Source organism: Acidovorax sp. 94 (assembly GCF_003634645.1).
GTDB lineage: Bacteria > Pseudomonadota > Gammaproteobacteria > Burkholderiales > Burkholderiaceae_C > Acidovorax > Acidovorax facilis.
On sequence record NZ_RBJA01000001.1, the window covers coordinates 3,369,655 to 3,424,720 of the forward strand.

Consider the following 55,066-nt stretch of genomic DNA (forward strand, 5'->3'; position numbering starts at 1 on the left):
GCCTTCGCCATAGCCAGTCTTGTCGGCAAAGATGGCGACCTTGTCCCAGCCGCGCTTGACGATGTCGTCCACCAGGAAGGGCGCCTGGATCGCGTCGCGCGCCTGCACGCGGAAGATGTAGCTGTCGGGCGCGGGGTATTTGGCCGTCACGGCAGTGCCCGTGGCGCAGGGCACGATGAGGGGGCTGGAGGCGCCCTGGAACAGGTCGATGGCCTTGAGCGCCACGCCGGTGTTGCAAAAGCCGATGGTGGCGACCACTTTTTCATTGAGAAGCTCTTGCGACACCTTACGCCCCTGGTCGGGGTCGGCCGTGTCGTCCTTGATGACCAGTTCCAGCGGGCGGCCCAGATAGCCGCCCACGGCATTGATTTCGTCCACCGCCAGCTTGATGCCGTTGAGCATGGGCACGCCAAAATCGGCCGATGGCCCGGTGAACGGCCCCACGACTCCCACGCGCACAGGCACGGTGCTGCCGATCTGGGCCTGTGCCGGCAGCAGGGCTGTGCAGGCCAGTACACCGGATGCCACCACAGCGCTCCATGCGCGAAGGTGCACACAGCGGCGGCGTGCGTCCGGGATGCCCGGTGCGGCGGTCTGAGCGGTGGAGGGCTGGTCAGTGGGGTTCATGGCGGGGCTCGGTTCTCTACACCAGCATCCCGGCAAGAGATGCACTGGCCTGCGAGTATCAAATTGTGAAAACAAAGCCCCTAGCGGGGTTTCCCGGAGCGTCCGGCCCGCCAGGTGCTAGTGGCGCCCACCCGTCAGGGGCCTGTCAGCCGCCCGCCCGGCACACGCGGTCCACCCCGACTGGGCACGGGCTAGACAGGCTGCCGGACCGCGCCGGTATCATTGCGCCCTTGCGCGGCCTGACCCGGCCGCGCCACCACCCGCCCCTGGGCATGCGCCGCCCACACCCGCCCTCCCTGTACCGCTCCCCGCTGCTCTGCTGCCCTCCCTCCCATGTCTGCCGGTCTCAATCTCGCCCAGCTCCAGGCTGTCCACTACACCGACGGGGCTTGCCTCGTGCTGGCCGGGGCGGGCTCGGGCAAGACGCGGGTGATCACCATGAAGATCGCCCACATGATCGAAAAGGGCATGGACCCCAAGCGCATTGCGGCCATCACCTTCACGAACAAGGCTGCCGCCGAAATGCGCGAGCGCGCCAAGGGCCTGATCGGCCGACGCGCCAAGGATGTGCTGGTGTGCACCTTCCATGCCCTGGGCGTGCGCATGGTGCGCGAGGACGGCCATGTGCTGGGCCTCAAACCCCAGTTCAGCATCCTCGACGCCGATGACGTAACGGGCATCCTTAAGGAAGCCTCGGGCGGCACCACCGACATGGCCACCGCGCGCCAGTGGCAGTGGGTGATCAGCAAGTGGAAGAATATGGGCCTGACCTCCGAGCAGGCGCTGGCCCAGGCGGCGGACGACAACGAACGCATCATCGCCACGCTGATGGCCCGGTATGAAGAGCGCCTGGCGGCCTACCAGAGCGTGGACTTTGACGACCTGATCGGCATGCCGCTGCGGCTGCTGCGCGACTTCCCGGAGGTGCGTGCCAAGTGGCAGGCGGCCCTGGGCCATGTGCTGGTGGACGAGTACCAGGACACCAACGCCACGCAGTACGAGCTGCTCAAGCTGCTGGTGGGCGAAAAGGGGCACTTCACCGCCGTGGGCGACGACGACCAGTCCATCTACGGCTGGCGCGGCGCGACGCTGGACAACCTCAAGAAGTTGCCGGTGGACTACCCCCACCTCAAGGTCATCAAGCTGGAGCAGAACTACCGCTCCACCAGCGCCATCCTGCGCGCGGCCAACAACGTGATCGGGCCCAACCCCAAGCTGTTCCCTAAAACCCTGTTCAGCGAACTGGGCGAGGGCGAACCGGTGCGCGTGGTGGACGCCGACAGCGAAGAACACGAAGCCGAGCGCGCCGTGGCCCGCATCCAGAGCCTGCGCGCGGCCAGCAACCCGCCGCCGGACTGGAAGAGCTTCGCCATCCTGTACCGCGCCAACCACCAGGCCAAGCCGTTCGAGAAGGCGCTGCGCAAGGCCAATATTCCGTACAAGGTGTCGGGCGGCACCAGCTTTTTCGACCGCGCCGAAATCAAGGACCTGTGCGCCTGGTTTCGCCTCTGGATCAACAACGACGATGACCCGGCGTTTCTGCGCGCCATCACCACGCCCAAGCGCGGCATCGGCCACACCACGCTGGCGGCTCTGGGCGCGTTTGCCACGCAGCACAAGCAGAGCATGTTCGGCGCGCTGTTCAACGGCATGCTGCCAGCGGCAGTGCCCAAGCGTGCCATGGACGGCCTGCACGAATTCGGCCGCTACATCAATTACCTGGAGTACAGCGCCCGCCGCACCCATGGCGCCGAAGAGGCCCGCGCCTTTCTGAACGAATGGCTCAAGGAAATTGGCTACGAGCAGCACCTGTACGACAACGAAGACAGCGAGAAGGTGGCGGCCGCCCGCTGGAGCAACGTGATGGAGTTCTGCGACTGGATGGCCCAGCGCGCAGGCGGGCAGATTGACGATACGGCCGGTGCCGTGGTGGCCAAGGAGACCAAGAGCCTGCTGGAGGTGTCGCAGACCATTGCGCTGCTCTCCACCATCAGTGAGCGCGAGCAGGAGCAGGACATGGTCACGCTCTCGACCCTGCACGCCAGCAAGGGGCTGGAGTGGCCCCACGTGGTGCTGGTGGGCGTGACCGAGGGCATGCTGCCCTTCAAGCTCGACGACGACGAAGGCCGCCAGCAGAAGGTGAGCGACGACACGCTGCAGCGCCTGCAGGAAGAGCGCCGCCTGATGTACGTGGGCATCACCCGCGCCCAGCGCACCCTGGCCGTGAGCTGGACCAAGCGGCGCAAGAAGGGCCGCGAGATGGTGGCCGCGCAGCCCAGCCGCTTCATTGCCGAAATGGGCTTGGACAAGACCACCGCCCGCGAAGATCCGCGCGAGAAGCTCAAGGCATTGCGCGCCGAATTTGCGGCCAAGGCCCAGGCCACCTCCGCAGCCACTGCAGCCGCAGCCGCCACCCCGGAATGAGCGCCCCACCGCAGCCACGGCACCCACCACAACGCACTCCACCCATGGCGCCCGACATCCACCGACACACGCCGCTGTTGGCAGTTGCTTTTGTTTTGATAGCTATCAGCGCTTATCCTACAAGCGCCAGTAGCCAAAATGACCCAAAATCCACGGCAGCATGCCCGTCGGCGGCAGACATGGACCACCAGCACCTGCAAGGGCGCTGGCTGGCCCAACTGCAGGGCGCATCCCCGGATGCACCTGGCGCCACCGCCACACTGCAACTGGGCCCGCATCCCGAGCTGGCACAGAGCGTGCGTGGCACCGTGCAAAGAAATGGCGCCACGGCGCAGGTCAGCGGCGACGTCGATGGCGGCGACCTGACCCTGGAAGAATCGATCAACGGCACGAACATCAGCGCCACCTGGACAGGCCAGGTGGTCGATGGAAGTTGCGGCAAGGAAATACGCGGAACATGGAACGACGCCAACCCCACCCCTTCGGCCCCCTCGGCTCCTTTTGTGCTGCGCAAGCAGGTGGGCTGGCAATGACGGCCGCGCCAGCCTCACCTCGCCGCAGCGGCGGCCACCGGCGTGGCACGCTGGCCCTGCTGGTGGCCGCTGCGCTGGCGCCTGCCGGCGCCGCGCTGGCGCAGACCCCGCCTGCTGGCGGCTCGGCCACCCCGAGCGGCGACGCTGCCTGGCGCCGCTGCGCCGCCCTGTCCAGTGACAATCAGGCGCGCCTGGCCTGCTTTGACCAGTGGGCCACCGACCAGCAAGGCTGGAACGCGCCTGGCGCCACGGCGTCGGCCTCGACAGACGTGCCGCCCCCGGTGGACACCACGCTACCCGCCACCCGTGTGATTGACGTGGCCCGCACCGAGGGCTGCCGCGATCCGCAGTACAGCGACCTCTCGCGCTTCTGGGAACTGGAGTCGGGCAGCGACTGCGGCACCTTCAGCTTCCGGGGCTACCGGCCCATCACCGTGTCGGTGGTGGCGTCAAGCAATGTGAACCGCCAGCCCACGTCGGATGCAGCCGACCATTCGGCCACCGAGTCCACGCCCTACCGCCGCACCGAGAACCGCATCCAGCTGTCGGTGCGTACCAAGGTTGCGCAAGGGCTGCTGACCCAGGGACATCCCACGCTCAAGGACTCGGTGTGGTTCGGCTACTCCCAGCAGTCGTACTGGCAGCTGTTCACCCCCGAGATCTCGCGCCCCTTCCGCGCCACCGACCACGAGCCCGAGGTCATGTATGTCTACCCCACCACGGCACAACTGCCGTTTGGCTGGAAGTGGCGCTACAGCGGCATCGGACTGGTGCACCAGTCCAACGGCCAGAGCAAGCCCCTGTCGCGCAGCTGGAATCGCGCCTACCTGATGACGGGCATGGAGCTGGGCAACAGCGTCAGCGTAAACGCGCGCATCTGGAAGCGCATCCCCGAAAGCTCGGGCAGCGACGACAACCCCGGCATCAGTGACTACATCGGGCGGGGTGAGCTGTCGGCATTCTGGAACGTCAACAAGGAGAACACGGTGGGCGCCACGCTGCGCCACTCGCTGTCGAGCAGCGACCGGGGCTCGGTCCGCCTGGAATGGCTGCAGACCGTGGGCACGGGCCTGTTTGGCAACAAGAGCAACCTGCGCCTGCACACGCAGCTGTTCAGCGGCTACGGCGACAGCATGATCGACTACAACCGCAAACGCACGGTGTTCAGCGTGGGGTTGAGTCTGGTGGACTTCTAGAGTCCATCCCCCTGAGGCGCTGCGCACCTTCCCCCTTCTCTCGAATGGCTGCGCCATTCGGGAAGGGGGACGCAGCCCTCGCTGCAGGGCGGCCCTTGCTCGGCTGCCCGCGCCTGGGGCTGCGCCAGTCTCACAGGCTGCGCACAAGGCAAAGCGCAGCGAACTCCGCGCTGGATTGTTCACAACTCGTTACGACATCGTCCTCAAGTTTTGTGTGACGGCGCCGACAGGCCGCCACAATGGCACGCGCACAGAAACCGGCGTGGCCATCTGTGAGAGGCGTTCAAAAAGAGCCCCTTTCCCACCGTTTTACCTGCCATTGCCCGCACCGTGCGCCCTCGACAATGCCGACAAAGAGGAACACACCCATGGACATGCAATACCAGCTCAAGGCAGGCAGCTACTACCTCTACGACATGCGCGAGGCGCCCAGTGCCGTCACGGGTGAGCGCAGGTTCAAGCTCAAGACCGACACGGTGGCCATTGCGTTCGATGCGCACACGGGCGAAGTGCACCAGCATGGCAGCCCCACGCGCATCCAGTCCTGGGCCAACAACACGCGCCGCCGCCTGCGCGCTGCTGGGGCGCAGGACATGGCCAACGACATCGTGGTGGTGTCGGGCCCACTGCCGGTGGACGAACTCAACAAATGCCTGTGGGTGCGCGGCTATGTGCGCCGCATGTTCTCGCGCCTGGCCACCTTGCCCCACGGCAAGCTGCAGCGCCCTGCGGAGCCGTTTCGCAAGGCAGCCTGAAACCAGGCGAGCTTCCTCAAAGATCCCGATCAGGGCCGCACACAGCGGCCCTTTTCTTTTCTGGGAGCGCTCAGGCCTCCGAGTCCTCGGCCACGTCGCTGTCTGTGTTCTCCAGCACCTCGGCGTGTTTGACGATGGTCACCGGCACGGGGCTGGCATGCGCCACCTCCTGCGACACCGAACCCAGCAGCGCACTGGTGATGGCGCCCTGGCCCTTGGCGCCGATGATGACCATGTCGCAGCCCGAGCGCTCGATCATGTCCACCAGCGTGTGCGCCACATCGCCCACACCCACATCGGTTTCATAAGCCACCCCGGCCGCGTCGAGCAGTGCGCGCGCCGACGCCATGAGATGGTCACCCGCCTCCAGGCTGGCGGCGGCGATCAGGTCGGGGTCGCGCGTGGTCACCAGTTCGTACAGCGTGGCGGGCTCCTGCACGTTGGCCAGCACCATGGTGGCCTGGAGCCCCTGGTCCACCAGCGCCAGTGCGTGGTGCACGCCATCCAGGGAGAGTTCGGAGCCGTCCACGGCGATGAGGATTTTGAGCATGGTGTTCTCCTTGTAGTACCTTGGTCCAGTGTAGCCACGGCCTCGTCGAAAACCCGTCCATAACCTTGAGCGAGGTCAGGGTAGCCTGTCTGGGACAATGCCGCCCATCATGCTGCAGTTCGACCTCCTCAAAACCGACCCCTCCAGCCACGCACGCCGTGGCACGCTCACGCTCAACCACGGCGTGGTGCAGACCCCCATCTTCATGCCCGTGGGCACCTATGGCACCGTCAAGGGCGTGATGCCCCGCAGCCTGCACGACATGGGTGCGCAGATCATTTTGGGCAACACCTTCCACCTGTGGATGCGCCCGGGCCTGGATGTGATGCAGAGCTTTGGCGGCCTGCACGGCTTTGAAAAGTGGGACAAGCCCATCCTCACCGACTCGGGTGGTTTCCAGGTCTGGAGCCTGGGGGCCATGCGCAAGATCACCGAAGAAGGCGTGACCTTTGCCAGCCCCGTGAACGGCGACAAGCTCTTCATGTCGCCCGAGGTGAGCATGCAGATCCAGACCACGCTCAACTCCGACATCGTCATGCAACTCGACGAGTGCACGCCCTACGAAACCAAGGGCCACAAGACCACCGAGGCCGAGGCGCGCAAGAGCATGGAAATGAGCCTGCGCTGGGCCAAGCGCTCGCGCGATGAATTCGAGCGGCTGCAGAACCCCAACGCGCTCTTTGGCATCGTGCAGGGCGGCATGTTCAAGAACCTGCGCCAGGAATCACTGGAGCACCTGGTCGAGATGGACTTCCCCGGCTACGCCGTGGGCGGCGTGAGCGTGGGCGAGCCCAAGGACGAGATGCTGGACATCATGGCCCACACGCCCCACCGCCTGCCTGCGCACAAGCCGCGCTACCTGATGGGCGTGGGCACGCCCGAGGACCTGGTGCAGGGCGTGGCCGACGGCGTGGACATGTTCGACTGCGTGATGCCCACGCGCAACGCGCGCAACGGCACGATGTTCACGCGCTTTGGCGACCTGAAGATCCGCAACGCACGCCACAAGGCCGACCACAAACCGATGGACACCAGCTGCACCTGCTACGCTTGCGCTGGCAGTTCGGGCGTGTCGTGGGACGATGGCGGGCGCGAGGGCTTCAGCCGCGCCTACCTGCACCACCTGGACCGCTGCGGCGAGATGCTGGGCCCCATGCTCACCACCGTGCACAACCTGCACTACTACCTGAACCTGATGCGCGAGGTGCGCGTGTCGCTGGACGCGGGCACGTTCGCCGAATTCCGTGCACGCTTCAAGACCGAGCGCGCACGGGGCGTGTAAGCACAACCAATAGCTATAAAAATAATAGCTATTAGCGCTTGATAGATAAGCGCCAGAGGCCAAAATCATCCAAAATCTCCTGCACCACCTGCTGCGCTGGCCCGCCCGCATGCTGACCGGCCTGGGCAGCGGGCTGCTGGCGCTGCTGATCCTGTTCGAGGAATGGGGTTGGGAGCCGCTGCAGCGCCTGCTGGCGCGCATCGGCCGCTGGCCCGGCCTGCGCTGGATTGAAGGCTGCGTGCGCACCCTGCCCCCCTGGGCGGCGGTGGCGGTGTTTCTGCTGCCCACGGCACTGCTGCTGCCCGTCAAGCTGCTGGCCCTGTGGGCGGTGGGCCGGGGGCACGTGGTACTGGGCATGCTGGTGATCGTGCTGGCCAAGGTAGTGGGCACCGCCGTGGTGGCGCGGCTGTTCAGCCTGACCCAGCCCGCCCTGATGCAGCTGCACTGGTTTGCCTGGACCTATGCCCACTGGATGCGCCTCAAGCACGCGGTGCTGGAGCGCGCCCGCGCCTCGTGGGCATGGCGCGTGGCGCGGGTGGTGCGGCGGCAATGGCGGCTGCGCTGGCACAGGCTTCGCGCCAGGTAATGTTGGGTAGCGCCAGGGTAGCGCCCGCCGCTGTTTTGCTGCCAAGATATGCGCTCCCGCCAAAGCCCTCCGCAACGTCATCCCCCACCGCCACAGCATTGCGACATGGGTATGCAGCTTGACCTCCCGACCATCCTCCTGCTCTACAAGACCGCATTGGTGGCGGGGGCGCTGAGCATTTTTCATGTCAGCCGCCATTCGTGCCGCCCGCAAGGGCTCAAGCCCCTGGCAGCCGCCTACCTGCTGCTGGCCGTTGGTGCCGAACTGGCAGGCCAGGGTGAATATTCCATGCTGCCGCTCTGGTTCTGGAGCCACACCAGCCTGCTGCTCGGGGCACTGGGGTACACCCTCTTCTGGGCAGGTGCACGGGCACTGAGCGGCCGCAGGCGCGTCCCGCCTGCGGTGCTGATACTGGTTCCCGGAGGCTGGCTGGTGCTGGGCCTGGTCACGCAGTTTCCGCTGGACAACCTGCTGCGCGCAGGCGCCTTCCACCTGACCGCCGCAGTGTCACTGACCGCGGCAGCCTGGGAGGTGTGGCGCGACCGCCGCACCGAACCCCTGCCATCGCGTCCCCTGCTGGCCGGGCTGCTCCTGGCCAGCGCGGGCACCTTTGCCCTGCAGCTGTTGTACATCGCCACGCACACCGCCAGCCCACAGGGCTTTGCGCTGGCATTCTCCGTGCAGATGTTCTGCCACTTTGGCGTTGCGCTCATGGTCTCGTCCCTCTCCAACGAGCGCGCCGAAGTGCGCCTGGAAAAAGTGGCGCAGACCGACACGCTCACGGGCGTGGGCAACCGGCGCTGGGTCATGTCCATGCTGCCCGCGCGGCTACCCGTGGGCAGCGCCATCGCGCAGCTCGACCTGGACCACTTCAAGCACATCAATGATCGCTTCGGCCATGCGGCGGGCGACCGCGTGCTGGTCGCCACGGCCGACGCGCTTCGCCACCAGCTGCGCGATTCGGACCTGCTGGCCCGCATGGGAGGTGAAGAGTTCCTGGTCTACCTGCCGGACGCCAGCGCCAGTGCTGCAAGCGCCATCGCCCAGCGCCTGTGCGGGGCCGTGCAGCAGATCCGGCTGTCCGAGCTGGGCGAGGACATCCCCGTCACCGTGAGCATTGGACTGGCCTGCGTGACCTCCGCCGGCGGAACCTGGGCCGACTGGCTGGCTGCGGCCGACCGGGCGCTGTACGACGCCAAGCGCGCGGGCCGCAACCGCGTGGTGACAACGCACGAGCGCACTGCCTGAAACCGGTCCTTCTCACCCGAGCCGCGCCGCTGACCTGCGGCAGAATCCCACCCCATGCCCGCACCGCCCTATGCCGCCCTGAACGAAGCGCTGGAGCTGGCCTTTAACCTGGCCCCGGTGGGCATGTGCGTAACGCGCGAGCGCAGCATCGAGATCTGCAACGACGCCTTTGCCCACATGTTCGGCCACGAGCAGGCCGAGCTGCTGGGCCAGCCGCTGGCGCCGCTGTACCCCTCGTTCGAAGAGTTCACCCACACGGGCCACCTGGGCCTGCAGGCGATGAAGGCGTCGGGAAGTTATGCGGATGAGCGCATCATGCGACGGCGCGATGGTTCGCTGTTCTGGTGCCACGTGGTGGGCCGGGCACTGGACCGGTCGGACCCGTTTGCACGGGCGGTGTGGATGTTCGAGGACATCTCGCACCGCCGCCCCGTGAGCACGCCGCTGACCCTGCGCGAGCGCGAAATCGCCCAGCACATCGTCACCGGCGCCACCAGCAAGCAGATCGGGCGCTACCTGGACATCAGCCACCGCACGGTGGACGCCCACCGCGCGCGGCTCATGCGCAAGCTGGGGGCCAGCAGCACGGGGGAGCTGGTGGCGCTGCTGCTGGGCAACACCTGAGAGCTGGCAACGATCTCACAGGCAATCATCAACAATTGTTTCCCCAGCCAACGCTGCGGAGTCTCCCGCGCACCCGGCCCGGGGACAATCGGCACTGACGCGCGCGCCGCTCCCCGCCCATCAACTGCTGCCCCCATGTACCGCCCTTTTTTGCTCCACCGCCCGCTTTCGCCGCCCCTGGCCTGGCTGGGTTTGTCCGTGCTGATCTTCGCCGCCTGCCTGGTGGGCATCTTTGCTCGGCCCATCGGTTTTCTGTCGGTCTTCTGGCCCGCCAATGCGCTGCTGCTGGGGCTGCTGGTGCGTTATCCCAGGCTGGCGCGCCCGCCAGCCTGGGTAGCTGCCGCCGTAGGCTATGTGGCGGCAGACCTGGTGACGGGCAGCTCCTGGTCCATGGCCCTGTGGCTCAACGGCGCCAACCTGCTGGGCGCCACGGCGGGCTGGCTGGTGCTGCGTCGGCTGGACGAACGCATCCGGCGCCTGCAACGCACCATCTCTGCCCTCTACCTGCTGCTGGCTGCGCTGGCAGCCAGTGCCGTGGGGGCACTGGCAGGCTGTGGCGCCGCGCCGGTCTACTTCAACAGCCCGTGGACCGACCTGCTGTCCCTGTGGTTCAGCACCGAACTCATGAACTACATGCTCATCGTGCCGGTGGTGCTGGCCGCGCCGCGCGCCGACGACCCGCCGCCCGCAACGCAGGAGGTGCCCCTGATCTGGCGTGTGGCACCCGTCAGCTCGCTGCTGCTGGCCGAAGGCGTGCGCACCGTGATCGGGGGGCCCGGCATGCTGGCCTTTGTGGTGCCAGGGCTGCTGTGGTGCGCGCTCAGCTACAGCCCGTTTGTCTCCAGCCTGCTGTCGCTGGTGGTGTGCCTGTGGACCATGGCCGGCGTGGCCACCGGCGTGCTCAACTTCACACCTGCCCATGCCAGCGACGTGTTCTCGCTGCGTGTGGGCGTCACGCTGCTGGCACTGGGGCCGCTGGCCGTGGCCTGTGCTAGCGCGGCGCGCGCCGAAGCCCTGCGCCGCCTGGACCACGCCGTGCGCCACGACGACCTGACCGGTGTGCTTGCGCGGCGCGCGTTCCTTCAGCAAGGTGAGCGCTTGCTAGCGCGCTACCAGCGCGAATCTGCCGGGTTGGCCGTGTTGATGGTGGACGTGGACCACTTCAAGCAGGTCAACGACCAGCTGGGACACGGTGCGGGCGACCAGCTTCTGATTGGCATCGCCCAGGCCATGACCAGTGCGCTGCGCCCCCAGGATGTTCTAGGCCGCCTGGGTGGCGAGGAGTTTGCGGTGGTGCTGCCCGATGCCTCGCCCGCCGAGGCCCACGCGATCGCAGAACGGCTGCGCACGGTGGTCGAACAGCGGCCCTTTGGTACTGCGCAAGCACCCGAGCAGCACGCCACGGTCAGCATCGGCCTGGTGCACAGCGCCTCGCTGGGCGGCGACGCCGACCTGGACACGCTGCTGCTCGCCGCCGATGCAGCGCTCTACCGGGCCAAGGCGGAGGGGCGCAACCGGGTGATGACAGGGTAGGTCCAAGCGCGCCCCCGCGCCTCCGCAAAGCGCCCCCTGCGGGGAGGCCGCCGGTGGTACGACAGGGGCTGGCTCCATGGAAGCTCGGGCTTTCCATGCGCCGATTTCATCCGCCGAGCCCAACCAATGGGCACACGGCCTCATCAACGCGCAGGCAGACCGTCACTCCTGCGCCAACTTCACCCCCGCCCCCGTGCCGCAGGCATGGCAAAAGCGTGCAAAAGCGCTCTTGCGGGTGCTGCAGTGGCCGCAATGGTCGAACAGCCCAATGCCGCAATGCGGGCAAAAGTCGATCTTCTCGTTTTTCAGGTCCACCGGTCGCTCGCAGCCAGGGCACACGCTTTTGGCCAGGCGGGCCAGGGCGACGTCATAGCTCAGCTCCTTGCGGCGCTCCTGGTCGGGCAGGGTTTCGGCCAGCTTCTGGCGCTCCAGGTAGCGGTTGAGCGCCAGGATGGCGTAGCGCCCCACCACGGCCGTCAAGGCAATGCCCACCACGTAGCGCACATAACCGCCGTAGCTGGGCAGGTAAGGCACCAGCTCCACAAAAAACGCAAACAGCGCGAAGAAGATGAAGCCCCACACAAACGGCCAGTAGGTGCTCTTGCGCTTCTTGACGAACAGCCAGCCCGCAGCCGCCAGCAGCGGCAGCGTGAGGGCCAGGCGGTAGAGGAACACCCGCAGCTCGACCTTGCGGCGCTCGGCATTGAGCTTCACGTAGCCGTCGGACTCCATGCGGTTCAACTGCTCCTGCCGGGCGGCTGCGGTCTGGCGGGCATCCAGCGCAGCCTGCTGCTGCGCCTCCACCGCCTGCTGGGTCTTGCGTTCAGCGAGCTTGAGCACGTCCAGCGCCTGGGTGCGCGCCAGCACTTCGGGGTCATGGTCGGCGCGCTGGGTGGCGCTGCGGGTGGACAGCCAGTTGTTGAAGCTGTCCCGCTCGGCCTGCACCTCGCTGCGGACCTTGCTGCGCTGCAACTGGGCCTGCTCCAGCGCGGTCTGCGCGTCTTGCTCGGCCTGGCGCGCCGTTTTGACTTCGGCGCGCAGCTTGTCGGCTGCGGCTTTGTCCAGAAAGTCATCCACCCGCAGCGGGGTCTCGACCTTGGGCAGATCGCCCACGATGGTGCCGCCCAAGCCGATGAGGAAGCTGGCAAACACCAGCGCCACCAACCACAGGCCCCGGCGGAACCACTTTTCGGACAGCCGCAGTGATTTGCTCATCTTCGTTTCTCTCTGGAAATGCTATGCATTCGATAGCTTCCAGCGCTTACCAAGCATGCGCTAGAGGCCATTTTTATTCAATTTTTCACAGCCAGCACCGCCGGCGGTGCCGCGAGTTGCGCGCGCTGCAGCCAGGCCAGCACCGAATCGACGGTGACGGTTTCAATGCGGTCCGAAAACCGCTTCTCGTTCGGGTGGTCGTCAAACGCAATGTTGGCCGAGCCCACCCGCCCGCCCATGCGCGTGAGCGGCCCGAGCTTCAGTGCAGTGGGCTCGTAGCCCTTGAACTGCAGCCAGGCCTGCGCCTGGTCGCGCGAGCGCACGGTGGCGGGCTCCATGGCCATCGCCAGGGTCTCCAGCGCCCACTGGTTGGACTGCTGGTATTTGCGCCCCCACGCATAGCTGACCATGCTGTAGGGCGGATGCTGCAGCGCCTTGGTGCGGCCCTTGTCCTGCAGCACGGCCAGCAGGCGCTGCTGCACCTCGGGCGTGGGCACGGCATAGACGGCTTCATAGCGCCACAGGTCGTCCAGGAAGAACTCCCCCAGCCCCTGGCGGTACAGGTGCCCCACGGCGGTGCCACATTCGTTGAGCTTGTGCGCCACGCGCCAGGGGCCTTCGGCCGTCTTGTAGGCCCAGCCCATGTGCGAATAGCGCAGGCCGTATTTGCTCAGGTCCTGCCCTGCGCGAGCCAGCGCCACCACCTGTGCGCCCGACCTGGCGTGCTCGGCATCGAGCGCGGCCGAGGTCTGCTCGGCCAGCTTCATGCCACGCTCGATCACCTGCGGGGGCACGGGCTTGCGGGATTCGCAGGAGCGGCCGGCATGCGCTGGAGCCGTTGCTACGACCGCTAAAGCAACTGCCAGCAACGCAAGCCCATGGCCCATGAAACTGACGCGACCCAAGAGAGGGATGCCAAGCAAGGGCCGCCCCGCAGTGAGGGCATCGTCCCCCTTCCCGGAGCGCGCAGCGCGCAGAGAGAAGGGGGAAGCCGCGTAGCGGCTCAGGGGGTTGTACTTCATATTCAAAGACGCTCGTTGTGCAGCAGCGCACGGCCGATGGCGTTGGGTACAAAGGCAATGGCCTCGCCCGCCGCCGACAGGATCACGCCCGAGCCGATCACGCTGCAGGTCACCACCGTGCCCACCGCATAGGCCGAGCCCGCCACGCCACGGCCGACCACCTCCACACTCACCTGGGCACCATCCGAGGCACGCTCCAGCAGGTACACCGTACCCACGGCCGAGGCCTCCACCGCCCGCACCGTCAGCACCGCGCCGCCCACCGACAACGCCGCCGGCACCGTCACCACCGCACCGGCGGCCGCCGAGGCCACCGACGCCGCGCCCACCACCGAGGCCACGGGCAAAAGCGACAGCGCGGCAGAAGCCTCGCTCTGGGCCCGGGCCGGCGTAGCAGCTACCAGGGCCGCACACACCACACCGGCGGCCAGCAGAGCGCGGGGCAGGCGAGCGGCAGAGCCCCACGAAGAAAACATGGCATTCATCATCATTCACTCCTCAGGGTACGGCCCGCCCACACACCCAGGTGCGGGACAGACCGGGTCGAAAGACCAGAAAGAAATTCATCCACAACGGCGGCTGGTTGCCGCCTGTGCACACCGGGTGCAATCAGCTCGCGCTGCTGTTCTGGGCAGCGGCCTGGGCGGCTTCGCGGCGGCCTTGCAGGCGGGCGTCCATCAGATCAGCCTCGTGGCGATCGCGCAGCATCTTGGCCAGCGTGAAGGCGGTGGTGATGAGGTAAAGCCAGCTCACGCCCAGAAACGCCTTGTAGGTCACGTTAATGTCCATGCTCATCAGGCCCCAACCCGTGAGGCCCATGGCCACCGCAAAGCCGCCCCACACCACCAGCTTCCACATAGGGGTGTCGCCACCGCCACGGCGCGAAGCGCTTTCGTTGTCCCGCACAAACTTGGCCAACACAAACGCGGCCGAGAGGCAGAACACGTAGCCCATCACCATGAAGGCCTGCTCCAGTTGCTCGCCAGGCAGCCATGCCAGGCCCACGGCACACAGGAAAACCGCGATGCCGAACGAGACCCACACCTGCAACTGCCAGGCCTTGGTGTCACGCTGAACAACGATGGGAGAAGAAGACATTGCAGTGGTGCCCCGGGGGGCGTTGGTTGAACACGGAGCGAATGGTGCCCAGACGTAACTTGCGTGTCTGCATTGAACCGTAACAGTGGCTACCCGCAGGCTATCCGGTATCGTTTTGCGGTACTTTTTCTCGAAAAAATAGCCGAAGTCCGTTGTTCTCGCCCTACGCAGCCCCTGCAACGCACCTGCGCGACAGAGCCTGCAGGCCCCGCCAAAGACAATGGCAGACACCCCGGCGTGGCAGCCCCTGACCGCTGCGCGTGCTTGCTTTTTTGATGGACGGAGACCCACACCATGACCAAACCCTTTGACCTCGTCGTCCACGGCGCCACCGGCTTCACCGGCCGCCTGGTGGTCGAATACCTGCTCCAGCGCTACCCCGATGGCAGCGGCCTGCGCTGGGCCATGGGCGGGCGCAATGCCGACAAACTCGCCGCCGTGCGCGACGAAGTGGGCGCACCGGCCGACACTCCGCTGGTCGTGACCGACACCAGCAACCCCGCCAGCCTGCAAGCGCTGATGGATTCCACGCGCCTGGTGCTGACCACCGTGGGCCCCTACCAGCTCTATGGCAACGAACTGGTGGCCGCCTGCGCGAAGGCTGGTGTGGACTATGTGGACCTGTGCGGCGAGCCCGCCTGGATGCGCCAGATGATCGACGCGCACGAAGCTGCGGCCAAGGCCAGCGGCGCGCGCATCGTGTTCTCGTGTGGGTTCGACTCGATCCCGTTTGACCTGGGCGTGTTCCTGCTGCAAAAGGAATTTGCCCAGCGCTTCGGCCACCCCGCCCCGCGCGTGCGCGGCCGGGTGCGCAAGATGAAGGGCACCTTCTCTGGGGGCACGGCCGCCAGCCTCAAGGCCACCATGGCCGCGGCTGCCACCAACCCTGCGGTGCTGGATTTGCTGAAGAACCCGTTCTCTCTCACGCCCGGGTTTGAAGGGCCGCGCCAGCCAACCGGCCACAAACCCATGGTGGACGAGGCGCTGGGCGATGGAATCTGGGTGGCCCCGTTTGTAATGGCCGCCATCAACACGCGCAACGTGCACCGCTCCAACTTCCTGTTGCAGCACGCCTATGGCACCGACTTTGTCTACGACGAAATGCTCATCACCGGCCCTGGCGAAAAGGGCGAGACCATCGCCAACGCGGTGGCGGGCGACAAGTCGCTGGGCTCGGACAAAGGCCCCAAGCCCGGCGAAGGCCCTTCGCGCGAGGAACGCGAAAACGGGTTCTACGACGTGCTGTTCCTGGGCACCGACGATGCGGGCAACAGTTTGCGCGTGGGCGTGAAGGGCGACCGCGACCCAGGCTATGGCTCCACATCCAAGATGATCTCCGAGGCGGCTGTATGCCTGCTGCAGGATGCCACCACCACCCCCGGCGGCATCTGGACCACGGCGCCCGCGCTGGGTGACAAGCTGATAGCGCGGTTGCAGGCGAATGCAGGCCTGAGCTTTGCGGTGGAAACGGTGTGAGCACATAGGCCCCGGGGGGCGGTGCAGCGCCTTCGCGGGTAGGCACGTACAAAGCCGCAGGAAAGGCCGCGGGAAGGGCCCTGCACACACCTGCACGCCAGATGCGCCGAGGCTATGGGCGCGTCACACGGCGTGCAGGGAGGAGCTGGCACCGCCCACCAGTCCGGCGCCCGCTCCACAGCACACCCCATGACGCGCCTTCTTCTGTCTCCCCTACGCCACCATCCCAGGGCTGTGCAGCCCCCCCAGCACCCGCGTAACCAGAGACTCCAGCGAGCCGTCATGCCGGAAACCGGCAGCCTCTGACTGAGGCGTCCGCAAGGCTGGTAAACACCCGAACAGTGCTTCGGTGCGCGCGTCGGGTGCGTACCGGATCCAGTCCTTGGGATCGAGACCCTGGGCGTGCGCGATGGCTTGCACCACATCACCCACCGATGACTGCAATACCGGCGGCTGCCAGCACCGCGCGGTCGGCATGCCCCGCGTGGGCAAACGCGCGGCATGCACCAGGTTGTCCAGACAGCACTGCAGCGACATCCACCAGGCGGTGGCCTGTGCCGACACGGGGCAGGTGTACATCTGCCGCGCCCGCAGGGCATGGAAGATCTGGCTCATGAACGCGGAGCCATGGCCCGTTTCTGTGGGTGGCCGCGCCACGATGCCAGGCAGCCGGAGGCTGCAGCCATCAATGTCGCCGCGCCGTCCATAGTCGGCCACCAGCAGTTCCGTCATCCACTTGTGCACCCCATAGCTGAGGGTGGGCTGCGGCCCCTGGCGCTCATCCACCGCTTGGGTGCCCAGCGCACCGTACACCGCCACCGAACTGGCAAACACCAGCCGGGGGGCACGCGCCCGGCCTTCGCGCACAGGGCGCGCAAGCCCCTCGCACAAGGCCACGGTGTCCAGCAGATTGGCCTGCACACCCAGCCCAGGTTCACGCTCGGCCAGCGATCCCGGCACACTGGCCAGGTGGAATACGCAGTCGGGCGGATGGTCCTCCAAGACTTCGAACAGTGCCCGGTCTGCAAAGCCGCCGATATGCCAGTGCACGGCCGGTGCGGAAGGCACCCGGGGCCCGACTCGGTCCACCAGCGTCAAACGCAGGGGCAGACCGGGCACCAACGGCACGGACTGCAACCGCTCGGCCAGGGCGGCGCCAATGAACCCGCCAGCACCAGTGACAAGCACATGCATCAGCGCACCTCCGAGCCCACAGCCACCACGCGCTGATGCACCACGCCAAAAGGCCCATCACGGCCATCGGGCCAGCGTGCCTGCATGCGCACGCGGTCACCGTAGCGCATGAACGGCGTTTTGGCCGCACCTTCGTCCAGTATCTCGATCACGCGCCGCTCGGCCAGGCAGGCAGAGCCTGCATCGCGCGCCTGGTTGGACACCGTGCCCGAACCGATGATGGTGCCCGCCGTGAGCCGCCGTGTGCGGGCCGCGTGGGCAATGAGCTGGCCGAAACTGAAATTCATTTCTCCGCCATGGGGGTGGCCAAACCACTTGCCGTTGGAGTCCACATGCAATCGCAGATGCACCCGCCCACCCTGCCAAGCGTCGCCCAATTCATCCGGCGTCACGGCCAAAGGGGCAAAGCTGGTAGACGGCTTGGCTTGCAGGAAGCCAAAGCCCGTCTTCATTTCGTGCGGGCCCAGCGCGCGCAGGCTCCAGTCGTTGATCTGGACGACCAAGCGCACGCAGTTCAATGCCGCTTCAGGCGTCACGCCCATGGGCACGGGGCCACAGACGACGCCGAACTCGCCTTCGAAATCGATGCCGTCGGCCTCACTGGGCAAGGGCACATCGTCGCAAGGGCCCAGAAAATCGTCGCTAGCGCCCTGGTACATCACGGGGATGGTGTCAAAGTGCGGGATGGGCGGCGTGTTGAACGCCCGCTCCATCAAGCGGCCATGGTTGAGGAACGCCGATGCATCGAGCCACTGCGGGCTGCGCGGCAAGGGAGCGCAGCATGCGGCGGGATCGAACGCAAAGATGCCGGTGGCAGTGCCAGCCTCCAGCGCAGCAGCGCGCTCGCGCAGGGCGGGCTCCACAGCATCCCAGTTCTGCACAGCGGCCAGCAAGCTGGCCGCTATCGGAGCGGCATCGACGGCCCGCAGGCCGTTGGAAGAAACCAGTACCAGGCGGCCGTCCAGGCTGCCGTCTTTCAAAGTTGCAAATCGCATCGCCAGTCCCATCAGGAAGAATTAGGAAGAAGGTGTTTCAAGACGCAGCCCCGCCGCCCGGATGACGCGGGCATAACGGTCTGTCTCTGCTGCCAGAAATGCGCCAAATTCGCGCGCGCTTTGGGTGGGTGTATCAGCACTGCCCAGCAAGGCCAGTTTTTCGCGCAGCTCGGGCAGGGCCAGGATGCGAACGCATTCCGCGTTGAGCTGGCCCACAACGTCGGCCGGCATGGCAGCAGGCGCCAACAAGCCAAACCAGCCTGTCACCTGAAAGCCCGTCAGGCCCAGCGTCTCGGCCACCGTGGGCAGATCTGCGGGCAGGGCAGGCGAGCGCTGTGCGCCGGTCTGCGCCAGCAGGCGGACGCGCCCGTCCTTGACCATCGGGGCCACGGCCAGGGCGCTGTTGAACATCAGATTGACTTGCCCAGCCGCCAGGTCGTTGAGGGCAGGCGCCGCGCCTTTGTAAGGCACATGCAGCAGCTGCACTCCGGCCTGCTGCGCCAGCATCTCGCCCGCCAGATGCAGCACGTTGCCGATACCGGCCGATGCGTAGCTGACCTGCCCGGGCTGCCGCCGGGCCAGTGCGATCAATTCCGACAAGCTGCGCACCGGCAGGGCCGCAGGCACCGCAATCACCATGGGCCCGGGGCTGGCCACCAGGGCCACAGGGGCAAAGTCGCGCTGGCTGTCGTAAGGCAGCCGGGGGTAAAGGCTGGCGTTGATGGCGTGGGCTGCGCTGATCCACAACAGGGAGTGCCCGTCTGTGCTTCGCGCTACAGCCTCCGAGGCAATGATGCCGTTGGCCCCTGCACGCGACTCCACCACCACTGGGCTGCCCAGGGCCTGGCCCAACTTGTCGGCCAGCAGCCGTGCCACCAGGTCAGAGCTGCCTCCGGCTGCGAACGGCAGGACGATGCGCAACGGCCGTGTGGGCCAGGTGGCAGCCCACGTGCTCAGCGGGAACGCCAAGGCACTCACCACCAGGGTTCTTCGGTTCAACATGCGGTGCATGGTTTCAACTCCCATCGCTGATGGTGGTGCCGCCATCGACCACCAGGTTGTGTCCGGTCACAAAGGCCCCGGCGGGGCTGGCCAGCATGGCGACCACGCCGGCCACTTCCTCGGGTTCTCCTGCGCGCCGCAACGGGGTGGCCTGGATGCGCCTGACCATGAAGGCTTCATCTGCCATGAGCTGCTCGGCCAGCGGCGTGCGGATGAGGCCGGGCGACACGGCGTTGACCCGCACACCCGCTGGGCCCCACTCCACAGCCAGGTTGCGCGCCAGCTGGGCCAGGGCCGCCTTGGTCAGACCGTACAGGCCAATCGAACGGTTGCCGCGCAGGCCTGCAATGCTGGAGATGAGCACGGCACTGCCACCGCCCCGTGCCGCCATGCCGGGCAGCACCAGCGCACACAGCCGCGCTGCGGCCCGCAGGTTGATGTCAAACACCTGATGCCAGTCGGCATCGCTGGCATCGGCCAACGGGCCGGCTGGCCCCTGGATGCCGGCGTTGCACACGAGGATGTCCAGCGGTCCGGCGCGCTCCACCAGCGCGGCGATCGCTGTGGGCACCGCCATATCGGCCGCAACACCGATGGCATTCCGCAACGATGCAGCCACCTGCTCGCAGGCGAGTGCATCGCGGTCGGAGACCACCACGCGGGCGCCCTGGTCGGCCAGGGTGCGTGCAATCGCCAGGCCCAGGCCCTGGGTGGCACCGGTGACGAGCGCGGTGCGGCCATGCAGGTCAAAGAGGCTCATTCGACCTTGATCCCGGCCTGGCGAATGGCCAAACCCCACCGCTGCGATTCGCTCTGGATGAATTCGCCGAATGCGGGTGGCGTGAGTGGCGCAGGCTCCAGGCCCAGCGGCCGGTAGCGGCCCAGCACTTCGGGAGACTCCAGCGCGGTCACCACCGCCTTGTGAAGCACATCGACCACGGACGCCGGGGTACCAGCCCGCACCATGACACCATTCCAGCCCGGAATATCGAGGTCTGCATGCCCGGCCTCGGTCAGCGTGGGCACATGGGGCAGCACCTGCAGGTGCTGTTCGCTGCCTACGCTGACCAGCGCCCGCAGCTTGCCTTCGCGCACCAGCGGCAGGCTCGAAGCCACCACATCGCACATGAAGTCCAGGCGCCCGGCCATCAGGTCCTGCAGCGCGGGCGCTGCGCCCTGGTAGGGCACATGGGTCATGCGCGAGCGCGTCTTGATGCGCAGTTGTTCGGTCCACACATGGGGCTGGCTGCCCTGCCCGTAAGAGCCGTAGTTGAGCCCGTCACCTGCAGCGGCCGCGCGCAGCAAGTCGACCAGGGACTGGAACGGGCTGCCCGACGGCACGACCACCACCAACGGCGACTTGAACAATCGCGTCAGGAGCGCAAAGTCCTTGAGGGGGCTAAAGCTCAGTTTGGCGTACAGCGCCGGGTACATGGCCAGCGGGCCGATGTCCGCGTACAGCAAGGTGTGGCCATCGGCAGGCTGCTGCTTGACGTACTGCGCCGCCAGTTGCGCCGCACCGCCGGGTTTATTCTCCACGACCACGGCTTGCTGTATGCGCTCGCCCAGTTTCTGCACCAGCAGGCGCGACATCGCGTCGCCAAAGCCCCCGGCCGGGTAAGGCACCACCCAGCTCAAGGGCCGCGTGGGGAACGGGGCCTGCGCCCACGCCCAAGGCGTCATCGCTGTGGACGCTGCAGCGCCCAGCCATTGACGGCGCGTGCTCATGGCTGTTGCTCCTTCACCAGCGCGGCCAGAGAGGACTCAAAACGTCCATCGACCAGCACAAACAACATGCGGCACGGCACGCCCGAACGGTTGGCCCACGCGTGGTTGGTGCCACGCTGCACCACCACGCTGCCGGGGCGCAGCTGCACTTCGCCTTCGTCCAGCACCAGCGTCAGCTCACCTTCGATCACCACGCCATAGTCCACCGATTCGGTGCGGTGCATCAGCGGGTGGGGGGAGTCGATCTTCACCGTGGAGGCGGCCGCATCGCCAATCTGGCTGAAGGCGTCATGCATGCGCTCGGCACCCCGTGCGAGGAACTCGGGCGTATCGGGCGGAATGTCCACGAACCGAATGCGCGTGCCACCCTGCGGGGGCGGCAGCACCAGCGGGCCGAGCGTCGGGTCCGGGCCGTTGTCCACGACAGCGGGCGACTGCGCGGTGCTCCAGACCTCATGGAACACCGTACCAGGAATGGCTGCAATCTCGACCACCGTGGGCAGCGGCCCCGCGCTGGCGACCACGGCGCGGCCTTGGGCGTTATGGCCGGTGACCACGCGGTGAATGGATGGAAAACCCATGAGCGGACTCCTCAGTCTTCAAAAATGGCGACCGCGCGCGTCCAGCCAGCCGAGGCACCGCGGATCTTGTGGGGGAAGCAGCTGATCGTGAACCCCGTGGCCGGCAGCGCCTCCAGGTTGTGCAACTTCTCAAGATGGCAGTAGCCGATGTCGCGGCCCGCCTTGTGGCCCTCCCAGATCAGGGCCTTGTTGCCCGTCTCGGCCACGCGCTGGGCGGTGTACGAAAACGGTGCATCCCAGCTCCAGGCATCGGTGCCCGTGAGGCGCACACCGCGCTCCAGCAGGTACATCGTCGCTTCGTAGCCCATACCGCAACCGGCGCCCAGGTAGTCCTTGTGCCCGTAGCGCGACCCAGCACGGGTGTTGACCACCACGATGTCGAGCGGCTGCAGCGTGTGGCCGATGCGGGCCAGCTCGGCCTCAACATCGACCGCAGTGGCCACATAGCCATCGGGCAGGTGGCGGAAGTCCAGCTTCACGCCTGGCTGGAAGCACCACTCCAGCGGCACCTCGTCGATGGTGATAGAGGGGCGGGCACCGCCGTTCTTTGCATCCTGCGTGGAATGAAAGTGCCACGGCGCATCCAAGTGGGTGCCGTTGTGCGTGGTCAGCGTCACCCATTCGGCAGCCGCTGCTTCGCCGTTGGGGTAGTCCTCGGGCTGGGTGCCAGGGATCATGGCCATGAATTCGGGCAGCGTGTCGGCGTGCTTCTGGTACGTGATCTTGGGCGCCAAGGGGGGCGGGTCGGAGAGGACATCGTTTTCCAGATAGATGGAAAGGTCCACAAAGCGGCGTTGGGGTTTGGTCATGGCAGGGGGTACAAAGCTCACTCAGGCACCACACCCACGGTGCGGGCAAGGGCCTGGTGGATCTGAATTTCGGATTGGTAAAACTTTTCCAGGGCGTCCAGCGACAGCGGCTCCTGGGGCTCGGTGCCATTGGCGCGCAGAAAGCTCTGGACCTCGGCGTCGCGCAGGGCCACGCCGAAGGCCCGGTGCAGGCGATGCACCGCCGCTTCGGTGGTATTGCGCGCCACCAGCAGCGCGCCCCAGGCGGTGTGTTCAAAGCCTTTGAGCGCTGCAGACAGCTGGCTCAGCGGTGCGACGTGTGGCAGCAGCGAAGGCGCCTTGGCGGCGGTGCTGCCGAAGGCGCGCAGCTTGCCGGTCTCCAGCATGTTCAGCGCAGCGCCCCCCAACGGCACAAAGGACAGATCGATCTGATTGCCCATGAGGTCCTGCACGACCGGTGGCACGCCCCGGTACGGCACATGCACCAGCGGCACGCCACACAGGCGCGCCCACTGGGTTCCCATCAGGTGGATCATCGAGCCTTGCCCGATGTGCCCGAAGGTCAGCGGCTTGCCGACGGCAGCCGCTTGCCGCGCCATGTCCAGCAACTGCGCGTGGGTGCTGGCAGGCATGTCGGCCCGGCCTGCCAGCACATAGCTGGTCCGCCCCAGCGTGCCGACGGCGCGCATCTGCTCGGGCTTGTACCGGGCGCTGGCCAGTGACAAGGGGGTGAGGATGGGCTCGGTCTGCGAGACCACCACCACCGTCGCACCATCGGCAGGCGCGTTCAGCATGCGCTGCACACCAATGGAGCCACCGGCGCCCGGCAGGTTCTCGATGACGATGGTCTGGCCCAGCTCCCGTTGCATCAGTGTCTGGAGCTTGCGTGCGAACACATCGCTGGGGTTGCCAGCGGGCTGGGGCACGATGAAGGTGATGTGCCGGCCCGACTGTGCATAGACCCACGGCGCAGCCATGCCCGCTGCAGCCGCCACCAGGCAGGTGCGCCGGCGGAGCCGGGGCTGCGTCTGCACAAAGGAAACAAGGCGGCTCATGCCATGCCTTTCACTGCAGCGGCAGTACCCGGAGCACGGTGAATGCGTGCAAATGCATAGACCGCCACTGCGTCGATCACCAAGGCCGCCACCCCCAGGCTGCCATAGCCCCAGGTCTTGACCAGGGTGCCACCGAGGATGGGGCCAATGGCCGCACCGAACATGAGCATGGCGGGGGTGGCGGCCAAGGCACGGCCGCTGGGGTCCAGCCGCGCCAGCACGCCAAAGGCAAAGGTGTGCGTGAAGATCATCACGGCCGCAAACACGGCGGCGGCTGCGGCATAGGGCGCAAACACGGGCGAGTTCATGATCACCACCACCAGCAAGGCCTGGAGCGCAGGTCCCGACAGCAGAACGCTGCGGGCAGCCCAGCGCTTTTCCAGCACAGCGGCCAACGCTGCGGGAAAGAGGTTGACGACGCCCAGGGCAATCAGCACGCCGGTGACGGCCTGAAGTCCGTAGCCCCGGTCACTACCCACGCGCTCCAGAAAGCTGAAGGTCATGGACTGCACCAGCCCGAGCGCCGCGATGCCCAGCACGCCCCACCAGACCGCAGCGGGCAGAGGCGCAGCCGGCGCCTGCGAAGGCACCGCACCGCCTACGCTGTCGGCCTCGGGAAACGCCAGAGCCGCCACCACCGCGCCCACTGCCATGACGCCGGCAAAGACCTGGAACAACGCGGGTCCACCCAGCTTGGCCACCAGCACGGGGGTGCCCCCCAGGAACGCGATGGCAAATACCCCCAGTGCCATGCCCACCAGGGCGAACATGCGGTGGGGGTTGAGGCTGCGGGCAATGGTGCCATGGGTAACGCTCAGGGCCGTGCCGGCCGCGATGCCAGCCCCGGCATGCAACAGCGCCAACAGCGCAAACTGGGTGGTGGTGGACGCTACGGCAAACGCCACGGCCGCGCCGGCAAAGCCGCAGGTCGCCACGGCGCGCCCGCGCAACAACTGAAAGAACGGCGCCAACACCAGGCTGGCGGCCACCGCTCCAGCCAAAAACAGCGTCGCCAGCAAGCCGGCCTGCTGCGGGTCGAACCGGTACACCGATATCAGCGTGCCCACCCAGACGGGCAAGGCCACCAGATCCACCATGCCTGCGCAATGGCCCACCATCAGGGCCACCCGGCCCCGCAGCGATTGGGTTGTAATCATGGGCACCTCGCCTCAGATGGGTTGGGACAACGCCATGAGGGACTCGCGCATGATGCGCGAGTGCTCCTCCTTGTCGCCGCCTTCGATCTCGATCTCACCCAGCCGGGCGGAGTTTTCGACCACCATGCGGCAGCGCTCCCAGCGCCGGGCTTCAAAGGCCGACAACGCGGTCGGTACATCGCCCGCCTGCGCCAGTTCATCGGCCAGCACCAAGGCGTCCTCGATACCGATACAGGCCCCTGACGCCAGATGCGGCGTGGTGGCGTGCACCGTGTCACCAATCAGCACCACCCGGCCGCGCGACCACGGGCGTGGCATGAGCAGGCCTTCGAGCGGGCGAAACACAATCTGTGAATCCGGTCCGATCTGGCTGCGGATGGACTGCAGCGTGGGTGCGGAAAACCCGTCGAGCAATGCGCGCAAACGGTCCGCAAAGGTGGCCGGATCAACATGGTCGTTGGTCGGGCGCGGCTCGGTGACGAAGAGGTACATCTCCGTCTTGGAGACAGGGTTCACGCCGGGTTTGATCTTCGGGCCCATCCACATCGTGGCGGTCTCGATCTCTGGCGGCCTTGGTAGCACGGCGCGCCACACCGCCTGGCCGCTGTAGCGTGGCTGGGGAGCGTTTTCAAACACCGCTTCACGCACCTTGGAGTACAGGCCGTCGGCACCGATCACCAGGTCATAGCGCTGGCGCTGTCCGTCGGTGAAAGTGACCTGCACGCCATCGGAATCTTGCTCGATGGCAGAGAAGGTGCAGCCCAGGCGAACGTTGGTGCCCGCCGCGCGGGTGGCCTCGGCCAGGATGCGGGCCAGCACCGGGCGCATGATGGCGCCACCGCCGGGGATATCGTCCCCCGCAATGCGGGGCGTGGGCAAGGTGGCCACCTGAGGGCCGTGGGGCAGGTGCAGGTTCACGCCATCCGAGGCGTTGCCCTGCGCCAGAAACGCTTCGAGAATTCCCAGGCGCCGAAACGCCCGCAGCGTCGCTCCCCCCAAGCTGATGCCCGCACCATAGCTGCGCCAGCCGGGGTCGATCTCTACCAGGTCCACCTGGGCGCCCTGCTTGCGCAGTTCGATGGCGGCGGCCATGCCGGAAAAGCCCCCGCCGATGATCAAAATGCGTTGGTGTGAAAGGCTCATGGGTTTGTCTCCTTGTGATTGGTATGGGCGATATGGATCTCGCCGTTCGCTTGTACTGTCAATGGCACGGGCGTCAGTGCATCGCCCAGGCACGGGCCCAAGGTACACAACCCGGTGGTGATGTCAAACAGCGCACCGTGGGCCGCGCAGACGATGCGATCACCTGCTGCATTCAGGTACTTATCCTTGCGCCATGCCATGGGGGTGTCCAGGTGGGGGCACACATCGGCATAGGCGTACAGCCGCTCGCCCTGGCGCACGATGAGCACCGTGTCCTGCCCACGGCCTGCGGGGTCAAAGCCCCGCGACTCACCATCGGGCAGATCGCTCCAGTGGCAGAGCTTCATGCTCGGCTCTCAGTGCGGTGCACCAGCAGGCGGCGGGCCCGAAGGCGCCCACTTCTCGCGGTGTTGAAAGAGGAAGAGCTGCGAAGCATCGGCACTCATCGGCACCTCGCGCGCGGCCCAGGTGTCGTCATGCTGGTCCATGTCGGCGTCGTACTCCACATGGCAACCCAGGGGCGAGTTGAAGTACCAGAACCAGTTGCTGCCAAACTTGTGGCGCCCCGGCCCCCAGAAGCTCTGGTAGCCCTTTTCGACAAAACGGGTGCCCGCCAGCAACACATCAGTGGGGCCGCCCATGTGGAAAGTGAAGTGTTCGCAGCCCTTCATGAACGGAGGCGTCTGGATCATGAACAGCGTGTGGTGGTCTTGCGTGCCCGCAGGGCGCAAGAACGGTCCCACACCCGTGAAGCGATCGGTGCACACAAAGCCCAGTCGGACGTAGAACGCCTCGGCCTTGGCCGCGTCGGGCACGAAATACACCACATGCGACAGCGAACGGGGCCGCGCCGCCATGTCGGGCGACAGGCCCAGGGCGTTGGGCCCACGCTGCGGGACGGCACCGGGCGCGTTCACGGCCTCGGCAGGCAATGCCAGCGGCTTGCGCACCGTGACCTGGAAAGCGAGGGCAAAGCCCAAGTCATCGGTGGTGCGCAGCACACCGCCCTGGCGCACCACGGCGCGGTCGCGCGCCAGCTCGGCTTCGATGGCGTCGAGCGTGGCCGCATCTGCGACCCCGTAGACCGTTTCGCGCAACATGCTGGCAGTGCCCAGCGCGGGTGGCAGGGAAGGATCGCCCTGGGAGCGGATCTCCACGCACGTGCCGTCCAGTGCTTCAAAGCGCCCACCAGCAGCGGTGACGCCCACGGGAGTGAGTCCGTAGTCGGTGAGGTACTGGGCGCAGGCAGCGACGTCGTCCACGCCAAAAACGAGCGCGTCGGGTCCAATGATGTTCATCTGTTGATCCTTGGTGGTAGAGGTTTTCAGGGCAGGTGCGGGGCTCTCAGGCGGTATGACCACCCAGGGTCTGGGCCACCCAGTCGGCGATGTAGTGGCCGGCGTTGATGCTGTTATCAAAGCTGGCGTGCTGCGACCCACCCTCGCGGTCGGTGAACACCTTGAGTTCGCGCTGGGGGCTGTTGACCAGCTGCTCGTAGGTGCGGTGCGCCCACTTGAGCGGGATCTGCGAGTCGCGCTCGCCGTGCGTCACCAGGAAAGGCACCTTGATCTTCTCGACCACACCATCGAGGTGCACGTTTTCCGCGATGCGCATGAAGTCGTCGACGTCCTTGGCGCCCCAGACCCAGCACACGTGAGCCCAGTAGTGCGGCACGGGGAAGTCGCCCTCTTTCTCCAAGCGGCGCTTTTGCACATCACGCCAGTCATGGTTGGCGCCCCAGGCCACGCCGCAGGCAAAACGCGGCTCCATGGCCACGGTGCGCGGGCAGTAGTAGCCGCCCAGCGAAACCCCCTCGCAGCCAATGCGCTTCGGGTCCACTTCGGGGTGCTGTTCCAGCCAGTCCACCACGCGGCTCGCCCAGTGTTCGGTGTCGTACCGTGCCGTCAGCCCGTGCAGCCGCAGCGCCTCGCCCGTGCCTGGCTGGTCCACCACCAGGGAGGACACGCCGCGTTGGGCCAGCCATGCGGGCAACCCGACCAGATACTTCATTTCCTTGGTGGAATCGAGGCCATTGAGTTGCACCAACAAAGGCGCGCGCTTGCCCGGCTGCAGGCCGTGGGCCGGGTAGTACAACGCGGACAGGTGGGTGCCCTCGTAGGGAATCTCCACCCGTTGCACCCGGTCGCCCAGCAACTGCGAACCCTTGAGAAACAACTCCAGCTCGCGCTGATAGACGGCAAGCCGCCCGGGCGCGTTGTGCGCCTGCAAGCGCTCGGCGGTGATCAGATAGCTGGAGGCGCGGCGGTATTTCTCGCCAGCGGAATACAGCCAGCCGCGCGCTTCATCTTCTTCGGCCAAGCCGCAGAGCTTGTCCGCCATGCGCACCCAGGTTTCACGGAAGGCCTGCGTGCCAGCGGCATCGGGCGCCTTGGCGGCCTCTTGCAGCGGAGCGCACATCTCCTCGATTTCACCGATGCGTGCGCCCATCTCGATGGCCAGATCGACCGAGAGGTTCCAGACGTAGTTGGTAGGAAAGTACTTGAACATAGGATCACTTTGCGGGGGCTTGGGAGGCACGCGGGCCAATGCCCAGCGTGCCAAAAAAGACGGCCGTGGGCGCGTCGGAAAAGTCGGGGACAAAGCGGAAGGACTGGATCCGCCCATCGGTCACACGGAGCACATCGCGGCCCACGATGCGTTCCACACAGGCACGGCGATACAGCTCGCTGCGCACCTCCAGCAGCGCAGACACCCGGTCCCCATCCACCTCGGTGCTCAGCACAGACAAGCGGGCCTGCGGTCGAACCAACGTGGCGTCGATGTAGTGCGCCAGGCAGGTGGGGTTGTCCATGGCCGGAGTGCAGCCGGGAAAATCCGATCGCTCCACCTCCGGCGCGATGAGCGCGCGCACGGCGGCCATGTCACCCGCGTGGACTGCGGCGATGTAGCGATCAAGCACTTCGGTCGGTTGGGGGCTGGGCTGGGCCTGTGCGCTGACGCATGCCAGCAACAGACCGGCAGCAACGCACATCGTGTGGGTCGTGGTCATGGTTCGTCCTCGTTGTCAATCAATGAGCGCCTTGCGGTACCCCGTGCACGTCGCGCGCGGTTGCACGGGCGTTGGCGACGGGCGCCGCAGGCTTGAGTAAAAAGTGGGCCAGTGCGGGCAACAACACCAGGGCTCCCAGCATGTTCCAGAGGAACATGAACGCCAGCAGCAAGCCCATGTCGGCCTGGAACTTGATCGGGCTCGCCACCCAGGTGATCACGCCCACGGCCAGCGTGACGCCCGTCAGCATCACGACCTTGCCGGTAAACAGCAGCGCGCGGTAGTACGCCTCAGAGAGGCTCTTGCCTTCGCGCAGTTGCGACAGCGTGATGGACAGGATGTAGAGCGCGTAGTCCACGCCGATGCCCACGCCCAGCGCAATCACCGGCAGCGTGGCGACCTTCACGCCCATGCCCAGCGCCACCATCAATGCTTCGGCCAGGAAAGACGTGACCACCAGCGGCAGCACGGCCACCACCACCGCCTTCCACGAGCGGAAGGTCACAAAACACAGCACGACCACCGCCCCGTACACCATCAGCAGCATGGTTCGCCACGCGTCCTTGACCACGATGTTGGTGGCCGCCTCAATGCCTGCAGACCCGGCGGCCAGCAGAAACTGGGTGTCTGCCGTGTTGTTGCGCTGGGCAAAGGCCTCGATGTGGGCCACAACCCGCGCCAGGGTGTCGGCCTTGTGGTCGCGCAGATAGACGTACACCGTCAACAACCCACAGGCATCGTTGTAGAGCCCACGGGGTGCGCTGGCCGTCACGGTGTTGAGCATGTCCTGGTTGGGCAAGAACTCGTACCACCGTGGGTTGCCTTCGTTAAGGCCCGACAGCACCCGGCGGTTGAGCAGAGAGAGCGAGTTGGTGCTCTCGACGCCGTCGATCTGGCGCAGCTCCCATTCGAGCGCATCGACCTTGTTCAGCGCTTCGAAGTGGGAGCACTGCCCCTCAGGCGTCTTGACCATCACCGCCAGCACGTCACTGCCCGCGCCATAGGCTGCGTTCATGAATCCCACATCGCGGTTGTAGCGGCTGTCTGCGCGCAACTCGGGCGCCCCCGGGTCCAGGTCGCCAATCTTGAGCTGCGTGCTGACAAGAAAGCCCCCCACCCCCATGACCAGCCCGGCGGCCACGGCCACCGTGGCCCAAGGCCGCTGGGTGAAGCGGTCGAGCAGAGCCCACAGGGGATGTTTGGCAGCGCCCTCCGCATCGGCCTGCTCGGCGCGCAGACTGCGCTCGGCAGCCCGCGCACTGACGCCGGTGTAGCTCAGCAAAATCGGCAACAGGATCAGGTTGGTGAAGATCAGCACGGCCACGCCAATCGACGCGGCAATGGCCAGTTCGCGGATGACCTGGATGTCGATGACGAGCAGCACGGCAAACCCGACCGCATCCGCCAGCAGCGCCGTCAGGCCTGCCAGGAACAGGCGCCGGAATGTGAAGCGCGCAGCCACCAGCTTGTCCACGCCCCGCCCCACATCCTGCATGATGCCGTTCATCTTTTGCGCACCATGGCTCATGCCGATGGCAAACACCAGAAACGGCACCAGGATGGAATACGGGTCGAGTGCATACCCCAGCAAAGGCAGCAGGCCCAGCTGCCACACCACGGCCACCAGCGACGCCAGCACCACCAGCAGCGTGGAACGGATGCAGCGCGTGTACCAGAACACCATGGCCGTGGCGATGGCTACCGCCATGGCAAAGAACACCAGCACGGCCCGTACGCCATCGATCAGGTCGCCCACGATCTTGGCAAAGCCGGTGATGTGGATAGCCACGCCTTCAGCCTCGTACTTTCCGCGCAGCGTCTCCAACTGCCGCGACAGCAGGGCGTAGTCGAGCGACTGGCCCTGGGCATCCTTGGCCAGCAGGGGCACAAAGATCACGGTCGATGCGGCATCGCGCGCTACCGTCTGGCCGATCTCTCCGGAGCGCGCCACGTTCGCCGCGAGTTGCTGCAGCTTGGCTGGCGATCCATCAAAACCATCGGGAATGACCGGCCCGCCTTCCAGCCCATCTTCGGTGACACCCACCCAGCGTGTGGTGGGGGTCCACAGCGACTTCATCCGCGCACGGTCCACACCCGGCAGCAGGAAGACTTCGTCTGACAGGCGGCGCAGGGTGTCCAGGTACTGCGCGTCATAGATGTTGCCCTGGGGGCGGGCAACGGCCACGCGCACGGCATTGCCCAAGCCACTGAGTTCCGACTGGTAGGCCAGAAAATTCTGGATGTAGGGGTGGCTCGTGGGAATGGTCTTTTCAAAGCTGGCATTGAGCTGAAGCCGCGTGGCCTGCCAACCCAGCAGGGCAGTGACCAGGGCACAAAGCAACACGACTACGGCTCGGTGGTTGAACAGCGCGCGCTCGATCAACGAGCCCGAGCGGGTATCGAAGGAGGGCACGCTCATGGCCGTGCCTTCTGTGCCACCACAGGCACTACACCGGCTGCGCCCAGTGCGAGCAAGGGGCCCTCGCGCTGCGGCAGCAGCGCTGACGGCACGGGTACGGGCGCCGCGTTCAGGGGCACCAGTGCCTCGCCCTGCCCGCGTAGCACTGCGCCCGCCTGTGTGGCAAACCACAGTCCGCCATTGCCGTCGTCGGCCACGGCGGTGATCGCGCTCTGCGTGGGCGATGCCAGCTGCGACCAGGTGTTGCCCACGTCGACCGAGCGCCAGGCGTTACCCCGCAGGCCCGCCAGGACCGCATGCCCGTTGGCCTGCAGCTCGCCCGCAAACCAGCTGCCCTTGTAGGGCGACGGCAAGGCATCAAACGTAGCTCCGCCATCGCTGGAGCGGGCGAGCAGCCCCTGCTCACCCGCCAGCAGCAGGGTATTGCCCTGGCGCCGCGCCACGTACCAGTGCAGGGACTTGGGATTGGGCAACCTGCCCATCCAGGACGCCCAGGTCTGTCCACCATCGGCGGTGTAGAAGGCCAAGCCATAGGCGCCCACCGCCAGCATGCGCTGGGCGTCCCACACCACCACATCCATGAAGGGCTTGTCCGGGCCATCGGCCACCAGACGCTCTGCGTCCTGCAGCGCCTGGGGCGTGGTAGCGGCCGCCTTGGCCAGCGCGGCCAGGCGCCGGCCGTCCAGCCGCAGCACCCAGCTGGCGCCAGCATCGGCCGTAGTCAGCACCGTGCCGCCATGGCCCACGGCCACACCGTGGCGCTCGTCCGCAAAACGTACCATCGTCAGGCTCACACTGACCGGGCAGGCCGCCTGTCGCCAGGTCACGCCCCGGTCGTCGGACAGCGCGACCACTCCGCGCTCGCCCACCGCCACCAGCCGCTGCCCTGCAGCGGCAGCTGCCAGCAGCACGGCGCGCTGAGGTGCCTTCACGCTCAGTGCAGGGCGCTGGAGTGCTTCCCCCACCTGTGCGAAGGCACAGCCCGCCCCCGCCGCAGCGATGGCTGCAGCTACATAGATCGCAATATGCATGGTTCCGTCCCGCTCAGCGGACACCCTCGCCCGCCATGGCATCGGGCGAGAAGAAGCTGTCCGGGCGACGCGGCACGATCTTGTAGTGCTGGTTGCGCTCGTTGACCACGCCGCTGGCATACCAGGCACCAGAGATCAGATCGTTGAAGCCCCACTGCTGCTGCGGCGTGGTGGCAGGAAGGTCAGGCATCACCACCGGGTGGGACCAGATGGTCTTCCACAGCTGGCCCTTGGCATCCCAGCGGTCGCCCAGCACGGCCACCCAGGTGTCTTCGTCCACGTAGTAGCGGCTCTTGGGTGCCTGGTGGCGCTGGCCGGGCTTGAGGGTGGCCTCCACCACCCACACGCGGTGCAGCTCCCAGCGCACGTGGTCGGGGTTCAGGTGATTGGCCAATAGCACATCGCTGTCCTTGGTGGGCGTATGCAGGCGGTTGCTGTTGTAGGGGATCAGCATCTCCTGCTTGCCCACGACCTTCCAGTCAAAGCGGTCGTTGCGCCCGGCAAAGACGTCGATTTCGTCGAAACTTGCCACACCTGCGGTGGCAGGCGTGGGCGTGTCGCAGCAGGCATTGGGCAGCTTGCGCACGCGGCGCTGCCCCGTCAGGTACACCCACGATGCGCTCTTGTCCTGGTCCAGGTGCGACCGGCCCGTGATGGCCTCGCCCGCACGCACCGGTGGGCCGCTGTTGACCAGGCGGATGGTCCAGTACTCGCCTGTGAACTTGTCGTGCTGGCCTTGGGCGTAGTAGGGCATCTGGAAGTCACCACGCCCCTCCACCGACAGCACGCGCTGGCCATTGGCCGTGCCCAGGTAACCCCGGAAGTCGGCCTGCCAGGCCTCTCCACGCCAGTGAAGTTCATGGTTGGCCATGATCTCCTCGCCGGTCTTGGGGATGGGGAACGGAATGCCCCCGTAGGCACCTGTGACCTTCTCGCCATCGAGCTTGGCCTGCACGGCATTCTTGGCTGTGTAGTCATACACCCACTGCGGCGCAGCGGCGGTGCGGTGCGTTTTGTACACATCGACCCGGAAGGTCTGCGGGTATTTTTTAAGCAGGGCCTGGGTGCCTTCGGTCAGCTTGCTCGCATGTTCGGCCATGTTGGCGGCGGTGACGCTGTACAGCGGCTTTTCGCCCGCGAACGGGTCGCCCCGGCGCCCGCCATTCTGGAACCCCGCGATGGGGGTGGTGTAGCCACCACTCCACGCGGGGATGGTGCCCTCCTTGTTGCCCGCGCGCTCGGCCCCCAGGGGAGTCAGCTCGGTTTTGAGTTTGGCGGCTTCCTCGGCGCTCACGGCGGCGTGTGCAGCGCTCAGGGCCACAGACGACAGCAGGCAGGCGCCCGCGATGTGCAGGTAGTGCTTCATGACAGAGTTCCAGATCAGAAAGTGGTGCGGACCGAGAGCGTCAGCGAGTTGCGGTCTTTGAGCGCTTGCTTGTATTGCGCGTTGTTGGCGGCATCGAGCGTGGGCGCGGCCTTGCCCAGGTAATGCACATAGTTCAGCGACACGTTCCATGTGCCCAGGTACACCCCGGCCAGACCGAGGTTGATGTCGCCGCCCTTGTCCACCCCAAACCCCGGGCCGACGGCTGACGAGGCGCCGAACGTGTAGCCCATGCCGATGGAGGGGGTGAGATCCAGACCCGGCAGCACCTGCCGGTAGCTGGGCGAATACACCATGCGCACGCCAGTGGCCGATTTGTCGGCATTGGGGTTGAGCATCTGCGAATTGCGTGTGACCTTGGTGCGCTGGTTCCAGGCCACCTCGCCCACAAACGATGCTTCGCGCGAAATCCACGAAGGGCCCAGCGATGCGATCCAGGACACTTGCGCATGCGCCGTCTCGCCCACCGCGTAGCCCGGGTTGCTGTTGTTGTTGAGGCCCGCATTCACGCCAATGGTGGCCAGGGTGGACTGCCCAGAGCTGGCCAGGGGCGCGTTGTGGCGCACCGAGACTTCCCCCGCCAGGCCCCAGTTATCTATCGTTTTGGAGAAGCTGGCGCCATAGGCGCGCACGCCCTCGTGGTACATCCAGCGGTAGCTGCTGGCCCTCAGCGCGGGGGGCAGGCCTACCAGCACGTTGTTGATGTTGCTGGGGGTGGTGGCGTGGTAGCGGATGGCATAGAAACCCAGATCGGTGTCGATGGACTCGACCCGCCAGCGCAGCTGCAAGCCGCCCTGGCCCGAGTTCTTGGCATCCAGGTCCGCCTGCCGGATGAACGTGCCCGTTGGCCCCGCATTGATGCGCTCTGCACCCGGGCCCAGCGAATCACTGGTCGAGAGGTAGGCCCCCACGGGCATCAGCCGGGTCTTCTCCCACTCGTAGTTCACGTACGCGCCCACCGTCACGTCGGACGACAGTTGCACCTGCCCCGAGACCTTGCCGGTCGGCCGGGCCACTTCCTTGAAGGTGGAGTTGGGCACCGACAGCAGCTTGATCAGGTCCAGCGGGGCCTGGCCGCCCGCGATGCCGTTGGCGCCGAAGAACAGACTTTCGCCCCACAGCAGGGTATGGCGGCCCAGGCGCACGGTGGCCGGCTTGTCAGCCACGTCAAAACGCCCGTAGACAAAGGCGTCCAGCAGCTCGGCCTTGCGCCCCATGAGCTTGCGGGTCTCCGCCGGAAAATCGCTCGCAGGGCTGTGGTTGGACGTGAAGCTGGTGTTGTCCGTGTGGCTGTTGTAGACCTGGTCGTACCAGGCCGCCGCACTCAGGCGCGCACCGTAGCTGGGGCCGGTCAGATCCAGCTCGCTGAGCAGGTCCACGCGGTTGGACACCACGCCGCGCTTGAAATTGTTGTTGCCGTCGTTCTGGTTGGCCGTCACGGGCAACACGGAAGACAACTCAGGCAAGGCCGTGTTGAGGCGTCCGGTGAGGCTGTATTTGACGGTGTTGTCCCAGCGCAGCTTCCAGTCGGGGTTGCCAGTGTCCAGCTCGATGGCAGAAACACAGGGGGTGACAGCCAGAGTGGCAAGGGCCAGCGTGAGGCGGCTTCTGCGGCTTTGGGCAGCACCCCGCCGCACTGCGCCTGATGGGCAGTGTTTCATCATTTGTCTCCGTTCTGTTTTTTTGAGAATCTGATGACCAAAGGGGCTGGACATCGGTTCGGTGGCTACTGTAGGGAGTAAGCTCGCATTCGAAAAATGGATTTTTCAGATTCCATCAATTGATATCGCGAATATCAATGTTTACCCGTAGCTCATGCGATTCAACAAACTCGACCTGAACCTGCTGGTGGCGCTGGACGCGCTGCTGACCGAACGCAATATCAGCCGCGCGGGTGAGCGCATCCACCTGAGCCAGCCCGCCACCAGCAATGCGTTGGCGCGGCTGCGTACGTATTTCGACGATGAGTTGCTGGTGCCGCAGGGCCGTCAGATGGTGTTGACGCCCCGCGCCGAGGCGCTGCTGGACCCGGTGCGTGAAGTGCTGATGCGCATCGACAGCACCATCGCTGAGAAGCCCCGCTTTGACCCCTCTACCGACACCCGGAGCTTCACGCTGCTGGTGTCAGACTTCACCACCACCGTGTTCATGCAGCCGCTGATCGAGAGGCTGTTTCACGAAGCGCCCGGGGTCCAGGTGCATCTGCGGGCGCAAAACGCCCGCCCCGTGGAGCAGCTGGAGGAGTACGGGGCCGACATGCTCATCATCCCCGAGCAATATGTGTCGGCCAAACACCCGAGCATGACGCTGTTCGAGGAGACATACATGTGCGTCACCTGGACGGGCAACCCGCACATCCAAGGCCAGCTCAGCTTTGACGACTACCTGGCGGCGGGACATGTGGTGGCCGACTACTCCGGCGCGCGGCAGATCCCCGCGTTCGATGGCTGGTTTCTGGAGCGCTTTGGCGTCAAGCGCCGCATCGAAGTCACCGCGCCCACCCTCGCATCCCTGCCCAGCCTGGTGATCGGCACGGCACGCATTGCCACCGTGCACAAGCGCCTTGCTCAACGCGCCCTGCAGTACGGGCTGCCCATCCACGTATGGGAGCCCCCCCTGGAAATCCCGGTGATGCGCCAGACCCTTCAATGGCACCGCCATCGGGACAAGGACCTGGCTCTGCAGTGGTTGCGCGAGCGCGCGATCGAGGTGGCTGCGCTTATTTAGAACCTGTTCAAGATTTTTTCAGGGTCGCACAAGGCCCTTGCCGGGATGGGATGCAAGGCGCAAGGCGCGCGAGAAATGTCTTGTTCTGATCGATATCCGGCCCATCGGTACCGGCCACCCCCAGCATGCCCACGCACAATCTCCCCATCCAGCCAGCCCCTTCTACGGCCTCACCATGAATTTGCCCCTGCGCCCCCGTGACCTCGCCCTCGCCCTGCTCGTCATCGTGGTCTGGGGGCTGAACTTTGCCGTGATCAAGGTGGGCGTGGCCGACATCCCTCCCATGCTGCTGGGCGCGCTGCGCTACCTTCTGGCGGCGTTTCCGGCGCTGCTGTTCGTCAAGCCACCCAAGGTGCCGCTGCGGCTGTACCTGCTGTACGGCATGACCATGGCCGTGGGCCAGTTTGCCCTGCTGTTCACCGCCATCCACATGGGCATGCCTTCGGGCCTGGCCTCGCTGGTGCTGCAGGCGCAGTCGTTCTTCACGCTGCTGCTGGCAGCCTGGTGGCTGCGTGAGAAATGGCTGGGCAACCAGGTGGCGGGCCTGGCGCTGGCAGGCGTGGGGCTGGTGCTGATTGGCAGTGCACATGGGGCCTCCATGCCGCTGGCGGGCTTCGCGCTGACCGTGGCGGCGGCAGCGCTGTGGGGCTGCGGCAATATCGTGACCCGCGCCGTGGGGCGTTATGGGCCGATGAACCAGTTTGCCTTCATCGTCTGGTCCAGCCTGGTGGCGCCCCTGCCGTTTGTGGCCCTGGCGCTGGTGATGGACGGCCCCAGTGCTGTGCTGGCAGCGGTGCAAAACCTGTCGCTGAAATCCATGGCCGCCGTGGCCTACATCGCGTGGATCTCCACGCTGCTGGGCTTCGGGCTGTGGACCTACCTCATGTCGCGCTACCCCGTGAACCGTGTGGCGCCGTTCACGCTGCTGGTGCCCGTGGTGGGCCTGACCACGGGCTGGGTGGTATTTGGCGAGCAGTTGCTGCCTGTGCACTTTGCGGGCGCCGGGCTGCTGATGGCGGGGCTGGTGGTCAACCTGTTTGGCGGCACCGCCTGGACGGCGGTGATGGGGCGGCTGCGCGGGGCGCAATAAAGAAATGGGGCTTGCGCTACACCGCCAGCGGCAGCTCGGTGGTCGAAAGCACATTGCGCAGCACCATGAATGAGCGCACCTGCCGCACGCCCGGCAGGTAGAGCAGTTGCTCGGCGTGCAGGCGATTGAAGCTGTCGTTGTCGCGCGTGCGCACCAGCATGAAGTAGTCAAACTCGCCAGTGACTACATGGCATTCCATGCAGCCCGACACCTTGGCCGCCGCCTTTTCAAATTCGGCAAACGACTCGGGCGTGGAGCGGTCCAGCACCACACCAATCATCACCAGCATGCCCGCCCCCACGGCCTGGGGGTTGAGCAGCGCGACCACCTTGTCGATGAGCCCCAGGCGCTTGAGACGCTCCACCCGGCGCAGGCAGGCGGGTGGGCTCAGGTGCACCTTTTCGGCCAAAGCCACGTTCGACAGCGACGCGTCGCGCTGCAGCTGGCGCAAGATGGCTTTGTCGGTGCGGTCCAGTTCGGCCGAGACATCGGCCTGCGGCACATTCTTGACACGAACTTTTGTTGCGCACATAGATTATTCAGAGAAATATTTTCCACTCATATTCTCTTCCATAAACCTTAAACGCCGTAATTCGAACAAATTTTGCAACCACGTGATGCGCGCATTTTTCTACGATGAAGGCACTGCAAGCCCCCCGCTTGCGCCTTCTCTTCATCGACCGGAAACCGCCATGAACCTGCAGAAATTTGCCCGCCACCCGCTCACCTTCGGCCCCTCGCCCATCACACCGCTGCCGCGCCTTTCGGCCCACCTGGGCGGCAAGGTGCACCTGTACGCCAAGCGCGAAGACTGCAACTCGGGCCTGGCTTTCGGCGGCAATAAAACCCGTAAGCTCGAATACCTCATCCCCGAAGCGATTGCAGGCGGCTACGACACGCTGGTGTCGATTGGCGGCATCCAGTCCAACCAGACGCGCCAGGTGGCTGCCGTGGCGGCGCACCTCGGCATGAAGTGCGTGCTGGTGCAGGAAAACTGGGTCAACTACTCCGACGCGGTGTACGACCGTGTGGGCAACATCGAGATGAGCCGCATCATGGGCGCCGATGTGCGCCTGGATGCTGCGGGCTTCGACATCGGCATCCGCCCCAGCTGGGAGCAGGCCATGGACGATGTGAAAAAGGCCGGTGGCAAGCCCTTCCCCATCCCGGCCGGTTGCTCCGAGCACCCGTATGGCGGCCTGGGCTTTGTGGGCTTTGCCGAAGAGGTTCGCCAGCAAGAGAAGGAGCTGGGCTTCCAGTTCGACTACATCGTCGTGTGCTCGGTCACGGGCAGCACGCAGGCCGGCATGGTGGTGGGCTTTGCGGCCGATGGCCGGGCGCGCAAGGTGATCGGCATCGACGCCTCGGCCAAACCCGAGAAGACCCATGCGCAGATCCTGCGCATCGCCCAAAACACCGCCAAGCTCGTGGAGCTGGGCCAGGAGCTGACCGCCGAAGACGTGGTGCTGGACACCCGCTACGGCGGCCCTGAGTACGGCCTGCCCAACGAGGGCACGCTCGAAGCCATCCGCCTGTGCGCGCGCCAGGAAGGCATGCTCACGGACCCGGTGTACGAAGGCAAGTCCATGCACGGCATGATCGACATGGTGCGCAAGGGCGAGTTCCCCGAAGGCTCCCGCGTGTTGTACGCGCACCTGGGAGGCGTGCCAGCGCTCAACGCCTACAGCTTTCTTTTTCGCAACGGCTGACACGTCCAGCGAGCAGCACCAGCTGGCACCGCTGGCCGGGCTGTCGTTGATCTGAGTGGCCCTGGCCTCGATGCTGGAGGCCGACGCTTTTCCCCTCCAAGGAGTGCCCCATGAAGTGCTTGCAGATCGACAGACGGCGTAGCGTGATCCACTTGGCAGCAGCCCTCGCGGGGCTGGGACTCGGCACGCCGTGGCTGGCGCACGCCGAAGGCTATCCGGCCAAGCCAATACAGCTCATCGTTCCCTTCCCGCCAGGGGGCGCCGTGGACATCGTGGGTCGAACGATCAGCAAGAAGCTGGGCGACCGCCTGGGCCAGCCCATCGTGATTGAGAACAAGGCGGGTGCAGGCACTGTGGTCGGAGCGGCCTTCGTGGCCAACGCACCCGCTGATGGCTACACGCTGTTGATCAGTTCGGGCTCCACGTTCACCGTGAATCCGGCGCTCAATGCCAAGCTGCCCTACGACCCCGTCAAGAGCTATGAGCCCATCGGCATGGTGGCCCGCGTGCCGCTGATCCTGCTGGCAAACCGCGAGGTGCCCGTGGGCAATCTCAGGCAGCTGATCGTGGCAGTGCAGCGCGCCCCCGACAAGTTCTCCTACGGCTCCTTTGGCAACGGCACCACCGGCCACTTCGCGGCAGAGCTGACGTGGTCTGCCGCCGGCATCAAGGTGATGCACGTGCCCTACCGAGGCAGCGCGCCCGCCATGAGCGACCTGATGGGCGGGCAGATCCCGTTCACCATCGACACCGTGGCCGCAGCGCTGCCACAGCTCAAGGCGGGCAAGATCAAGGCCATTGCCGTCACGGGTGCAACGCGGGCCACGCAACTGCCCGACGTGCCTACGGTGGCGGAAAGTGGCTTCCCCGGGTTCTCGGCCGACTCCTGGCTGGCCGTGGTTGCGCCACGCGGCTTACCCGCCGAGGCCAAGGCCAAACTGCACAAGGCCCTGGCCGACACCCTGGCGGACGCGGAGGTCCGCAGCAAGCTCATCGCCGCCGGGCTGGAGCCGTCGTACGCCACGGGCGATGCCGTGCTCACGCAGATCGAAGACGAGTTGCCACGCATGCGTGCAATTGCACAGCGCGCGCAGATCCGCGCGGATTGAACGCCGCGCAAGGCCCCTTGCTTTTGGCGTTTTTTGACTCTCAGCCCCGCAGCCAGGCCAGCATGTGCGGATAGGCCGGGGTTCCGCCCGGCAGGACCTGCGCGGGCAGCAGGGTGAGCCCCGCAGCGGCCAGGCCCGAGGCGCCCAGGTACACCCCCAGCTCAAAGGTGGTGCGCAACCCGACGGAGCGCCCGTGGTAACCGCCGTCATGGAACAGCACGGCGGAATCCAGCCCCAGGTGCCGAGTGGCCGCCCAGGCCCAGGCCGTGGCTTCGATCTCACCACCGTGGGCCACCTCGGGCAGGTCCTGCAGCGCATCATCCAGGGTGGACCGCAGCGCCGTGGGTACCACCGCCAGGTGGCCCGCTTCGTGCAGCAGATCTCCAGGCCAGCGCAGCCGCGCCCGGTCCACACGCAGGCCACCCCGCTCGATGCGGACGCCGGGTAGAAAACTGCCTTCGGGGACCTCGGCCTCGCAGACCGCAACGCCAATGCTGCGCAGGAAGGCCAGGATGCGGTCCGTCAATGCGCCGTGGTCCGCCGCTGCCGCTGCAGCGTTGGAGGATTCTTCGCGGCTCATGCTTGCAGCAGGTCCGCCACCCGGGTGCGCAGCAGCGCAGGCTGCACCTGCGTCGATGCCACCGGGCGGCCCACATTGAGCCCCACACGGCTGAAAAATCCCCGCCGGAACGGTCGCACCATGGCGCCGCCCTGCTCAATACGGCTGAAGTACGAGCCCCACAAATTGGTCAGCGCCATGGGGATCACCGGGGCTTCGACACCCTCTGCGCGCGCGCGCTCGATGATCTTCATGATGCCGCCCTTGAACTCCTGCAGCTGCCCGTCCTTGGTGATTCCACCTTCAGGGAAGATGGCCAGCAGATCGCCCTCGCGCAGCACCTGCGCGGCGCGGTCGAAAGCGGCTTCGTAAGTCTTGGGGTCTTCCTTGTAGGGTGCAATCGGAATCGCCTTGGCGAGGCGAAACAGCCAGCCCAGCGCCGGCACGCGGAAGATGCGGTGGTCCATCACGAAGTAGATGGGGCGCGGGCTGGCCGCCATGAGCAACACGGCATCGACAAAGCTCACATGATTGCAGGCCAGGATGGCCGCGCCCGTCGAAGGCAGGTTCTCGTCGCCCTGCACCTTGAAGCGGTACACGAAGCGCGACGACACCCAGGCCACAAACCGCAGCAGGTACTCGGGCACCAGCATGAAGATATAGAACGCCACCACCGCGTTGGCAATGCCGGTGAACAGGAAGATCTGCGGCACCGTGAAGCCCGCGCCCAACAAGGCACCGGCGATGAGCGAGCTGGCGATCATGAACAGTGCGTTCAGGATGTTATTGGCCGCGATGATGCGTGCGCGGTGCGTGGGCTGGCTGCGCATCTGGATCAGTGCGTACATGGGCACGCTGTACAGGCCCGCAAACAGGCTGAGCAGCAGCAGATCCAGCATCACACGCCAGTGCGCGCCCTGGGCCATGAAGGCGGCCAAGCCCATGATCTCGGCAGGGGGCAGGTTGCGCGAGGCGAAGTACAGGTCGATGGAGAACACGCTCATGCCGATGGCGCCCAGCGGCACCAAGCCGATCTCGACATGGCGGCGCGAGAGCACCTCGCACAGCAGCGAGCCGATGCCGATGCCGATGGAGAACACCACCAGGAGCAGCGACGCCACCTGTTCGTTGCCGTGCAACACCTCCTTGGCCAGGCTCGGAAACTGGCTCAGGAACACGGCGCCAAAGAACCACATCCAGCTGATGCCGAGCAGCGAGCGGAACACTGCGACGTTCTCGTGCGCCAGTTTCAGGTTGCGCCAGGTTTCCGTGAAGGGATTCCAGTTGATGGTCAGGCCCGGGTCGGTGGCGGGCAGCGAGGGAATGAACTGCGCGACCGCGCGCCCGGCCAGGGCCGCCACCACGCAGGCCACGGCCACCGTGGTGTGGCCAATGCCCGGGATGGCCACCAGCAGGCCACCGGCCACATTGCCCAGCAGGATGGCCACAAAGGTGCCCATCTCCACCATGCCATTGCCGCCGGTCAGCTCACGTTCGTTGAGCACCTGGGGCATGTAGGCGAACTTGACGGGGCCGAACAGCGTGGAGTGCACGCCCATCAGAAAGGTACACAGCAGCAGGACGGGCACGTTGTCCGTCATGAACCCGAAGGCCGCCACCAGCATGATGGCGATCTCCATGTTCTTCACGAAGCGGATCATCTTTGTCTTGTCGTACTTGTCGGTCAGCTGCCCCGAGGTGGCCGAGAACAGCAAAAACGGCAGGATGAACAGCGCACCAATCACCAGCCCCGCCATCGCTGGCGGTAGCCACGACACGCTGAGCTGGTAGGTCACCATCACGGTGAACGCGAACTTGAACAGGTTGTCGTTGGCCGCCCCAGAAAATTGCGTCCAGAAGAACGGCGCAAATCGCCGCTGGCGCAGCAGGGCGAACTGGTTCGGGTCCTCATGCGCCGGCACTGGCGCAACGCTGGCTGAGGGGGTCTCGGGGTGCATGCGTTTCTCCTCGTTTCCGATGGGTTGGCTTGTTGGAATTTTCCGTGCCCGCATTTCACACACGTGAACTGCGGGCGACACCCACGGCGTGGGCGCCATTCTGCACAAACAGCGTGACCTGCGGCCCGCCCGGTGCCCGGCGCGGGTGCCAGGCCGCCAGGGCCACCAGCACCGGCCAGGCCGCGCCTGCAGCAAACAGGTGCTTGAGGCTGTGGCCCGACACCGCCTGGTAGGTGGCGTCGAACACCGCGTGGTCTGCCGCCTCGAACAGCTTGGCCACGGCATACAGGCCGATGACCGCGCCCAAGTGCACCGCCAGCGCGCCATCGCGCCGGGGCAGACAGGCGAGCGCCAATACCACCAGCATGCCGCCCAGTTGCACCACGGCCCAGGGCATCAGGTTGCCGGTGTGTGCCCACCACAGCACGGCCAACGGCCCCGCCAGCAGCACCGCCCCCGCCATGGCCCAGCCTGCCCGTTCGCTCACGCGGCTGGCAGCCAGCCCCAGCAGTCCTGCAAACGGCAGCACCATGCCCAGCCGGTCCCACAGCAGGCCCGCATCCTGGGGTTGCCAGTGGTAAACGCTGGAGCCCACGGCCGTACACAGCAGCCCCGCAAAAAACAGGGCGGCCAGCGCGCGCGAGGTGGAATCCAGCGCTCCTGGCGCCAACCGGCGCAGCGCCCACAGGCCCCACACCCCTGCGATGGCAAACGGCAGATTGCTGAGTACATCCACTGCGCAAGGAATGCCCCACGGCGCCCGCTGGTCGGCAAAGGCATGCTGGTGTGCGCTTGCGGGCAGCACCGGGCCGAGCAAGGCCAGCGCCAGCAACGCGGCCGCGCCCAGCACGAGAGCCATTTCAGCGCGGGTCGCGGGCTTGTGGCGCCGGGTGGGGAGAGAAATCAGAGAGGTCATGGTCGTCACATCCGTGGATGAGTGGGGATTGCCGCGCAGTGTGTTCAGCAGCAGTCACCGAGTCACCAGAAAGTCGCTCAGAGGGCTACCAAAGCCACCTCAGGTATTGATAATTGATACCAAGGAGCCAAAGCCCATGAGCACGACCGCCGACCTCGTCACCGCCCTGAAGAAGGAACTCAAGACCGCGCAGATGACCTACGCCGACCTGGCGTTGGCATTGGGCATGGCCGAGTCCAGCGTCAAGCGCATGCTGGCCAAGGGCGACATGCCGCTGTCGCGCATCGACGCCATCTGCCGCGCACTGGCGCTGGACTTTGCCGATCTGGCGCGGCGTGTGGCCGACGAACAGCCGCTGTTGAAAGAGCTGACGCAAGAGCAGGAAAAAGCCGTGGTGGGCGACAAGAAACTGCTGCTGATGGCGATTTGCGTGCTCAGCCAATGGACGCTGGAGCAGGTGACCACCGCCTACCGCCTCACCGAGGCCGAGGGCATCAAGTACCTCGCACAGCTCGACCGCATCGGCATCATCGAGCTGCGGCCACTGAACCGCTACCGCCTCAAGCTGGCCAAGACCTTTCGCTGGCGCCCGCATGGCCCGGTGATGAACTACTTTCGCGACCACGCGTTGCTGGACTACTTCGCGGGCGGCTTTGACGGCGCGGGCGAAGGCGTGCTGCTGGTGCACGGCAACATCAGCCGCAGCCTGGCCCCTGCGTTCATGGAGCGCATGCAGCGCGTGGCCCAGGACTTTGCCCAGCAGCACCTGGCCGACCAGAAGCTGCCCGACCGCGAGCGCGAGGGCTACACCTTGCTGCTGGCGATGCGCAGCTGGGAGTTTGAGGCGTTTGCGTCCATGCGGCGCTGATTTACTCTTCTTTTGATAGCTATCAGCGCTTTACCAAAAAGCGCTAGAGGCCAAGAACACCCTAACTTTGTGGGTTGAGCACAGCGCCAGCAGCTGTGCTGTGCCACGCCCGCTTGACGCACCAAACAGAAAATACTATTCTTTAAATAACAAATTTCTTTTATTTAAAGATAGTCAAATGAAAACCACCCGCCAGCAACAAGACGCCACGCGCCGCCAGATCGTGGCCAGCGCGGTGGACCTCATGACCCGCCAGGGCTTTGACGGCACGACGATGAAAGACATCGCGCGTGCAGCAGGCATTGGCGACGCCACGATCTACAAATACTTCCCCACCAAGGACCGCATCGTGCTCGGCTACCTGGACGATGTGGTCCACCAGGCGCTGGCCGAAACCCTGCAGACGCCAGGCTTCGCGGGCTATCAGCTGCAGGAAAAGCTTCAGCGCCTGACCGACGCCGTGCTGGAGCGCCTGCTGGCCGACCGCGAATTTGTAGCCCAGGTGCGCAGTCTGGCGCGGCGCTCGCCGCTGTCGATGCTGGCCGAGCCCCTGGCGGCGCGCCAGAGCCTGCGCGAGGCCGTCGCCAGCTTTCTCGAAGCGGCAGAGGCCAGTGGCGAGATCGAGCCCTGCGACTTCAAAGGCATGGCGGGTGGGCTCTACACCGACTACCTGGCCGGTGTGGTGACCTACTGGCTGGCCGACACCTCCGACGAATTTGCCGACACCACGCAGCTGGTGGACCTTTCGCTGGGTGTGCTGGTGCAGGCACTGCGTGGCGGGCTCGTCAATCGCGTGCTGCAACTGGGCGGCTTTGTGCTGCGCAGCCAGATGGCCCGCATGGTGCAGCACAGCAGCGGCCTCATGGGGATGCTGCAGCTGGCCAAGCAGGCCATGGCCAGCGCGCCCTACAGCACTCCCCAGGCACACCAGGCCCACACGGCAAACGCCGGTTCACCCGCAGCGCCAGAGCCTTCCAAGCCGCCCCGTACGCCGCGCAAACCACGCGCAGCAAACCCAGCCCCGCCCCCCAGCACCACCGCCAAGCCTGCCGCTACGCCACGCAAGAGGAAGTCCGCATGACCACCGCCCCCACCGTGCGCGAAACGCAGGTGCCCGCAGGCACCGCCATCCATGCAAGCTTGCCCGGCGCCCATTTTTTTGATGCCTACGAGGTGGCTGACGGCCAGCCATCCCATACCGCCCTGCAGGCCTGGCTGGACGTGGTGGCCCGCACGCCGCGCTGGACACAAATGCTCATGACCGTGCGCAACAAACTGGTGCGGCTGGTGGGCCTGAAGGACCTGGGGCAACTGCACGATGGGTACCCGCCCGCCAGCGGCAGATCGCTGCGCGAGGCCAGCAGCTACCGTGTGGGCGACCGCGTGGGCATCTTCCGCATCCGCCACCTGAGCGACACCGAAGTCGTGATGGGCCAGGACGACAGGCACCTCGACGTGCAGGTTGCACTGACCAAGCACAGCGGACGGACCGAGACCTCTGGGCCGCCGACCATGGTGCTGAGCACCGTGGTGCACATCCACAACACGCTCGGGCATGCCTACATGGCGGTGGTGACCCCCTTTCACCGCCGCATTGCACGGGCCATGGTGCAACGCCTGGCAGACCATGGCACGCACTGAACCGCCGCGCACCGGCCGCCTGGCGCGCGGCACCATCACGGGCATCGCTGCCGCGCGCATCGGGATGGCCCAGCTGGGGCACCGCGTGCGCACGCCATCTGCCCAAGCGCAGGCCGACCACGAAGCCGCCCTCGGCCGCATCCTCTTTGGCGCGCTGGGCCAGTTGCGGGGCTCGGCACTCAAGGTGTCGCAGTTGCTCAGCATGCACCCCGGCCTGCTGCCCGACGGTGTGCGGCAAGAGCTGGCGCGCGCCCACCACCAGGCCCCGCCACTCAACCGCGCGCTGGTGGGCCGCGTGTTCCGCCAAGCTTTCGGGCAGGAGCCCGAGGCACTGTTTGAACACTTCGAACCCACCGCCTTCGCCGCCGCCAGCCTGGGCCAGGTGCACCGCGCGCAGCTGGCAAGCCACGGCACAGTGGCCGTGAAGGTGCAGTACCCCGGCATCGCCGCCACCATCACCAGCGACATGCAGCTCATGCGCGCCGCGCTGCGCGCCCTGGCCCATACCGACATGCCGCTGCCCGCCAACACCGTGGTGGACAGCGTGATGACCGAGATCGAGGCCACGCTGCTGCGCGAGGTGGATTACCTGCTGGAGGCCGAACAACTGCAGTGGTTTGCACAGCACGCGGCGCTGCCGGGCGTGGTGCTGGCCCAGCCCATCCTGTCGCACACCCGGGCCCAGGTGCTCACACAGCAGTTTCTGCCGGGCCAGCATCTGAAGGACTGGCTGGCCTCGCAGCCCACGCAGGCGCAGCGCGACCGGGCCGGACAGCACCTGTGGGACTGGTTCATGCACTGCCTCTTTGTGCTGGGCCGAGTGCACGCCGATCCGCACCCGGGCAATTTTCTGTTCGCACCCGATGGCACCGTGGGCGTGCTGGACTTTGGCTGCACGCGCAGCCTGTCGGAGCACTTTCGCACCCAGGTGACAAAAGCATGGTCCGCACTGCTGCGCCCTCCCACCGACCCACAGCGAGACGCGCTGGTGCTGCAGGCCTACCAGGCGCTCGGACTCGTCAACGCCAGCCTCACCGTGCCGGCCTACACCGCCGAACTCGCGCCCGCACTGGCCGACATGCAGGCCTGGCAGATGGAGCCCTTCACGCAACCGATTTTCGATTTTGGCGTCAAGACGCCGCCACCCATCACCGCCGGACGGCACCAGCGCATGCTGGGCGAGCACCTGGTGCAGGTGCCCGGCGAGATGCCCGCGTTCGAGCGCATGTGGATGGGCCTCATGCACCTGCTTACGGGGCTGGGCGCGCGGGTGCGCACCCACCACCCTCTGCTGCACAGCACAACGCCCCAGGGCCATTGAGATGAATACTGCTTTGATGCTGGCAGCCGCAGGCCTGGCCCTGGTGGGTGTTGCGCACTCGGTGCTGGGTGAATTGCTGGTGTTTCGCACCCTGCGCACAGAGGGCATCGTGCCCACCGGCGGACGGCCCGTGCTGCGGGAGTGGCAGGTGCGCATTCTGTGGGGCACCTGGCATCTGGCCACCGTGCTGGGCTGGGCCCTGAGCGCCTTGATGTGGCGCCTGGGGACCGCGCCCGTGGACACGGACCTGGGAGCCTGGGTGGCCGATGTGCCCGGGGTCGCCACGCTGGCCAGCGGCGTGCTGGTGTTCTATGCCACTGAGGGCCGACACCCTGCCTGGTTTGCCCTGCTCGTGGTGGCGGCGCTGGTGTGGTGGCGCTGAAGGGCCGCACTACATTCACGTGGGTGGGCAGCTTGCCGGAAGTGTGAGAAAAATCACGGAAACCGCTGCTGCTCCTGCTGCAGGAAACACAACTTCACAAGACTTCGCAATTCGCCTACACCGGCTTGACGCAGCATCTGCACCATGAAGTCTCCGGTTCCGCAAGGAATCATTCTGAGGAGATCACCATGGCCCGCAATGCACTCGCCGCTGTTTCCATCGCCTTGCTGTCTCTGGGCGCCGCAACGGTGGCGCAGGCACAGACCAGCGCCACTGTTGTCATCCAGTCGGGGCAACCCCACCACTACCAGGCGCCAGCGCCCATGGTGGTGCAATACGGCCCACCACCGCCCCCTCGCCATGAAGTGGCGCCCCGCCCTCGGCACAACATGGTGTGGGTGCCCGGCTACTGGGATTGGCGTGGCCACCGCCATGTCTGGGTCCAGGGTCACTGGGTGAAGGCCCGTCATGGCTACCACTACCGCGAACCCCGCTGGGTGGAACACGGCGGCCGGTGGGACCTTCGCCCCGGCCGCTGGGACCGGGACGGCGACGGCATCCCCAACCGCTATGACCGTGACCGCGACGGCGATGGGGTTCCCAACCGCTACGACCGCGATCACCACGACCGAGACCGCGATGGCGTGTCCAACCGCTATGACCGCGACCGTGACGGAGACGGCGTTCCCAATCGGCACGACCGCCGCCCGGACAACCCCTACCGCAATTGAACGATTGAACGCTTGCACAGCTGAAGGAGCGCGGAGGCTCGCAAGCCCCGCGCCCACTCCCCCCTTTGGCCTACGCCCGCCCCCGCTGAGCACCTACGTGGCACCGCGCATCAGGCCGCCACCATGCAAAGACCGATTCCGCCAGGAATCACCCCGGAGACCACCATGACCCGCCAAACACTGACCGCAGCCGCCATCGCCCTGATGGCACTGCTGCCCCTCGTACCGACACACGCGGCCATTCAAGGCACCGTCGTCATTCAGTCCGACCAACCACAGCGTGGGTACCAGCCCACGCAGACCTACCAGGTGATTCCCGCGCCCCCACCCCCACGGTACGAAGCCGTGCCACGCCCACGCCGTGGCCAGGTGTGGGAACAAGGCCATTGGGAATGGCGCGGCAACCGCCACCGCTGGGTGAAGGGCCACTGGGTACAAGCGCGCAGCGGCTACCAGTACCGGCAGCCCCAATGGGTGGAGCGCGATGGCCGCTGGGAAATGCAGCGGGGCCGCTGGGACAGTGACGGTGACGGCATTGCCGACCGCAACGACCGGGACCGCGATGGCGATGGCATCTCCAACCGCAACGACCGTGATCGCGACGGTGACGGCGTGTCCAACCGCCGCGACAGCCAGCCGGACAACCCGCGCCGCAACTGATCTGCCGCGTTCCACGATCCTCGTAACGGTTCAGTCGAATTTCACCTCGGCGCGACCGACACCAGGGAAGTCTGCAACCACCACCGTGCCCGGCGCCACCATCACGGTGCCGGTGCAGGACCCAGTGGTCACCCACTGCCCTGCGCGCAGCCCTCCCAGGCTGCGCGCGCCTTCGTTGGCCAGCCACACCAGCAGCCGCAGCGGATCACCTGCCGGGTTACCCCAGGTGGCGTGCTGCACGGCCACCGATCCGTTCACCGACAGGCTGACCCCTTGCACCAGGGGCTGCACCGAAGCCACATCGGTCAAACCCGAACCCACGATCAGCGCCCCATGGCAGGCCTGGTCGGCCAAGCGACTCCACTCCCCCTGTTGTGCCCAGGCGGCAAAGCGCGTGTCGCACACCTCAATGGCGGCACGCACCGACACCATGGCGGCCAGCACCTCGGCCGCGCTGTAGTGCGTGGCGCGTGCGGGCAGGTCTGCGCCCAGTTCGTACACCAGCTCCGCCTCCACCCCCATCACGGCAAAGCCTGTGGCCGACAAGTTGACCTCCTGGCCAGGCTGCTCCACCCACACCGAGTCGCGGGTCAGCGCCGCACGCGCGGGTTGGGCCTGGGGCGACGCGGCGCCCACTTTCCATCCCGCGACCTCGCCGCGCTCACGCACTACGGCGTCCTGCACGGCGTAGGCCTCGGCCGCATCGCGAGGGCGCAATGCAACGGGCAGATCCAGCGGCCGGGGCGTGCGTCCCTGGCGCGCCATGGTGATCACGGCGGCGCTGGCGAAGGGGTCAAAGGCGGTATCGGGCATGGGAAAAGCGTCCTGGGGGTGGGTCAAATCGCCGGATTATGGCGACCCCATGTCGCCGCCAGCATCAGCAACGATTGCCGCCCATTAGCCGCCCCAAACACCCCACCGCCGCCCGCACCCTCCTAGAATGGCCCCCGCAGGAGAGCACGGCAGGCCACAAGACCCACCGCTGCACCGAAGGCGCAAACTCCCATACACGCTCAGGTCCCGTACTGCACCATTTATCAAAGCCGTCTGGAGAGCCGCCCCAACCTGTCAGCAGCGTTGTGGCGCACCGAAGGAGCAAACCGCGCGCCATGTGGGCTGGGTGGTGAATCTCTCAGGTACCAAGGACAGGGGGAGCGGCAGCTTGGCGGACGCGCGCTGGCTGCTTGCTATTGATTCAATAGCTGCCAACACATATCCATCAAGCGCTGAACCCTTAAAAGGCTTCAAAAATGCGCGTAATCGTTTTGGGCGCCGGCTTGCTCGGCGTGACTTCGGCTTATTTCCTGCAACAACTTGGCCACGACGTGACCGTCATCGACCGCCAGGGTGCGCCCGGCGCCGAGACCAGCTTTGCCAACGGCGGCCAGATCTCGGTGAGCCATGCCGAGCCCTGGGCCAACCCCAGCGCGCCGCTCAAGGTGCTGCTGTGGCTGGGCAAGGAGGACGCGCCCCTGCTGTTCCGCATCCGCGCCGACATGCGCCAGTGGCTGTGGGGCCTGTCCTTTTTGCGCAACTGCACGCCCGCGCGCACGCGCCACAACATCGAGCAGATCGTGCGCCTGGGCACCTACAGCCGCGACACGCTGCAGCAGCTGCGCGCGGCCACCGGCATCCAGTACGACCAGCGCACGCAGGGCATCCTGCACTTCTATACCAACGCCAAGGAGTTCGACGGCGCCCTGGCCCCTGCCGAGCAGATGCGCGCGCTGGGCTGCGAGCGGCAGGTGATCAGCGCCGACGAAGCCGTGCGCATCGAGCCCGCCCTGGCCCATATCCGCCCGCAGCTGGCAGGCGCCACCTACACGGCCGAGGACGAATCGGGCGATGCCAACCAGTTCACGCGCGAGCTGGCCAAGCTGTGCGAGGCGGCGGGCGTGCAGTTCCGCATGGGCCACCACATCACCGCACTGCGCGAGGCAGGCGGCCGCATCGACCATGTGGAAGTGACCAATGCCGAAGGCCGCTTCGAGCGCGTGCGCGGCGATGCGTTTGTGCTGGCCATGGGCTCGTTCAGCCCGCTGCTGGCGCAGCCGCTGGGCATCCAGCTGCCCATCTACCCGGCCAAGGGCTACTCGGTGACGATGCCGGTGAAAGACGCCAGCAAGGCGCACCAGGTGAGCCTGACAGACGACGAGTTCAAGCTCGTGTTCTCGCGCTACACCAGCGAACGCGGCGGTGATCGCCTGCGCATTGCAGGCACGGCCGAGCTGAACGGCTACGACCGCCACCTGAACCAGGTGCGCTGCGAGGCCATCGTGCGGCGTGTGGAACAGCTTTTCCCTGGCGCGGGCGACGCGAGCCAGGCCCAGTTCTGGAGCGGACTGCGCCCGGCTACACCGAGCAACGTGCCGCTGATCGGCAAGACGAAGGTGGGCAACCTGTTCCTCAACACCGGCCACGGCACGCTGGGCTGGACGCATGCCTGCGGCTCGGGCAAGGCCCTGGCCGACATCGTGAGTGGCCGGGTGCCCGAGGTGGACTTTGCGTTCCAGGGGTTGCAGGGGCGCGCAGGAGGAGCGGCGCTGGTGCCGTCGCGCACGGCGGCCTGAAGCAGCGCGCGGTTGCAGCGAGGCAGCGCTGCAACCGCCGCGAAAGCCCGCGCCTACTTGGCCGCGCCCGTGGCGTGCGCCACAAACTGTGCCACGGCCAACATGTCCTTTTCGCTCATGCGCTCGGCATACGAGGGCATCACGCCGATGCCTGCCTTGAGCGCACGCAGTACACGGCCGGCGTCGGGTTTCAGCTCATCCAGCACCGGACCCACCTGGCCCTCGGCACCGGCGGCCTGCAGCGTGTGGCACACCGCGCAGGCGGGCTGGATCTTGGTGAACAGCTCCTTGCCGCGCGCCAGCTCGGCCGGCTCGGCGGCCCAGCTGGCACCCGCCCACAGTAACGCTAGCCCTACCAGCAAACCGCCTTGCGGCACCCGAGGCCGTTCGATAGCGGCGCGCACCCATGCCAGTGCCACCGTGGAACTGGCTCTGCCAGGCCACGGGTGGCGTCCCCCCTTCGGGGGGAAGGCGCAAAGCGCCTCAGGGGGGAGCGATGTCATGCCACGGTCACGGTGACGGCGTGGTCGCGCCAGCTGGCGTTGTTGTAGCCGCCCAGGTTTTCCTCGCGCTGCTCGGCCTGCACATTGCCTGCCGTGTCGGTGGCTCGGCTGGCCAGCACATGGGTGCCCGCCTCCAGGCGCACGGGCAACGCAAACTGCCGCCAGGCAAAGGGGCCCAGGTCGGGGCCGATGAGCTTGGCCGCCAACCAGGTCTTGCCGCCATCGGCCGACACCTCCACGCCCTTGATGCCGCGCGTGCCGCCAAAGGCCACGCCATGCACCTGCACCTGTCCGGGCTTGAGTGCCCCCTTGTCGGGCAAGGGGCCGTTGATCCAGGACTTCACGCCCATCTCCCACACCGAAGGCTGGTCGGGGCTGGCTTTGGAGCCGGGGGGCGACATGCGGTAGCCGTGCGACATGATGCGCGCCTGCGACTGTGCGCTGGTAAACGCCACGCGCTTGACGTACTTGATGTTGTTCACGCCCTGGTAGCCCGGCACCACCAGCCGCAGCGGGCCGCCGTGCGCGAGCGACAGCGGCTCGCCGTTCATCTCCCAGGCCAGCAGTGCGTCGTCCATCGCCTTCACGGGCACCGAGCGCTCCACCAGCACGGTGAGCGGGTCCACACCTTCGGGCAGTTTCTCGCCGCCCGTGCCGGTCAGGTAGGCAGCACCGTCGGCCAGCCCGCCCAAGGCGGCCACCACGTTGCGCAGTGGCACGCCGCTCCAGACCACACAACCGGCAGCGCCCACCGACCAGGGCGTGCCGCTGGGCTTGCTGGGGAAAAAGCCCCGGCCATTGCCCGAGCACTGCAGCACGGTGGCCACGGTTTCCACGCCCAGCGTCTTGAGTTCGGCCAGGGTCAGGCTGCGCGGACTCTTGACCCCTTCGATCGCCACGGTCCAGGCATCGCGGTTGTCCAGGATGGCGGCGTCGGGCGCGGGCAGGTTGTTGCGCACATACAGCTGGTTGGACGGCGTGATGACACTGGTGCCAAACGCGGAGCGACGGGTTTCGAGAGTGCTGCTGCTGTGCACGATCAGCGCATCCGGTGACTTCCATCCTGCATACGCGGGCAGCGGCTTGGCAGCGGCTGCGGCCTGCTGGGCACGCGCACCGCCGGCCCATCCAGCCAGGCCCAGCGCGCTCAAGGCGGCGGCACTTCCGGCCAGCATGTGGCGTCGCGGCAGGGTCATGGAATCTTTCATGGAAACGTCTCCAAATAATGGGATGGACAAAAACTCTTTGTTGCCCCCGCCCACCCGGCAGGCACAGGGGATCGGGTCAGCCCGCATTCTGTGCGGGAGCTCTGCGCGCCGCACGCATGGCTTCGTTAGAAGAAGTAACAAAAACAAAAGATCAGAAACATTCGTACGCAGGTGCGGGGCCCTGGGCATATTCGCGGTTTGTTTTGGGGAGAGGAACCGCGCAATGAACATCGCCAGAAAATCGACCCGCGGCCCGCTGGGACTGCTACTTGGCTTATGGCTGTGTTGCAGCGCCGCCCAGGCCCAGCTGACGGCCATCGTGGCCGTGGAGCCCACGGCCCGCAAGGCGGCGCACTCCATCCTGCGCACCTCCGCCGAATCGGGCCTGTCGAAGGCCGCGGGCCAGCCCGTGGCACTGACCACCAGCGACGACCTGGCCGACGTGATGCGCGCCACGCGCAGCGCGGGATATGACATCTTCATTGGCCCTGCCCAGGTGGCTGCGTCCGCGTTGCAACGCGGCTACGAGCTGGTGGGCGCCACGCACAAATCGGACAGATACCTGCTGGTCGGGCTGCAGCAGATCGCTGCGGTGCCTGCCATGAAAGGCCGACGGCTCTATCTGCCCCAGCAGGATTCGGTCTACACCTACATGGCGCGCGGCATGCTCAATGAGGCGGGGCTGTCGTTCCAGGACCTGCGCGCGGTGCAGTACGAGAAATTTCCCCAGGCCGGCCTGACAGCCCTGACTCTGGGCACGGCGGATGCCACTGTGGTGCGCGAGGACGACTGGGCCGAATGGTCGGCAGCGCACCCCGGCCTTGCGCGGGTGCTGGCTACATCGCAGCCGGTGCCTGGCGGGTTCTCCATCGTGGTGAAAAAAGACCTGCCGGCGGATGCGCGCAACAAGCTGGCCCAGTGGTTCAGCGCGTCGTCCTCCGCCAGCGGCCTGCCGCCAGCCTCCGTGCGCCCGGAGGCCGTTGAGTACCGACGTGTGGCCGAGCTGGGGCTGTTCACCCCCACGAGCCTGCCTGGGGTGAAGCGCATCACTGCGCGCGAGGCCCAGACCCTGCTGGTGCAGGGCGCCACGCTGGTGGACACCCGCACCGAGAAGGAATTCAAGACCAAGCGCATCCGGGGCGCCGTGTTTGCAGCGTATGTGGAAAAGAGCCTCAAGGACGTGGCCTTCAATGCCGCACAGGATGATTTCCAGGCGCTGGACAAGCTTCAGGGCGTGGACAAGGCCAAGCCGGTAATTTTTGCGTGCAATGGCGCCGAATGCTGGAAGTCCTACAAAGCTGCCAAGGTGGCCACAGCCAAGGGGTTCCAGTCGGTGTACTGGCTGCGGGGGGGACTGCCCGAGTGGGACGAAACGGGCCTCCCGACCGAAGGTGGCTAGGAGCCAGCGCAGGGTCTCTGGCCCCTGTCCTTACAATTGGTCGCTTCTCAACACCCAAG

At 66.4% G+C, this 55,066-nt stretch carries 54 protein-coding genes and 1 riboswitch (1 of these 55 cut by a window edge); of the genes, 23 read left to right on the top strand and 31 right to left on the bottom strand.

Going from position 1 to position 55,066, the window contains the following annotated elements; genetic code table 11:
* Positions 1-627: the start of an ABC transporter substrate-binding protein gene (locus C8C94_RS15480; protein ID WP_121421350.1), read on the bottom strand. 654 nt of this gene lie to the left of the window's left edge; only the first 627 of its 1,281 coding nucleotides appear in the window; its start codon is at positions 625-627; its stop codon lies beyond the left edge, outside the window.
* A gap of 333 nt (positions 628-960) precedes the next feature.
* On the opposite strand from C8C94_RS15480, the gene C8C94_RS15485 reads away from it, so the two are divergent.
* From C8C94_RS15485 to C8C94_RS15500, 4 genes are all read left to right on the top strand, one after another.
* The gene (locus C8C94_RS15485; RefSeq protein WP_121421351.1) at positions 961-3,051 is read left to right on the top strand and encodes an ATP-dependent helicase; all 2,091 of its coding nucleotides are present in this window, start codon (positions 961-963) and stop codon (positions 3,049-3,051) included.
* A gap of 179 nt (positions 3,052-3,230) precedes the next feature.
* Positions 3,231-3,584: a hypothetical protein gene (locus tag C8C94_RS15490; RefSeq protein WP_233573485.1), complete on the top strand. Its 354-nt coding sequence runs from the start codon at positions 3,231-3,233 to the stop codon at positions 3,582-3,584.
* Positions 3,581-4,780: a phospholipase A gene (locus tag C8C94_RS15495; protein ID WP_121421353.1), complete on the top strand. Its 1,200-nt coding sequence runs from the start codon at positions 3,581-3,583 to the stop codon at positions 4,778-4,780. Before C8C94_RS15490 ends, C8C94_RS15495 begins: the two co-directional genes overlap by 4 nt.
* A gap of 368 nt (positions 4,781-5,148) precedes the next feature.
* On the top strand, positions 5,149-5,535 hold the full coding sequence (locus C8C94_RS15500) for a hypothetical protein (RefSeq protein ID WP_055392926.1): 387 nt from the start codon (positions 5,149-5,151) through the stop codon (positions 5,533-5,535).
* A 70-nt stretch (positions 5,536-5,605) separates the two neighbouring features.
* Here the strand turns inward: C8C94_RS15500 and C8C94_RS15505 are convergent, their stop codons facing one another.
* Positions 5,606-6,085, bottom strand: a complete 480-nt coding sequence (locus tag C8C94_RS15505; RefSeq protein ID WP_121421354.1) for a universal stress protein — start codon at positions 6,083-6,085, stop codon at positions 5,606-5,608.
* A gap of 109 nt (positions 6,086-6,194) precedes the next feature.
* On the opposite strand from C8C94_RS15505, the gene tgt reads away from it, so the two are divergent.
* The 5 genes from tgt to C8C94_RS15530 all read left to right on the top strand — a co-directional run bounded on the left by tgt (position 6,195) and on the right by C8C94_RS15530 (position 11,358).
* Positions 6,195-7,367, top strand: coding sequence for a tRNA guanosine(34) transglycosylase Tgt (gene tgt / locus C8C94_RS15510; protein ID WP_121422898.1), 1,173 nt, complete (start codon positions 6,195-6,197; stop codon positions 7,365-7,367).
* A gap of 109 nt (positions 7,368-7,476) precedes the next feature.
* On the top strand, positions 7,477-7,953 hold the full coding sequence (locus C8C94_RS15515) for a hypothetical protein (RefSeq protein ID WP_233573486.1): 477 nt from the start codon (positions 7,477-7,479) through the stop codon (positions 7,951-7,953).
* A gap of 111 nt (positions 7,954-8,064) precedes the next feature.
* Positions 8,065-9,201 (top strand): diguanylate cyclase, encoded by a 1,137-nt coding sequence (locus tag C8C94_RS15520; RefSeq protein WP_233573487.1) that lies wholly within the window; start codon positions 8,065-8,067, stop codon positions 9,199-9,201.
* Between the two features lie 54 nt (positions 9,202-9,255).
* A complete protein-coding gene (locus C8C94_RS15525; protein ID WP_055392918.1) occupies positions 9,256-9,825 on the top strand; it encodes a LuxR C-terminal-related transcriptional regulator in 570 nt (189 codons plus the stop codon).
* Between the two features lie 135 nt (positions 9,826-9,960).
* Complete coding sequence (locus C8C94_RS15530) at positions 9,961-11,358, top strand: GGDEF domain-containing protein (protein WP_121421356.1); 1,398 nt, start codon at positions 9,961-9,963, stop codon at positions 11,356-11,358.
* A 162-nt stretch (positions 11,359-11,520) separates the two neighbouring features.
* Here the strand turns inward: C8C94_RS15530 and C8C94_RS15535 are convergent, their stop codons facing one another.
* The 4 genes from C8C94_RS15535 to C8C94_RS15550 form a co-directional block, all read right to left on the bottom strand.
* Positions 11,521-12,573: a zinc ribbon domain-containing protein gene (locus C8C94_RS15535; protein ID WP_121421357.1), complete on the bottom strand. Its 1,053-nt coding sequence runs from the start codon at positions 12,571-12,573 to the stop codon at positions 11,521-11,523.
* Between the two features lie 77 nt (positions 12,574-12,650).
* On the bottom strand, positions 12,651-13,595 hold the full coding sequence (locus C8C94_RS15540) for a DUF2145 domain-containing protein (protein ID WP_370449746.1): 945 nt from the start codon (positions 13,593-13,595) through the stop codon (positions 12,651-12,653).
* A 2-nt stretch (positions 13,596-13,597) separates the two neighbouring features.
* On the bottom strand, positions 13,598-14,083 hold the full coding sequence (locus C8C94_RS15545; RefSeq protein WP_199731273.1) for a hypothetical protein: 486 nt from the start codon (positions 14,081-14,083) through the stop codon (positions 13,598-13,600).
* Positions 14,084-14,204: 121 nt separating this feature from the next.
* A complete protein-coding gene (locus C8C94_RS15550) occupies positions 14,205-14,693 on the bottom strand; it encodes a YiaA/YiaB family inner membrane protein (RefSeq protein WP_056747925.1) in 489 nt (162 codons plus the stop codon).
* A gap of 294 nt (positions 14,694-14,987) precedes the next feature.
* Here C8C94_RS15550 and C8C94_RS15555 point away from each other — a divergent pair, with 294 nt between their 5' ends.
* Positions 14,988-16,169 carry a trans-acting enoyl reductase family protein gene (locus C8C94_RS15555; protein ID WP_121421358.1) on the top strand — a complete coding sequence of 394 codons (1,182 nt, stop codon included), beginning with the start codon at positions 14,988-14,990 and terminating at the stop codon, positions 16,167-16,169.
* A 213-nt stretch (positions 16,170-16,382) separates the two neighbouring features.
* On the opposite strand, the gene C8C94_RS15560 is transcribed toward C8C94_RS15555, so the two are convergent.
* Genes C8C94_RS15560 through C8C94_RS15645 form a run of 18 tightly spaced genes read right to left on the bottom strand, consistent with a single transcriptional unit; the run spans position 16,383 to position 35,317 of the window.
* Positions 16,383-17,363 carry an NAD-dependent epimerase/dehydratase family protein gene (locus C8C94_RS15560; protein ID WP_121421359.1) on the bottom strand — a complete coding sequence of 327 codons (981 nt, stop codon included), beginning with the start codon at positions 17,361-17,363 and terminating at the stop codon, positions 16,383-16,385.
* On the bottom strand, positions 17,363-18,358 hold the full coding sequence (locus tag C8C94_RS15565) for a fumarylacetoacetate hydrolase family protein (protein ID WP_121422902.1): 996 nt from the start codon (positions 18,356-18,358) through the stop codon (positions 17,363-17,365). Before C8C94_RS15565 ends, C8C94_RS15560 begins: the two co-directional genes overlap by 1 nt.
* A 21-nt stretch (positions 18,359-18,379) precedes the next feature.
* Entirely contained in the window at positions 18,380-19,369 is a 990-nt protein-coding gene (locus tag C8C94_RS15570) for a tripartite tricarboxylate transporter substrate binding protein (protein ID WP_158603830.1), read from the bottom strand.
* 4 nt (positions 19,370-19,373) lie between these two features.
* The gene (locus C8C94_RS15575; protein ID WP_121421361.1) at positions 19,374-20,120 is read right to left on the bottom strand and encodes an SDR family NAD(P)-dependent oxidoreductase; all 747 of its coding nucleotides are present in this window, start codon (positions 20,118-20,120) and stop codon (positions 19,374-19,376) included.
* A complete protein-coding gene (locus C8C94_RS15580) occupies positions 20,117-21,088 on the bottom strand; it encodes a tripartite tricarboxylate transporter substrate binding protein (RefSeq protein WP_121421362.1) in 972 nt (323 codons plus the stop codon). The genes C8C94_RS15575 and C8C94_RS15580 overlap by 4 nt, the downstream gene beginning before the upstream one ends.
* The gene (locus C8C94_RS15585; RefSeq protein WP_121421363.1) at positions 21,085-21,669 is read right to left on the bottom strand and encodes a cupin domain-containing protein; all 585 of its coding nucleotides are present in this window, start codon (positions 21,667-21,669) and stop codon (positions 21,085-21,087) included. Before C8C94_RS15585 ends, C8C94_RS15580 begins: the two co-directional genes overlap by 4 nt.
* A gap of 11 nt (positions 21,670-21,680) precedes the next feature.
* Complete coding sequence (locus C8C94_RS15590; RefSeq protein ID WP_121421364.1) at positions 21,681-22,478, bottom strand: cyclase family protein; 798 nt, start codon at positions 22,476-22,478, stop codon at positions 21,681-21,683.
* A gap of 17 nt (positions 22,479-22,495) precedes the next feature.
* Positions 22,496-23,512 carry a tripartite tricarboxylate transporter substrate binding protein gene (locus C8C94_RS15595; RefSeq protein WP_121421365.1) on the bottom strand — a complete coding sequence of 339 codons (1,017 nt, stop codon included), beginning with the start codon at positions 23,510-23,512 and terminating at the stop codon, positions 22,496-22,498.
* Entirely contained in the window at positions 23,509-24,669 is a 1,161-nt protein-coding gene (locus C8C94_RS15600) for an MFS transporter (protein ID WP_121421366.1), read from the bottom strand. The genes C8C94_RS15595 and C8C94_RS15600 overlap by 4 nt, the downstream gene beginning before the upstream one ends.
* A 12-nt stretch (positions 24,670-24,681) precedes the next feature.
* A complete protein-coding gene (locus C8C94_RS15605) occupies positions 24,682-25,812 on the bottom strand; it encodes an FAD-dependent oxidoreductase (RefSeq protein WP_121421367.1) in 1,131 nt (376 codons plus the stop codon).
* Positions 25,809-26,159, bottom strand: a complete 351-nt coding sequence (locus C8C94_RS15610; RefSeq protein WP_121421368.1) for a Rieske (2Fe-2S) protein — start codon at positions 26,157-26,159, stop codon at positions 25,809-25,811. Before C8C94_RS15610 ends, C8C94_RS15605 begins: the two co-directional genes overlap by 4 nt.
* Positions 26,160-26,168: 9 nt before the next feature.
* Positions 26,169-27,110: a VOC family protein gene (locus tag C8C94_RS15615; RefSeq protein WP_121421369.1), complete on the bottom strand. Its 942-nt coding sequence runs from the start codon at positions 27,108-27,110 to the stop codon at positions 26,169-26,171.
* Between the two features lie 46 nt (positions 27,111-27,156).
* Positions 27,157-28,320 (bottom strand): S9 family peptidase, encoded by a 1,164-nt coding sequence (locus C8C94_RS15620; protein ID WP_121421370.1) that lies wholly within the window; start codon positions 28,318-28,320, stop codon positions 27,157-27,159.
* A gap of 4 nt (positions 28,321-28,324) precedes the next feature.
* Positions 28,325-28,822: a nuclear transport factor 2 family protein gene (locus C8C94_RS15625; RefSeq protein ID WP_121421371.1), complete on the bottom strand. Its 498-nt coding sequence runs from the start codon at positions 28,820-28,822 to the stop codon at positions 28,325-28,327.
* Between the two features lie 19 nt (positions 28,823-28,841).
* On the bottom strand, positions 28,842-31,241 hold the full coding sequence (locus tag C8C94_RS15630; protein WP_121421372.1) for an RND family transporter: 2,400 nt from the start codon (positions 31,239-31,241) through the stop codon (positions 28,842-28,844).
* Positions 31,238-32,272, bottom strand: a complete 1,035-nt coding sequence (locus tag C8C94_RS25645) for a YCF48-related protein (protein WP_158603831.1) — start codon at positions 32,270-32,272, stop codon at positions 31,238-31,240. Before C8C94_RS25645 ends, C8C94_RS15630 begins: the two co-directional genes overlap by 4 nt.
* 13 nt (positions 32,273-32,285) lie before the next feature.
* Positions 32,286-33,638, bottom strand: coding sequence for a DUF1329 domain-containing protein (locus C8C94_RS15640; RefSeq protein WP_055401987.1), 1,353 nt, complete (start codon positions 33,636-33,638; stop codon positions 32,286-32,288).
* 14 nt (positions 33,639-33,652) lie between these two features.
* Positions 33,653-35,317, bottom strand: coding sequence for a DUF1302 domain-containing protein (locus C8C94_RS15645; protein ID WP_121422904.1), 1,665 nt, complete (start codon positions 35,315-35,317; stop codon positions 33,653-33,655).
* 154 nt (positions 35,318-35,471) lie between these two features.
* Between C8C94_RS15645 and C8C94_RS15650 the strand changes: the two genes are divergently transcribed.
* Positions 35,472-36,383, top strand: coding sequence for a LysR family transcriptional regulator (locus C8C94_RS15650; protein ID WP_055401989.1), 912 nt, complete (start codon positions 35,472-35,474; stop codon positions 36,381-36,383).
* Between the two features lie 175 nt (positions 36,384-36,558).
* Positions 36,559-37,473 (top strand): EamA family transporter, encoded by a 915-nt coding sequence (locus C8C94_RS15655; RefSeq protein WP_082437637.1) that lies wholly within the window; start codon positions 36,559-36,561, stop codon positions 37,471-37,473.
* Positions 37,474-37,489: 16 nt separating this feature from the next.
* Here C8C94_RS15655 and C8C94_RS15660 read toward each other — a convergent pair whose 3' ends face one another.
* Positions 37,490-38,005, bottom strand: coding sequence for an Lrp/AsnC family transcriptional regulator (locus C8C94_RS15660; protein ID WP_055401991.1), 516 nt, complete (start codon positions 38,003-38,005; stop codon positions 37,490-37,492).
* A 160-nt stretch (positions 38,006-38,165) separates the two neighbouring features.
* Here C8C94_RS15660 and C8C94_RS15665 point away from each other — a divergent pair, with 160 nt between their 5' ends.
* Positions 38,166-39,182 (top strand): 1-aminocyclopropane-1-carboxylate deaminase, encoded by a 1,017-nt coding sequence (locus C8C94_RS15665; protein WP_055401993.1) that lies wholly within the window; start codon positions 38,166-38,168, stop codon positions 39,180-39,182.
* Positions 39,183-39,292: 110 nt separating this feature from the next.
* Complete coding sequence (locus tag C8C94_RS15670) at positions 39,293-40,291, top strand: tripartite tricarboxylate transporter substrate binding protein (protein WP_082437638.1); 999 nt, start codon at positions 39,293-39,295, stop codon at positions 40,289-40,291.
* A 40-nt stretch (positions 40,292-40,331) separates the two neighbouring features.
* Here C8C94_RS15670 and C8C94_RS15675 read toward each other — a convergent pair whose 3' ends face one another.
* From C8C94_RS15675 to C8C94_RS15685, 3 genes are read right to left on the bottom strand one after another with little or no spacing between them, the layout of a single operon-like run.
* The gene (locus C8C94_RS15675) at positions 40,332-40,871 is read right to left on the bottom strand and encodes a hypothetical protein (protein ID WP_055401995.1); all 540 of its coding nucleotides are present in this window, start codon (positions 40,869-40,871) and stop codon (positions 40,332-40,334) included.
* Complete coding sequence (locus C8C94_RS15680) at positions 40,868-42,808, bottom strand: MFS transporter (protein ID WP_121421373.1); 1,941 nt, start codon at positions 42,806-42,808, stop codon at positions 40,868-40,870. Before C8C94_RS15680 ends, C8C94_RS15675 begins: the two co-directional genes overlap by 4 nt.
* A gap of 55 nt (positions 42,809-42,863) precedes the next feature.
* Positions 42,864-43,724, bottom strand: coding sequence for a hypothetical protein (locus C8C94_RS15685; protein WP_233573488.1), 861 nt, complete (start codon positions 43,722-43,724; stop codon positions 42,864-42,866).
* 136 nt (positions 43,725-43,860) lie between these two features.
* Here C8C94_RS15685 and C8C94_RS15690 point away from each other — a divergent pair, with 136 nt between their 5' ends.
* The 7 genes from C8C94_RS15690 (at position 43,861) to C8C94_RS15720 (ending at position 49,327) form a co-directional block, all read left to right on the top strand.
* A complete protein-coding gene (locus C8C94_RS15690; RefSeq protein ID WP_055401999.1) occupies positions 43,861-44,592 on the top strand; it encodes a helix-turn-helix transcriptional regulator in 732 nt (243 codons plus the stop codon).
* 178 nt (positions 44,593-44,770) lie between these two features.
* A complete protein-coding gene (locus C8C94_RS15695; RefSeq protein ID WP_121421374.1) occupies positions 44,771-45,673 on the top strand; it encodes a TetR/AcrR family transcriptional regulator in 903 nt (300 codons plus the stop codon).
* The gene (locus tag C8C94_RS15700; protein WP_121421375.1) at positions 45,670-46,233 is read left to right on the top strand and encodes a DUF2867 domain-containing protein; all 564 of its coding nucleotides are present in this window, start codon (positions 45,670-45,672) and stop codon (positions 46,231-46,233) included. Before C8C94_RS15695 ends, C8C94_RS15700 begins: the two co-directional genes overlap by 4 nt.
* Positions 46,220-47,554, top strand: coding sequence for an AarF/ABC1/UbiB kinase family protein (locus C8C94_RS15705; RefSeq protein ID WP_121421376.1), 1,335 nt, complete (start codon positions 46,220-46,222; stop codon positions 47,552-47,554). Before C8C94_RS15700 ends, C8C94_RS15705 begins: the two co-directional genes overlap by 14 nt.
* A 1-nt stretch (position 47,555) precedes the next feature.
* On the top strand, positions 47,556-47,936 hold the full coding sequence (locus C8C94_RS15710) for a hypothetical protein (protein WP_121421377.1): 381 nt from the start codon (positions 47,556-47,558) through the stop codon (positions 47,934-47,936).
* A 188-nt stretch (positions 47,937-48,124) separates the two neighbouring features.
* Positions 48,125-48,667, top strand: coding sequence for a YXWGXW repeat-containing protein (locus C8C94_RS15715; RefSeq protein ID WP_121421378.1), 543 nt, complete (start codon positions 48,125-48,127; stop codon positions 48,665-48,667).
* A gap of 165 nt (positions 48,668-48,832) precedes the next feature.
* Positions 48,833-49,327, top strand: a complete 495-nt coding sequence (locus C8C94_RS15720) for a YXWGXW repeat-containing protein (RefSeq protein WP_121421379.1) — start codon at positions 48,833-48,835, stop codon at positions 49,325-49,327.
* Positions 49,328-49,357: 30 nt separating this feature from the next.
* Here C8C94_RS15720 and C8C94_RS15725 read toward each other — a convergent pair whose 3' ends face one another.
* A complete protein-coding gene (locus C8C94_RS15725) occupies positions 49,358-50,140 on the bottom strand; it encodes a 2-keto-4-pentenoate hydratase (protein WP_121421380.1) in 783 nt (260 codons plus the stop codon).
* A gap of 224 nt (positions 50,141-50,364) precedes the next feature.
* Positions 50,365-50,486, top strand: a riboswitch (glycine riboswitch).
* Positions 50,487-50,577: 91 nt separating this feature from the next.
* On the opposite strand from C8C94_RS15725, the gene C8C94_RS15730 reads away from it, so the two are divergent.
* Positions 50,578-51,897: a D-amino acid dehydrogenase gene (locus tag C8C94_RS15730; RefSeq protein ID WP_121421381.1), complete on the top strand. Its 1,320-nt coding sequence runs from the start codon at positions 50,578-50,580 to the stop codon at positions 51,895-51,897.
* A gap of 53 nt (positions 51,898-51,950) precedes the next feature.
* On the opposite strand, the gene C8C94_RS15735 is transcribed toward C8C94_RS15730, so the two are convergent.
* Positions 51,951-52,259 (bottom strand): cytochrome c, encoded by a 309-nt coding sequence (locus C8C94_RS15735; protein ID WP_099731962.1) that lies wholly within the window; start codon positions 52,257-52,259, stop codon positions 51,951-51,953.
* 137 nt (positions 52,260-52,396) lie between these two features.
* Entirely contained in the window at positions 52,397-53,608 is a 1,212-nt protein-coding gene (locus C8C94_RS15740; RefSeq protein WP_121421382.1) for a sulfite oxidase, read from the bottom strand.
* A 223-nt stretch (positions 53,609-53,831) separates the two neighbouring features.
* On the opposite strand from C8C94_RS15740, the gene C8C94_RS15745 reads away from it, so the two are divergent.
* The gene (locus C8C94_RS15745) at positions 53,832-55,007 is read left to right on the top strand and encodes a rhodanese-like domain-containing protein (protein ID WP_121421383.1); all 1,176 of its coding nucleotides are present in this window, start codon (positions 53,832-53,834) and stop codon (positions 55,005-55,007) included.
* Positions 55,008-55,066: the final 59 nt, after the last annotated feature.

Excerpts from the sequence above, each read along its gene's own strand:
- C8C94_RS15485 (WP_121421351.1), top strand. The coding sequence starts at position 961 with ATGTCTGCCGGTCTCAATCTCGCCCAGCTCCAGGCTGTCCACTACACC.
- C8C94_RS15490 (WP_233573485.1), top strand. The coding sequence starts at position 3,231 with ATGGACCACCAGCACCTGCAAGGGCGCTGGCTGGCCCAACTGCAGGGC.
- C8C94_RS15495 (WP_121421353.1), top strand. The coding sequence starts at position 3,581 with ATGACGGCCGCGCCAGCCTCACCTCGCCGCAGCGGCGGCCACCGGCGT.
- C8C94_RS15500 (WP_055392926.1), top strand. The coding sequence starts at position 5,149 with ATGGACATGCAATACCAGCTCAAGGCAGGCAGCTACTACCTCTACGAC.
- C8C94_RS15505 (WP_121421354.1), bottom strand. The coding sequence starts at position 6,085 with ATGCTCAAAATCCTCATCGCCGTGGACGGCTCCGAACTCTCCCTGGAT.
- tgt (WP_121422898.1), top strand. The coding sequence starts at position 6,195 with ATGCTGCAGTTCGACCTCCTCAAAACCGACCCCTCCAGCCACGCACGC.
- C8C94_RS15515 (WP_233573486.1), top strand. The coding sequence starts at position 7,477 with ATGCTGACCGGCCTGGGCAGCGGGCTGCTGGCGCTGCTGATCCTGTTC.
- C8C94_RS15520 (WP_233573487.1), top strand. The coding sequence starts at position 8,065 with ATGCAGCTTGACCTCCCGACCATCCTCCTGCTCTACAAGACCGCATTG.
- C8C94_RS15525 (WP_055392918.1), top strand. The coding sequence starts at position 9,256 with ATGCCCGCACCGCCCTATGCCGCCCTGAACGAAGCGCTGGAGCTGGCC.
- C8C94_RS15530 (WP_121421356.1), top strand. The coding sequence starts at position 9,961 with ATGTACCGCCCTTTTTTGCTCCACCGCCCGCTTTCGCCGCCCCTGGCC.
- C8C94_RS15535 (WP_121421357.1), bottom strand. The coding sequence starts at position 12,573 with ATGAGCAAATCACTGCGGCTGTCCGAAAAGTGGTTCCGCCGGGGCCTG.
- C8C94_RS15540 (WP_370449746.1), bottom strand. The coding sequence starts at position 13,595 with ATGAAGTACAACCCCCTGAGCCGCTACGCGGCTTCCCCCTTCTCTCTG.
- C8C94_RS15545 (WP_199731273.1), bottom strand. The coding sequence starts at position 14,083 with ATGATGAATGCCATGTTTTCTTCGTGGGGCTCTGCCGCTCGCCTGCCC.
- C8C94_RS15550 (WP_056747925.1), bottom strand. The coding sequence starts at position 14,693 with ATGTCTTCTTCTCCCATCGTTGTTCAGCGTGACACCAAGGCCTGGCAG.
- C8C94_RS15555 (WP_121421358.1), top strand. The coding sequence starts at position 14,988 with ATGACCAAACCCTTTGACCTCGTCGTCCACGGCGCCACCGGCTTCACC.
- C8C94_RS15560 (WP_121421359.1), bottom strand. The coding sequence starts at position 17,363 with ATGCATGTGCTTGTCACTGGTGCTGGCGGGTTCATTGGCGCCGCCCTG.
- C8C94_RS15565 (WP_121422902.1), bottom strand. The coding sequence starts at position 18,358 with ATGCGATTTGCAACTTTGAAAGACGGCAGCCTGGACGGCCGCCTGGTA.
- C8C94_RS15570 (WP_158603830.1), bottom strand. The coding sequence starts at position 19,369 with ATGCACCGCATGTTGAACCGAAGAACCCTGGTGGTGAGTGCCTTGGCG.
- C8C94_RS15575 (WP_121421361.1), bottom strand. The coding sequence starts at position 20,120 with ATGAGCCTCTTTGACCTGCATGGCCGCACCGCGCTCGTCACCGGTGCC.
- C8C94_RS15580 (WP_121421362.1), bottom strand. The coding sequence starts at position 21,088 with ATGAGCACGCGCCGTCAATGGCTGGGCGCTGCAGCGTCCACAGCGATG.
- C8C94_RS15585 (WP_121421363.1), bottom strand. The coding sequence starts at position 21,669 with ATGGGTTTTCCATCCATTCACCGCGTGGTCACCGGCCATAACGCCCAA.
- C8C94_RS15590 (WP_121421364.1), bottom strand. The coding sequence starts at position 22,478 with ATGACCAAACCCCAACGCCGCTTTGTGGACCTTTCCATCTATCTGGAA.
- C8C94_RS15595 (WP_121421365.1), bottom strand. The coding sequence starts at position 23,512 with ATGAGCCGCCTTGTTTCCTTTGTGCAGACGCAGCCCCGGCTCCGCCGG.
- C8C94_RS15600 (WP_121421366.1), bottom strand. The coding sequence starts at position 24,669 with ATGATTACAACCCAATCGCTGCGGGGCCGGGTGGCCCTGATGGTGGGC.
- C8C94_RS15605 (WP_121421367.1), bottom strand. The coding sequence starts at position 25,812 with ATGAGCCTTTCACACCAACGCATTTTGATCATCGGCGGGGGCTTTTCC.
- C8C94_RS15610 (WP_121421368.1), bottom strand. The coding sequence starts at position 26,159 with ATGAAGCTCTGCCACTGGAGCGATCTGCCCGATGGTGAGTCGCGGGGC.
- C8C94_RS15615 (WP_121421369.1), bottom strand. The coding sequence starts at position 27,110 with ATGAACATCATTGGACCCGACGCGCTCGTTTTTGGCGTGGACGACGTC.
- C8C94_RS15620 (WP_121421370.1), bottom strand. The coding sequence starts at position 28,320 with ATGTTCAAGTACTTTCCTACCAACTACGTCTGGAACCTCTCGGTCGAT.
- C8C94_RS15625 (WP_121421371.1), bottom strand. The coding sequence starts at position 28,822 with ATGACCACGACCCACACGATGTGCGTTGCTGCCGGTCTGTTGCTGGCA.
- C8C94_RS15630 (WP_121421372.1), bottom strand. The coding sequence starts at position 31,241 with ATGAGCGTGCCCTCCTTCGATACCCGCTCGGGCTCGTTGATCGAGCGC.
- C8C94_RS25645 (WP_158603831.1), bottom strand. The coding sequence starts at position 32,272 with ATGCATATTGCGATCTATGTAGCTGCAGCCATCGCTGCGGCGGGGGCG.
- C8C94_RS15640 (WP_055401987.1), bottom strand. The coding sequence starts at position 33,638 with ATGAAGCACTACCTGCACATCGCGGGCGCCTGCCTGCTGTCGTCTGTG.
- C8C94_RS15645 (WP_121422904.1), bottom strand. The coding sequence starts at position 35,317 with ATGAAACACTGCCCATCAGGCGCAGTGCGGCGGGGTGCTGCCCAAAGC.
- C8C94_RS15650 (WP_055401989.1), top strand. The coding sequence starts at position 35,472 with ATGCGATTCAACAAACTCGACCTGAACCTGCTGGTGGCGCTGGACGCG.
- C8C94_RS15655 (WP_082437637.1), top strand. The coding sequence starts at position 36,559 with ATGAATTTGCCCCTGCGCCCCCGTGACCTCGCCCTCGCCCTGCTCGTC.
- C8C94_RS15660 (WP_055401991.1), bottom strand. The coding sequence starts at position 38,005 with ATGTGCGCAACAAAAGTTCGTGTCAAGAATGTGCCGCAGGCCGATGTC.
- C8C94_RS15665 (WP_055401993.1), top strand. The coding sequence starts at position 38,166 with ATGAACCTGCAGAAATTTGCCCGCCACCCGCTCACCTTCGGCCCCTCG.
- C8C94_RS15670 (WP_082437638.1), top strand. The coding sequence starts at position 39,293 with ATGAAGTGCTTGCAGATCGACAGACGGCGTAGCGTGATCCACTTGGCA.
- C8C94_RS15675 (WP_055401995.1), bottom strand. The coding sequence starts at position 40,871 with ATGAGCCGCGAAGAATCCTCCAACGCTGCAGCGGCAGCGGCGGACCAC.
- C8C94_RS15680 (WP_121421373.1), bottom strand. The coding sequence starts at position 42,808 with ATGCACCCCGAGACCCCCTCAGCCAGCGTTGCGCCAGTGCCGGCGCAT.
- C8C94_RS15685 (WP_233573488.1), bottom strand. The coding sequence starts at position 43,724 with ATGACCTCTCTGATTTCTCTCCCCACCCGGCGCCACAAGCCCGCGACC.
- C8C94_RS15690 (WP_055401999.1), top strand. The coding sequence starts at position 43,861 with ATGAGCACGACCGCCGACCTCGTCACCGCCCTGAAGAAGGAACTCAAG.
- C8C94_RS15695 (WP_121421374.1), top strand. The coding sequence starts at position 44,771 with ATGAAAACCACCCGCCAGCAACAAGACGCCACGCGCCGCCAGATCGTG.
- C8C94_RS15700 (WP_121421375.1), top strand. The coding sequence starts at position 45,670 with ATGACCACCGCCCCCACCGTGCGCGAAACGCAGGTGCCCGCAGGCACC.
- C8C94_RS15705 (WP_121421376.1), top strand. The coding sequence starts at position 46,220 with ATGGCACGCACTGAACCGCCGCGCACCGGCCGCCTGGCGCGCGGCACC.
- C8C94_RS15710 (WP_121421377.1), top strand. The coding sequence starts at position 47,556 with ATGAATACTGCTTTGATGCTGGCAGCCGCAGGCCTGGCCCTGGTGGGT.
- C8C94_RS15715 (WP_121421378.1), top strand. The coding sequence starts at position 48,125 with ATGGCCCGCAATGCACTCGCCGCTGTTTCCATCGCCTTGCTGTCTCTG.
- C8C94_RS15720 (WP_121421379.1), top strand. The coding sequence starts at position 48,833 with ATGACCCGCCAAACACTGACCGCAGCCGCCATCGCCCTGATGGCACTG.
- C8C94_RS15725 (WP_121421380.1), bottom strand. The coding sequence starts at position 50,140 with ATGCCCGATACCGCCTTTGACCCCTTCGCCAGCGCCGCCGTGATCACC.
- C8C94_RS15730 (WP_121421381.1), top strand. The coding sequence starts at position 50,578 with ATGCGCGTAATCGTTTTGGGCGCCGGCTTGCTCGGCGTGACTTCGGCT.
- C8C94_RS15740 (WP_121421382.1), bottom strand. The coding sequence starts at position 53,608 with ATGAAAGATTCCATGACCCTGCCGCGACGCCACATGCTGGCCGGAAGT.
- C8C94_RS15745 (WP_121421383.1), top strand. The coding sequence starts at position 53,832 with ATGAACATCGCCAGAAAATCGACCCGCGGCCCGCTGGGACTGCTACTT.